Genomic DNA, 57,671 nt, shown 5'->3' on the forward strand with positions numbered 1-57,671 from the left:
TTCTAGGCTGATGTTTTTCATCGCCAAGATGGTCGGTCAGTTCACTATTTAACGCAGCCTCGACGGTGATTTTCTTGAGCATCCGTGAAAATTGATTGAGGTCTTCTGGTGTTTTTAGGTTTTTGGCAAATTCCGCTGCCAAGGCGTGAAGTTGTTTTTCGTTCATAATAAAATACCTGTGTCTGAATGTATTATCTCAGAAACAGGTATTTACACAAATTGTGGGAGAGGCTCATTTGTAGAAGCTATGATTGTACAATCCTCAGAAATAAGGGACGATATGGATTCCATAATCATATGATATTCATCCAAAAGAAGGTTTTCATCTGATGTAATTGAGATAACTGCACCATTTATTTCTTTTATTTTCTTGTGGCTTTTTGATAATAAATGAGTAATTACATCATCAGCACTAATTGTCTCTCCTTTTCGCTCTATTTCAAAAGAGTAAAAGTCTATTTCTTTTGCACCATAAGAAACTGTTTTAATATCTTCCACATCAACATTAATTAAATTATTCTCTGAAATCAAATCTATTATTACTGTAATAGCATCAAATAAGTCCGTCTCTTTAAGTAACATACAGTCTACTGGTAATGGCTTATTTAATGCAATAAGGATATCTATGCGCTTTTCTAAATCAAGTAGCCACTTATGACAATTACTATGCAGACTTTCCCTTCTTGTTGGTAATACGACTACAGATAAGCAATCAAATTGGAATGATTTTGCAAACTGATAACACAGCTGTAAATCTCTCTCATTATTTTCTACAAACAGAAGTGAGAATGCTTCAGTATCCACTGCCATAACTTCTGTAAGTTGCTCAATATAATGAAAAGATGTAACAAGCGGTGAATTTTCGTGATTTTTTACGAACTCATTACCTTGCAAGCCTATGCCGGTAAATTGCACTTTTTTAGACATATAGATCTCCTTGTTGATTGGAGCTATTAAATATAATGGTTAACACGACAAGATATGTCGCATGAAAATTACTTTAAGGCTTGTTAATGTTTTGTGCTTATAATTTTATACCTAGCACGCAAAATGCGTACTAGGTTACGTATAGTTGAGTGGCTTTGCCACTCTAATTCTCAGCCCCAAAGGGGCTGAATTATGCGTAACCCAGTACGGCTCTGACGTGCTGGGATATTAAATAAACACCTCTTGATGATTTTGCAATCTCAAAACATCAACAAGCCCTAGTTTGTGCCAAATTTCTTTTTCGCCGCTTCAACAATTTCGTTAAAAATCGGATGGGCTTCTTTTAACGTTTTTAACGCATCACGAATCGGCTCCATTGCATCTTCTAAGGAATCAGGATAGTTTTCAATGACTAGCTTAGGATCTAAAGATTTAATTGGTAGATAAAAATCATAGCCTTTAGTATTAAATTTAAAGCCTAATTTTCCTAGCTCAGGATATTTTTTATTCTGTTCTATCATGAACTCTTTCCAATCTTTATTGCCGCATTTTGGGAATTGTTTTTTCCAACTATAGAATCCTAAAACCATTCCTCCAACTTTTGAAAATAAAGAAGTAATCCCCCAATAATGAATGTTTTTACCCGTTTCATCACATTCAAAACCAAAATAATAATGAGCGTAGCAATTATTTGCATCCGTATCATCTGACGAATTTGCTAACCAGTATGAAGGATAAAATGTTGAAAATCTATTTTCAGCAGAATTAAATTTTCCTTTACACTCAAAATCAAACTCGAACTCTTTAATCACATTATCTACAGCATTAAAAAGCTCAGAATCAAAGTCATCATTAATTAAATGTGAAGCTTCATCAAACATCTGAATGTTTTCAATGATTAATTTGAAAGCTGCTTGTCTACTCATTTTAGTTTCCCTCATATTAAAAAGTTAAGATGTGTTCTACAAACTGTTCGGCTAACCATAAACTGCGGTTATTTGGATTTTTTCTTAGCTCTTGTCTTATTTGCTTCTGCAAAACTTTCGCAAAATGCGTCCAAGAAAGACCTATAATTTTTTCTTTATCCGATAAACTTTGTTTATCTTCCTGATCATATTTAACAATACCATCTTTTGTTAAATAAATAATTTTCCATTCTCTTGAACCTGCTTTTATTTTGGCAACATCATGATATCTTTTTAGCTGCTCTTTACCTTCTAAAGCATCAATTTTTACCTCAATAAATAGCAACACTTCGTCAGATTCAATTTCAATATCGACTCGTTCACTTTCATCTCCTAAAGGACAACATTCTTCCGTTGCCCGATAAACGCTTGGGAAAGGAAAGGATGACTTATCCCAACCTAGACTGTCATACAACGCTTTTAAGAAGAAACTTCCTTGTCCGTGATCTTCATGCATATCTAAAAACCAGCGTAAAACTTTACTATTGCGAACCTCATAACGCCCCAAGTTTGCGGTTTTCCATACATTAACCTTCATGCCTAAAGCCTTTTCTTCTTCCATCGGTACTCGTGCTTCTTTATACTTATTAAAAAAGTATTGTAATTTTTCACGATCAGGAATCACTAATTCCTTTTTTTCTTCCGAAGGCTCAAGAAAAACACCCTCTTTCCACATTTTAAAAAATGTAGCTAGTTGAGCGATGTCCAATGTTTTATCTTTATCTTGATTAAAATTTACTGATAAATGCATATTTTACCCTTCAATCAAATGATTAAATCTTGTTATAAACTGATTATATTCAGCAATGCGACAAGATATGTCGCACTAAACACTCTCTTTCTCAATATCCCAAATCTCTTCGCCAAAACGTCTTATCCACCATTCCAACATATCCGTATCAGCAACAGTCGCTTGGAAGCGGTAATGTTCTTCGCTTTCTTCGAGTGTAATTTGATCTTTTGAAAGTGGCGTTTCGGTTAAATGGAAGCCGGCCCAACGAGCAATGGAAAATGTCAGTTTCACTTTCCCACCACTACCAAAACCTAAATTCCCTTCATCTTGGTACTGTTTTAAGTTAAAGTCTTTTGGGCGTTCAAAGCTAAAGGTTGATAATTCAGCTTTTTTGATACGATGTAAGGCAAGTAAGCGGTTATCGTCAAACCCATCATAACGAGCGACTAAATAGGTGCTTGCTCCTTGTTGTGCAATCGCCAATGGCATAATCTGTGCTTTATGTTTTTTGCCAGTTTGGTTTTGGTATTCAATGTGCAGTAATTTATTTTGGAAAAGAGCGGTACTGACAGCTGTAAAAACATCCTCTTTCACTTTAGCAGGGATAAGTGGCTGGCTGGTCGGTACGCTACAAATTTTTCCGAGCCATTGATGTTCAGGATTACTCGTCCCTGCTCCCACAATTTTTTCAGCCTGTTTAAAAAAGGGTTCCATTGACGACATAATATTCGCAGGCAAGAGATATTTAAGTTGCTGTTCCGCTAATTTTAAGATTAACGCTTGTTGTTCGTTCAACATCGGCACGGAAATGCCGACTGATCGCTCAAGCCAACAATACGCATATTCATTGTCACGATCATCACATTCCAAATCGTCAAAATGCTCGCTTAAGGTTTTTAATGCACGCTGAATACTTCGCTTATCTTTTTCAAAGCCTGCCTTTTTCATACTATCGAATATCTCAGACGTAGTTAAACGATAAGGCTTTTTGGGGATACGGCGTAAAATCTCTAATAAAAAGAGTGCAGAATCAATTCCTGATGGGCGTTTGGGCATAATAATCTCCGCGCAATAAAATTGTGGTAGTTTTATCTGTCATAGCCACTTGTTGTATTGAATTAAAGCCCTTGTAATACAGGGATAAGTTCTGGCTGTTGCTCAATAATCGCAAGTAATTTCCGTGCCGCACCATTTGGGGTTCGTCTGCCGATTTCCCACGACTGCACAAGATTTTGGCTTACGCCTAAAAGAGAAGCAAATTCCGCTTGTTTCATCTGGTGCTGGGTTCTAATCGCTTTGACATTCGGGATTTTATGGATATGAATACGATGTGGTGGTACTTCTATTTCGCCTTTTTCAATGGCGACCATTTCTCTCGCACTTTCCATTAGACGTTCAAAAAGTTCTTTTTCCATCTTTACTCCTCACTTAATTGGGATACAACCGCTTTTAACATTGCTTTTTGTTTATCACTCATATTGTCTTGTTTGCTTTTAGCATACATCATCATTAATAATAATTTTCCCTGTTTGGTTACAACATAGTAAATCACCCTTACACCACCACTTTTGCCCTTGTTATTACTTTCTAGTTTCCAGCGAATTTTTTGGCAACCACCAGTATTCTGAATAAAATCGCCTAATTCGTGAGATTCTAATAAATAAGCCTGAAATTTCTGATATTCATCATCAGACATTAATGCTTTTCGGTCTTCTTCAAAAACTTTGGTTTCAATAAAAGTAAGATATTCTTCTGTTTCCATTCAAACAACCTTAGTATAACGTACACAGTACAATTTCTCAGCTATTTTATAGCCTAAGGTATAAAAATATTTTGGCTAGCTTGCTTTGCTATTTTTTCGATAGCGATCGAAAAAATCATAAATTTCTCAGACAGTCTGCCTGAAATCCGCTATAATTTTCTAGTTATATCGGTGCATTTCGCACCGCTTTTTATTTTTATCAATACGAGAATCTATGTTCCAAAATAACCCCCTATTAGCTCAATTAAAACAACAGATTGAAGCAAGCAAAGAATATGTTGAAGGCGTTGTAAAAACGTCAGATAAAAGTTATGGCTTTCTAGAATGTGAGAAAAATAGCTATTTCATTCCCCCTGCGGAAATGAAAAAAGTGATGCACGGCGATAAGGTCAAAGCTGTTGTGAAGCGTGATGGCGATAAAGAGCAAGTTGAAATTGACTCGTTATTAGAGCCAATGTTAGAACGTTTTATCGCTCAAGTGCGTTTTAACAAAGACGGGAAATTGCAATTAGCCGTTGATCACCCAAGTATCAATAACTTTATTCCAGCCAATACGCAGAAAAAAGTCACAGAAACCCTTGAAAATGGCGACTGGGTGGTGGCACAGTTGAAAACACACCCTCTTCGTGATGATCGCTTTTTCTTTGCTCAAGTCACGCAATTTATCTGTAAAGCGGACGATAATTTCGCGCCGTGGTGGGTAACTTTAGCTCGCCACGAACAGCCTCGTGAACCTGTTGCGAATGAGAAAAGCTATGAATTACAGGATCAAGTTGAGCGCGAAGATCTAACTCACCTCTATTTTACTACCATTGACAGTGCCAGCACTAAAGATATGGACGATGCGTTATACGTTGAACCAATTAGCGAGAACGGCACGCAAACAGGCTGGCGTTTAGTCGTTGCGATTGCCGATCCGACCGCTTACATTCCTGAGCAGTCTGCAATTGAAAAAGCCGCTCGCCAACGCTGTTTCACCAACTATCTTCCTGGTTTTAACATTCCGATGTTGCCACGAGAGCTGTCCGATGATCTTTGCTCTCTCGTGCCGAATGAAAAACGTCCAGCATTAGTCGGCTATATTGAGACAGATTTAAGCGGTAATGTGGTAGGTGAAGCTCGCTTTGTGTCAGCTTGGGTTCAATCTAAAGCTCGTTTGGTCTATGACGAAGTATCTGATTATCTTGAAAAAGTCGAAAATCACTGGACACCAGACTGTGCAGAAACCGCACAACAAATCGACTGGTTGCATCAATTTACCCTTGCTCGTATCGACTGGCGTAGCAAAAATGCCTTGCTATTTAAAGAGCAAGGCGATTACAGCTTTGAGTTAGCTGAGGACGGCGCAGTCAAAGCAATTCACATTGAATATCGCCGTATCGCTAACCAAATGATCGAAGAGGCAATGATTATTGCCAACATCTGTGCCGCACAGTTTTTAGATAAATATGCACACACAGGCGTATTTAATACCCACTCAGGTTTTGATAGCAAAAACCTAGAGCCTGCTCGCAAATTCTTACTGGATACGCTTTCCAATGATGAAAATAGAGAGAGTTTATCTGAACGCTACTCCCCTGAGCGTTTAAGTACCCTTGAAGGCTATTGCGAAATGCGTCGTGATATTGAGCAATTCCCTGAAAATTTCTTAGAAATGCGGTTACGTCGCTATTTAACTTTTGCTGAATTTAAAGCAACATCAGCTCCGCATTTAGGTTTAGGTATCAGCCATTATGCAACTTGGACATCGCCAATTCGTAAATATGGCGATATGGTCAATCATCGTTTAATTAAACAAGTTCTTGCAAATCAAACAGCAAAACCTGTCGAAGAAACCGTTTTAACTCGCTTACAAGAAGCTCGTAAGCAAAATCGTATGGTTGAACGTGATATTGCCGACTGGCTTTATGCCTGTTATCTTGAGCCTATGGTGGAACAAAACGTAGAATTTGACGGCGAAATCCAAGATGTTTCTCGTGGTGGCTTACGTGTTAAAGTCATTGAAAATGGCGCTTCGATTTTTGTTCCATTCTCAACTCTGCATAATAACAAAGAAGAAATGTTATTTAGCCCAGAAGAGATTGCACTCTACATCAAAGGCGAGAAGGCTTACCAGCTCGGGCAAGCGGTAAAAGTGAAGCTCAAAGAGGTTCGTGTAGAAACAAGATCGGTTGTGGGTGACGTTTTAATCTAAATAAGATTCAAAACTATTTCCATGATTACTCTCCTCTGTCCTTTATGACACTTTTATGAACATCAGGTAAGAAAAAATTTTACCTGATGTATATTTTCAAGGGAACAAATATGTTTTATAAAACTTATTCAAAAATAATTTTACTTAGCACCCTAACATTATTTACTGCTTGTTCTACAAAAATATCTGAGCAGCCTAATACAGAAATAACAAAATTAGGAGCTAAATTTCACCAACGTAAATTTATTCCATCTAATGTACCATTAGTGAATATATCGGATATTCAGATAAATAATAACATTGTTAATCAAAAGGATTTTTTACAACAACTTGCTCATATTCAAAACCATTCAACTAACCTAATGAAGCATCATGTAAAAACATATAATAAGCTCTTTACTTGGTTATCCCATGGAGGAAAAATTAAAGATTTAAAACATTACGGAGTCCAAATTCAACAAATGCGAGGGCAGGATGGGTACCAAAATGTACTAATGACGGGCTATTATATCCCTGTAATCCCAGCAAGAATACGTCCAGAAGGTGAATTTCATCATCCTCTTTATGCAATTCCTAAAGGGAATAAGAAATACTCAAGGGCTCAAATTTACCGCGGTGCGCTGGCTGGCAAAGGTTTAGAATTGGCTTATACTAATTCAATGCTGGAAAACTTTTTGATGGAAGTACAAGGTAGTGGCTTTGTTGATATCGGTGGTGGTAGGCTACATCATTTAGCCTACGGAGATAAAAATGGCTATGCTTACACCAGTATCGGTCGTTTGTTAGTAGAAGATGGAGAAATAGCGAAAGAGAATATCTCTATTCAAGCAATTCGTAAATGGAGTAAAGAAAATCCTCACAGATTGCAGTCACTACTGGAAAGAAATAATTCTTTTGTGTACTTCCGCCGAGATCCAACACTAGAAGTAAAAGGATCAGCAAGAGTCCCATTAGTTCCTTTAGCATCAGTTGCATCAGATAAGCGCCTCATTCCAACAGGAAGTGTATTATTAATTGAGATGCCTATACTTGATCACAATGGTAACTGGAATGGTCGCCATGAATTCCGCCTAATGGTAGCATTAGATGTTGGGGGCGCAGTGAAGGGACAACATTTCGACCTTTATCAAGGAATTGGACATCAAGCAGGACAAAAAGCAGGTCATATGAAACATTATGGCAGAGCTTGGCTACTAAATTAGGAACATAAAATTTGATTTTTATCAAAAAAATAAAAAAATTATGTTTTTATGCAAATAAAATTTGAAAAACTCAAAAAATTGACGTAATCTTACAGCAACAAGAATAAGTGTTATGTTCAATAACCCAAATCATAAATTTGCTTTCCGAGTAGCCCCTGTTATAGGGGCTTTTTTTATGTTTTTCAATTTACTTTATGAGACTTTTTCCATTTCCAAAATACAATGGCTCCGCCAATCAATAACATAAGCCAAATTGCCATCTGTCCTTTTTGAATTTGTTGATGTAGCCAGTCTAGGTTTTTTGCACCAAAATCCCCTAAATAGATCCAAATGGGTACGGAAATAATTGCTGCAAAGAAATCCACTAACACAAAGCGAGTAAAGGTCACTCGGCGTGTGATACCAGAAACCAGATACACCACAGCACGAAGACCAGGTAAAAAACGTGCCACAAAAAGCAACTTCCAGCCCTGTTTTTCAAAGCGTTCTTGTACTGTTGCGAAGCGTTCTGGGGTTGCAATGCGGCGAATAAGAGGGAATTGCAAAATCTTCTCGCCGTAAATACGACCTAGCCAGTACATTGTGCTGTCGCCCACTAATACGCCCAGCATACTGACAAACAACATCCAATGAACATTCGTGTATCCTAAACCAGAAATTACCCCACCAGACACTAATGTGACATCTTCAGGAATAGGCAAACCAAAGCCACAGGCGAGCAATACTAGAAATACCGCCCAATAACCATAGCTGCTGAAAAACTCAATTAATAGTTCCATTCTAACGTCCTTATTGATTTAGGTTGCGAACCGAACTACGCACCACTAATTCTGGATAAAATTCCAATACTTTAGGAGTAACAGGCTCAGACGGTTGCTCATTATGCTGTTGAATACGCTCTAATAAGGTATCAATTGCCATTTGCCCTAAACGTGTTTTAGATTGATGAATAGTTGTCAAAGGCGGTGCATAGAAACGTGAACTATGGATATTATCATAGCCAATCACGGAAATATCCTGCGGAACAGAAAGCCCTTTTTCTGTAATGGCTGAAATCACACCTAACGCCATTGCATCACAACCACAGATCACAGCGGTGGGTAACTTATCCTGTTTGAGCAAATTATTCATACTTTCATAACCGCCCTCAGGCTGAAAGTCATTTTCAAAAATCCACTCTTTGCGGATCAACAGACCTGCTTCCGTCATTGCCTTAACAAAACCATCATAACGGGCTTTTGCGGTTGTTTTATAAAGATAACCCGCAATAATCGCAATATCACAATGTCCATTATCAATTAAATGTTTGGTTGCCATATAACCACCATCAAGGCTGTGATCTATAATACGGTCACTCTTACCATCATTCGGACCCCAATCCATAACCACCATAGGTACATTCGTGCCATTAAATAACGCCAAGGAATTTTCCGTATATTCGGAACACATTACCAAAATGCCATCAACCCGTTTTTTAATTAACATATCTAAATGGTTTTGTACTTTTTCAGCATCATTTTGGGTATTACATAAAAATAGCGAATAGCCTTGACGATAGCAGTATTCTTCAACGGCAAGCACAATTTCCGCAAAGTACGGGGCTTCGCTTGTTGTGATAATCATACCAATTGATTTTGTTGTATTCACTTTTAAGCTTCGAGCAACGGCACTAGGCGAGTAATTTAGGCTGGCAATCGCATCCCATACGGCTTTTGTAGTATCTTCTGCCACAAAGCGAGTTTTATTGATAACGTGAGAAACGGTAGTGGTTGAAACCCCAGCCAATTTAGCAACATCTTTGATAGTAGCCATGGATATTCCTCCTAATAAAAATTGGGTTCTATTATAACGAAAATTTTCTAAAAATTACTGAATTTAATCTTTATATACGTACTAAAATACAGGAAATATAACAAACCCGATGAGTTAAAAGAATAAATGTCTATTCGCCACTAACTGCTCACGGGTTAAGCTAAACACCCCTAACCCACCATTTTTAAATTCAAGCCAGTGGAATGGCACGCTTGGGAATTGTTCAATTAAATGAACCATACTGTTACCCACTTCACAGACTAATACGCCGTTATCGGATAAGAAATCTGCCGCTTGAGCTAAAATGCGTTTGGTAATATCCAAGCCGTCCGCCCCAGAACCTAATGCCATTTCGGGCTCGTGGTGAAATTCTTCTGGCATATCGTCTAAGTCTTCTTGATCGACATAAGGCGGATTAGTCACGATTAAATCATAGCGATCTTGTGGTAGATCGTTGAACAGATCTGATTGGAATGGGAATACACGATGAGCCATATTGTGTCGTTCAATGTTGATTTCAGCCACATTTAACGCATCTACAGAGAGATCAACCGCATCAATTTCAGCATTTGGGAATTTGTCGGCACAAGCAATCGCAATACAGCCACTTCCTGTACACATATCTAAAATGCGTTTTGGTTCAGCTCGTAAAATCCCCGTAAAACCTTGTTGAATTAATTCGCCGATAGGGGAACGTGGCACTATCACTCGTTCATCAACGTAAAACTCTAAGCCAGAGAACCACGCCGAATTTGTTAAGTAAGCAACGGGTTTGCGTAAGCCTAAACGTTGCTCGACCATTTCAATAATACGTTCTTTTTCTACACAGGTTAAGCGTGAAGCGTAGAGTGTTTCTGGCACGTCCATTGGCAATGCAAGAGCGGTTAAAACCAGTTGATTGGCTTCATCCCACGCATTGTCGTGTCCGTGTCCGTAATAGAGATCAGAGGCGTTAAAGTAGCTGTATGCCCAACGCATCATATCTAAAATAGTGGCAAGATCGTCAGCAACAGGCGATGAAGCGATTTCATCAAGAAGTTCAAGGTTATGTTCGTACATATTTAATACCTATTTTGAAAAATTGCCGTTTTATACCATATTTCCCTTTGTGTTAGAATGGGCTGATTAATTTAAAAGGAAATATTATGTTAGAAAATGATGAGTTAGCTTTGTTTCGAGAAGCGATTAAGGGAACAAAGAAAATCAAACAAGATACCTTTGTTCCTAAAGTTGAACCGCGTAAAAAAATCAATGAGATCAGAGAATTAAAAGAAAAAGCGGATACATTGTTTTATTTTTCCGATGAATATGAGCCGTTATTAACCGAAGAAAATGATAAAGTGAAATACCGTCGAGAAGATGTCGATCCTTATATTTTAAAACAGCTTCGCCGTGGCGACTTTCACCCTGAACTCTTTTTAGATTTACACGGTTTGACCAAAGAAAATGCCAAAAAAGAGCTGGCAAGTTTAATTTTAGCTTGTGAGCGAGAAGGGATTTATTGTGCCAGCATTATGACAGGCTATGGCACAAGGGCGTTGAAATATCAAATCCCTCGTTGGCTTGTTCAACATCCGAAAGTGATTGCATTACACCAAGCACCGAGAGAATGGGGTGGTAACTCCGCCATTCTAATTTTAATTGAGCAACCAGAAAAATTAGATAAAAAACGATAAGAAGCTGTCTTTTTACCCTAAGAATATTCCAATAAAGGCATAGAGACAAAATTAAAGGAACCTGATATGGATCTGCACCTCAAAGAGGTTTGGCTTTACCAATTAACTAAGGTGCAGAATAGAAACCTAAGCAATATACCTCTAACCAGCAACAGTAGGTAAAATACCGTTTTGCATTAGAAATGGGATAACAATAATCACAATACCCATAATGAAAGCCAAAATTAAACCGATAGAACCACCTGCTACACGGTAGGGTAAGTTAGGGTGTGCTTGGCGAGCTTTCCACGCTAAACCGATAGGTAAAATTAATCCGTAGAAAGCAAAGAGTAAACCTGCATAACCTAAGGCTGCAATAAAGCCGTTTGGATAGAATAAGGCAAATGCAAGCGGAGGGATAAAGGTTAAAGGTGTCAAAATCGCTCGATTTGCTGGCAAGTTTACACGTTTTAGTAAATCGCCAACCCCTTCAAAAATACCCATTGCTACCCCTAAGAAAGAGGTGATTAAAGCTAATGCTGAGAAAATACGTACTACCTCGCCTAAAATGGTACTGCCTGTGATTTGGCTTGTTGCTTTAACTAAACCATTTAAAGTTGGATCTTGGTTTAATAAGGTGACAAATTCGCCTTGGCTTAATACGCCGTGTGTTGCTAACTGCCATAGTAAATAAGCACCGAGAGGGATCACTGTACCGATAATCACCGCAATTCTAATTTTACGAATATCCGCATCAAGGTAGCTATTAATACTACCCATAATAACGTGGAAGCCGTAAGAGGTGAAGAAAATCGGGATCACTGAAATAACTAATAAGTTATCTAGTGGCACTGCGGTTAAGTTCTCCAATTTTGCTTTTGGAAACATCATTAACAGTACAAATACAAATGCAACGATTTTACCGATAAAAAGAACACGAGTTAAACCGTCTACCCCTTTAATACCTACGACAACAAATACCCCTAAAATAAAGGTGAAAAGCAAAATGCCAACTTTTAAGGTGGTATCACCTTCTCCCATTTCAGGTAATAGTCCTGAAACAAGAGAGCCACCGCCTGTAATGTAGGCAGCTAAAAGTGCATAAAGCAGTACAAGTAAGCACACTGTCGCTAATACGCGACCAGGCATTCCAAAATACTGTTCAGCAAGGGTTGCTACCCCAACATCTTGCTGTGCGGCGGTCTGATAGACTTCCATAAACAGTAATCCAGTATAAGTGAGAAGCAACCATAATCCCACCAACAATACCAACGTCATTCCAAAGCCCATTCCTGCGGAAGTTAATGGCATTGCTAACATTCCTGCACCAATGGTTGTGCCTGCAATCATTAAGGCACTGCCTAAAATTTTATTTTTCATAAAAACTCCTGAAATAAAAATCCTAGGCATTCTAGCAAAACAAAATTAAAACGTAACGAAAAATTCTCAATGTAAAAAAATTATTACACTCGGTGTATTTTTTTATAATACAAAATGACTTAATTTTTGTACTTGCTATTCAACAAATTATCCAACCACTTTTGGTAGCCATCCACTTTCAATCAAGAATGGTACCATCACGATAAATACCCCAATAAGTAAAGCGAGTAATAGGGAAATAGAACCACCTTTTACTTGATATGGTAAATTTAGATTTTGACGACGTAATTTCCAAACCATTGCAATTGGTAACACAATCGCATAGAAAGCAAACATTTGCCCAGCATAGCCTAGAGCTGCAATAAAGCCTTGTGGATAGAAGAAGGCAAATAACATTGGCGGAATAAAGGTTAATGCACCTAAACTCACTCTTCCTGCATTTATATTTACACGTTTTAAAAGATCTTCCAATGCTTCAAATAGACCAAGTGCCACACCTAAGAATGAAGTGATCAAGGCTAATGCCGAGAAAATTCGCACCATTGCACCAATAATTGAACTACCTGTAATTTGTCTAGCCGCTTCAGCCAAACCGTTTAATGTCGGATCTTTTTCCAAAATTTGTAAAAATTCTGTTTGAGTTAATACGCCGTGCGTTGCCAATTGCCATAAAATGTAGGCAACTAACGGAATGGATGTACCCACAACAATAGAAATACGCAACGCTTTCACATTGCCTTCTAAATATTTGTTCAAACTTGGAATTGAACCGTGGAAACCAAATGCTGTAAAGAAAATTGGACTTGCTGAAATTAATAACGCATTATCAATAGGCATTGCCATTAAGTTATCTATAGATACGTTTGGCAAGAGTAAAAATAACACCAAGATAAAAGCAAGAATCTTAGTGGTAAACAATAGACGATTTACTGCATCAACACTGGTCGTACCTAAAATAATAAATACACCAAATACGAGTGTAAAAATCACACCTGAAATACGCGTAGTGGTTTCAGCATCAATAATAGTTGGTAAAAATACAGCAAGAAGTGAACTACCGCCTGATACATAAGCGGATAAAATAGCGTAAAGAAATACAATTAAAACCGTTGTTGAAACTACACGCCCGAAAGTGCCATAATATTTTTCTGCCAAAGTACCAAGCCCTGCATCACTGTCCACAGTTTGATACACTTCAACGAATAATAAGGCACTAAAGCAAAGTAATAACCAAAGTGCAACCAAAAGTAAAAACGTAAAACCAAAGCCGATACCTGCCGATGTTAAAGGCATAGCAAGCATTCCAGCCCCGATTGTCGTACCTGCAACAATTAAGGTACTTCCTAATGTTTTGTTTTTCATACAATTACCTGTCAATAAAAATGAACATGTATATTTTAATTAAAATACAGAATTTAGCTAGAAAAATCACACGGAATAGAAAAATATTTCTAAATAGTAAACTTTCTTTTACAAAAAACATGCTATCTCAAAATAGTACTACTGACTCTTCATCAAAAGAGAAAAAGTAATATCTCAAATTATAGGTACTTTTTATTAGAAAAAATCAATTTACTAAATTATCGCTTTAGCATTATTTATACTCTTAGTAGAGAGATAGCATAATGTGTGTAAAATATCTTGGGGCTGTCCTAGATAACGACTAAAAGCTCTATTTTAGGTTAAAATAACCAAATGAGAAAAAGTCGCCTAAGTCAGCATAAACAAAATAAACTCATTGAGCTGTTTGTGGCAGGTGTCACTGCTCGAACAACAACTGAGTTGGTAAATGTAAATAAAACGACAGCAGCCTATTACTTCTATCGTCTGCGATTGCTTATCTATCAAAACAGCCCACATATGGAGATGTTTGAAGGTGAAATTGAAGCCGATGAAAGCTATTTTGGCGGCACTCGCAAAGGTAAACGAGGTCGTGGAGCTGTGAGTAAAACCGCTGTATTCGGGCTTTTAAAGCGTGATGGTAAGGTGTATACCGTCATTCAGAACTGGAAACTGGCAATGAATCGATTTATGATTGATTTTGGTGATCGCCTAGACGATCAACGTTAAGTTGAAATGGGTGTTTACACAGAATTTGGGATAGGGTCACTGCTGGGAGTTTGATTTTTTCTAAGGTTTTTAAAGGATTGGTTGTTAAAAAATCCCATTCCATCGCTTTTGCGATGACGGCTGATAGGGTGGCTCTTTCCCTTGCGACTGAAGCTGGTTGTACTTCGGTGAGCCGTTGATTTTGCCACGCTCTGAAATGCTCTTTGGCAAGTTCGTTCAATTTGACTTCGCCAAGCGGTGTGCAGGCAATGCGTAAAATGCGGAAGCGTTCTTCACGTTTGCCCCGTTTGTGGCAGGTCACTTCTTGTAAATATTTCATCAGTAAGGCGGAAAATGTGACATCTGGGGTGTTGGTGTAACGCCCTGCTTCAATTTCTGCTTCGATAAAATTCGCCCAATTGACCGCTTCTGTGCGTGTTGTGAATGTTGCGGTTTTGGTTATACCTTGTCTGCGCACTTGCGCTCGCCATTTTTTGCTGTTTTTAATGATGGTTGCCATTGTTCTATCCCTTGTGTATCAAGCACTCATCGCTATTTGCAATGTGTGCAGTTGATGTGTGCAAATGTGTGCAATTAATTTTAGAACAGATCGAAATCGATCAGGAAATGACTGTTTTTTATAAAAAACAGGGGGTAGAAAACGTGGTTTTTAGTGGGTAATTCGCTGTCAAATACTAGGTAAGTATTTGTTTTTATGGGGAATTTATAAAATAAAAGCAGAAACGGGGAATTTCTGCTTTTGGGAAAATGGTGCGACTAGCTGGACTCGAACCAGTGACCCCCACCATGTCAAGGTGGTGCTCTAACCAACTGAGCTATAGTCGCATAAAAACGAGGTCTATTCTAAAGAAAAAGCAAAAACAACGCAATAGCGAGGGAAACCAACCGCTTGTTTTTAATCCAAATTTAAGCGTTTTTGTGTAAAAATATGTTTATCTTCCCAACGTAACATCGTCAAATGATTACCCCAAACACAGCCTGTATCCAACGCATAAATCGTATCTGGAGTTTGATAACCAATTAAACTCGCCCAATGCCCAAAAATAATCGGTTGCTGGCGATAAAACGGATTATCTAGTTCAAACCAAGGTTTTAAGCCCTCTGGGGCTTCTTCGACTGGTAATTTACAATCAAAATCCAACCGCTTATCCGCATAACAAAAACGCATACGCGTAAACACATTTAATGCATAACGCCAACGCTCAATGCCTTGCAAATCCGCACGCCACTGGTCTGGTGAATTGCCATACATCTGAGCAAGAAAATCTGCAAATTGCTCACCTTGTAACACCGTTTCCACTTCCCTTGCACAAGCTAAAGTGGTCGCTAAATCCCATTCTGGGCTTACTCCTGCGTGGACTAACAAAAATTGATGAACAGGGTGTTGTGCCACAAGCGGTCGAGAACGTAACCAATTTTGCAATTCCAAACGATCTTCCGCCTCAAAAATCGCATCAACCTTATCTTTAGGCTTCACCGCTTTAATTCCCTGCAGTGTCGAAAGTAAATGCACATCGTGATTACCCAACACCACAGTTGCCCTCTCCCCCAAAGCCTTCACATAACGCAAACAAGCCAAAGAGTTCTCGCCACGAGCAACCAAATCACCCGTTAGCCAAAGTTCATCATACTGCGGATCAAAATTAGCTTGCTCAAGCAACAACTGAAATTCATCAAAACAGCCGTGCAAATCTCCCACGATATAGGTCGCCATCGTTCTTCCCTACTCTACTCTCTGCAAAATACGATCTGCAAATTTCCCGATACTCACCGCAAAATTATTCGACTTATTCCAATCTAAAATCGTACGGAAATTATTCGACACCAAGAACGCTCGCCCTACCTCTTTATCAGGACGAACCAACCACAACTTCTCTGAACTCAACGCATTCAGTTTTGTTGTTTCTTGAGCCGTTGGATAGGCTAAATAAACACCCCACGCCTGCCACTCAGCAAGGCTTTTTGCTTTATTCAACTCAATCCCAGAAAAAGAGAGATCGATAGGTTGAGCCAACTTAACCTCTACCCCCCACGGCAAGTCCTTATCCCAGCCAACAGTTGCCAGATAATTCGCAATAGAAGCAAAGGCATCATACTGATTTTTCCAAATATCCTTACGCCCATCGTTATCGCCATCTGCCGCATAGTTCAAATAAGAGGTTGGCATAAACTGCGTCTGCCCCATTGCCCCAGCCCACGAGCCTTTCATCTCGGCACGCACTAAGGTTCCCTGTTGCAACATCTTCATTGCATTGACAAATTCTTGAGTAAACAACTTCTCTCGGCGACCATCAAATGCCAGTGTCGCCAACACAGACAACACATCAAAATTGCCCTGATAACGCCCGAAGCTACTTTCCATACCCCATAACGCCATCAAATACTCTTTTTGCACCCCATATTTCTGGCTTGCTTTGGTTAATTGAGGCTGATATTGCCACCAACGTTGTGCCGCCACGTCCACTTTTGCTTGGGTTAAGGTCTTATTCAAATAATTCGTCACCCCATTTGGATTTGGCGGTGGCGGAGGTAAATTAGGATCACGTCGACGACTAGCTTGTTGCTGATCTAACTCAACGGCACGAGGCACATATTGAATATTCAACGCCGTATTTAGCGCCTCTGCGGAAACCCCTTCATTCGCCGCTTTTTTCTTTAAAAAACTCACATAATCATCAAAATGAGCTAAAGAACGAGCATTAGGATACTTAGCCTCCAACGCCACCTTAGGATACTCTTGCTCAGAATTAGCACACCCTGCCAACACCAAGCACGCCATTGATATGGTTAAATAGGATCTCTTTATCATCTTACTTTATCTATTGACCATTCTACTTGGTCTAATCACATTATCCGCAGTAATTTCAGCAACGCCTAAAAACAGCTTTTCTGCTGAAAACAACCGCACTTGTCCATAAATTCCTTGCGGATTATCAAATTTCACACGTTGCCCAAAACCTACTGCTCTTGTCTGTTCATCAGTTAAATCCAAATGAGGCAAACGAGCCACCGCACTATCCATCGGCAACAACAACTGATCTAACTCAACAAGCGGCTGATTTTCCGCTAAATTTTGCAAGGCTTCTAAGCTCATCATCTTCTCAACAGGATAATCAGCGACTGCCAAACGACGCAACATTGTAACGTGAGCGCCACAACCCAACGCCTCCCCCAAATCATCAACCAACGTCCGAATATAAGTTCCCTTAGAACAATGTACTTCCAACGTCAAATAAGGGGCTTGATACTCAACAAATAACAGCTCAAAAATCGTAATCGGGCGAGCCTCACGCTCCACAGTAATGCCTGCTCTCGCATATTCATAAAGGGGTTTACCATTATGCTTTAAGGCAGAAAACATCGTTGGCACTTGCAAAATTTCACCACGAAATGCCTCAAGTGCCGCCAAAATATCTGCAATTTCGACCTTCACTTCACGCGTCTGCACCACTTGCCCATCAGCATCAGAAGTATCCGTCCGCTCCCCCAATTTTGCGATCACCCGATAACGCTTATCCGCCTCTAACAAAAACTGAGAAAACTTAGTCGCCTCACCTAAACAGATCGGCAACATACCCGTAGCAAGCGGATCTAACGCTCCCGTATGCCCTGCTTTATTCGCATTAAAGAGGCGTTTTACCTTTTGCATAATATCGTTAGAGCTTACGCCCTGCGACTTATCCAACAAAAACACCCCGTGGACATCACGCCCTTTTTTCTTTGGTCTGCCCATCGTTACTCTTCTTCAACGTGACGCTCTTGGTCTTTACGGATCACATTTGTCACCAAGTTTGACATACGCATACCCTCGACCAACGACTGATCGTACACAAAACGCAATTCAGGCACGATACGCAAACGCATCGCCTTACCCACTAAGGTACGAATATAGCCCGAAGCCTTATTTAGCCCCTCTAACCCACGTTCTACCGCACTTTCATCACTATCAAACAAGAAAGTCACAAACACTTTGGCATAGGCTAAATCACGACTGATTTCCACATCAGACACCGTCACCATACCAATACGCGGATCTTTCACCTCACGTTGTAAAATAATTGCAATCTCTTTTTGTAGCTCTTGTGCTACACGATCTGCTCTTGAAAACTCTCTTGCCATTGTTTTTTCTCTTAAATAAATAATGGGGCGTAAGATACGCCCCTAAATTGTCTGTCTCATTGCTTGTAACAGCAATGTAATTGCCTGTGATAATAGTCCAAAAAGGCTTATTTCACAAGCAAATGATATACAAGCGGTCACTTTAGCCTGATTTTTTGCAAAAAGTGACTAAAACTGATACTTCATTCCTACACTCACGTTTTGCCATTTTTCTCCACCTTTTTGACGAGCAATCGCATATTCCCCGAAAAGATGAAGAGCTTTGCTAATTTGATAATTCAATCCCAACTTCGCCATAGTGGCATATTTTGCAGGTGAAATACCCTGTAATTCAATTTCACTTTCCGCACCGATATAGCGAGCATTAAAGCCAAACGCATTTTCTGCTTTTGGGGTCATACGGTGAGATAAGGTCGTATTTAAGCTCAAATCTCCCCATTTCATGGTGGCACGTAACCCTAGCAAATAACTATTTAAGTTATATTGAGTACGATTCGCTTGAATACCAAAGTTTTTTCCTTCGTCAAAGGCTTTTTGATAAACAGAATCAAATTGGTATCCGATAAACGGACTTATTTCACCTTGTTCAAATTTAATACGATGTCCTAATTCCGTATAGAAATGATAAAGCTTTGATTTAACCTCTGTTTCGACACGGCGTGTTTCATTTGGCATTAAAATTGAACGCTTAATCTTGTTTTTCGCATTTGCCATTCCAAGCTGTGCTAGCAAATAGTTATTGTCTAATAATAAGTGTCATATTTGAGGAATTATCTCCCCCACCACAAGCTGTTACCAATAGTGATACGAAAGCCGCTTCCGAATATCTACGCACTTTCTTCATAACATTTCCTTCACTCACCACTCAAACACATAACAAAGATTAAAATCCAGGCAATTTTATCACTAAATAATCAGAATAAATAGGAAAAACCGCTTTTCTGCGGTTTTTCAAATGAAAATACAATCTATATCAAATTTATGATGATTTTATTAATCCTAGCAAGTCAGAAATCTGCTCTAACTTATAATCTGCCAACGACCAACGTGGATCATCCCACTCTGCCTTAGCAGGAATAACGACAGTTTTCATATTCGCTGCTTTGCCTGAAATCATACCTAATACAGAATCTTCAACGGCAAAGCATTCATTGACTGTGGCACTGAGTTATACCACTCCATAGAAAAAAAACATATAAACAGAATTGAGCATTTTTAGAGCCAAGATAAACGTCATTTACTCAAGTTTAACAGTATTTCCAAAGTACATTTGGAATTGTATTTGAAGGAATGCAAATAGCGTTTTAATCACAGTAACTTAAAGCTCAAATTTCCATTTAAACATAATTAGTTAAAGGCGGTTTAAGTTAGTTATCTAGCCCCTATTTATTATAGTTAAAAGCCCCTTTATCCGCTGATAAAAGGGGCTTGGAACTACTTGAAATTTATTCCTAAACTATCTCGTAGTAATCTGACTTTAAATTAAAAAAACTAACAGATACAAAGTCTGAGAAATAGTGTTTAACTACATGGGGTTAAATACGTTTAAAGTCTAAGTGAACAAGTTTTGGTTTAGTTGGGTGACGTTGAATCGCTTGTACTTTTACTTGCTCTTCTTTACCCGCAACAACGATAGTTAACACTTCGTTGTAGAACGCATCGTGTACTTGTGCGTTGTTTACTTTATCGTGGTCTAAAATGATTGATACAGCTTCTGCTTTACCACCGTAGATGATTGCAGGAACTTGACCATTGTGACGCAGGCGGCGGCTCGCACCCTTACCTTGCGCCGAACGAACTTCAGCTTCAAATTTGAATGACATAATTAAATTCTCATAAATAAAAAGGGAACCTAAGGTTCCATTGATACAAAAATAGCAGGCGACCCAGCTATTTCCCTAAATTTGACGGTTAAAAAACCGAGTGCGTATTCTAATGAAAATTTAAGAAAAATCAAACATTACTTCGCTGTTTCTACTTTTTCAACAGTATAGTTCAGTAAGTAAGCGCAATTTTTCGTAATTTGGTAAGAAACTTCACAAAAGTATTGTAAAATGCGTCGTTTTTTTATTCTTTCTATCGTTTTATTTAATAGGAGTAATGAATGACTATCGCTCAGTCAAACACACATCTTAGCCCTGAGAACATTCAAAATGTCAAAAATGCCATTTTGCATAAACTTGTTTTTGCTCTTGGTGTAGAACCGCGTGAAGCAAGCAAACGTAACTGGTTAAATGCGGCATTGCGTGTTGTGCGTGATCTTTCTACGGAATCTTGGTTACAAACTCGTCGTAGCCAAGCGGCAAATACAAGCCGTCGTGTTTATTATCTTTCTATGGAATTTTTAATGGGAAGAACCTTCAGTAATGCTATGATTGCAGAAGGTGTTTATGATCTAATTCGAGCTGCGTTTGACGAGCTAGGTCAAAATCTTGAAGACATTATTAATGAAGAAGGCGATCCAGGCTTAGGTAACGGCGGCTTAGGTCGCTTGGCTGCGTGTTATATGGACAGTCTTGCAGCAATGAAGATCCCTGCGATTGGCTACGGTATTCGTTATGAATACGGTATGTTCCGCCAAGAGATAAAAAATGGCGAACAAGTTGAAAATCCAGATTATTGGTTAGAAAATGAATTTGCGTGGCCTTACTTACGTTCAAGTAAAAAATTCCCTGTACGTTTTGGTGGCAGAACTTGGCAAGAAGGCAAAAAAACCGTATGGCAACCTGATGAAGAAATCATTGCTCAAGCCCACGACCAGCTTGTCCCAGGATTTAAAACCACTGCAACCAACAGCTTACGTCTATGGTCTGCACACGCAGGGGAAAAACTATTTGGTTTAGCAGACTTTAACCGTGGTGACTATTTTGCAGCAATGAGCCAACAAAATAGCTCAGAAAACGTTTCTCGTGTACTTTACCCAGACGATTCAACTTACAACGGTCGTGAATTACGTTTACGCCAAGAATATTTCCTTTGCTCTGCATCAGTACAAGACATCGTTCGTCGTCATGAAGTGGAATCGGGATCTTGCTTAAATCTTGCGGAAAAAGTGGCAATCCACCTTAACGACACCCACCCTACCCTTGCGATTCCTGAGTTAATGCGCATTTTAATTGACGAAAAAGGTTATAGTTGGGAACAGGCATGGAATACGACTCGCAAAGTATTCTTCTACACCAACCACACTTTAATGAGCGAAGCGTTAGAAACTTGGCCTGTGGAGATGGTGGCTCGTATCTTACCACGTCATTTACAAATTATTTTTGAAATCAACGATTGGTTCTTACAAGAGGTTCGTCAGCAATTCCCAAATGATGAAGAATTAATCCGTCGTGTATCTATTATTGACGAACAAGGCGACCGTCGTATTCGTATGGCGTGGTTAGCCGTGATTGCATCAGGCAAAGTCAATGGCGTAGCCAAAATTCACTCAGACTTAATGGTGGAGTCTATTTTTGCCGATTTTGCGAAGATCTACCCAGATCGCTTCACCAACGTAACAAATGGTGTAACCCCACGTCGCTGGATTCATATCGCTAATCCTGGACTTGCTGCAATTTTAGATAAACGTATTGGCAAAGAATGGCGTACCAATTTAACTCAGTTAGACAAGTTCAATGCCTTTGTTGATGATACTGATGTTCAAGTAGAAGTGGCTGCGGTTAAAGTAGAAAATAAACGTAAACTCGCCGCTTATGTAGAACAAACTCAAGGAATTAAACTCAACCCTGAAGCGATTTTTGACGTTCAAATTAAACGTATTCACAAATACAAACGTCAGCAATTAAATGTGTTACACATCATTGCTCACTATAACCGTATTTTAAGAAACCCAACAGCAGATTGGCAGCCACGCGTCTTTATCTTTGCAGGTAAAGCAGCAAGTGCTTACTATGCAGCGAAAAAAGTGATTCGTTTAATCAACGATGTTGCAAATGTGATCAACAACGACAGCCATATTCGTGATTTAATCAAAGTTGTCTTTATTCCGAACTACAGCGTAAGCCTTGCACAATTAATTATTCCAGCAGCAGATGTGTCTGAGCAAATTTCCCTTGCTGGTACAGAAGCATCAGGTACATCAAATATGAAATTTGCCCTAAACGGTGCATTGACAATCGGTACCCTTGACGGTGCAAACGTGGAAATTTTAGATCGTGTAGGTAACGACAACATCTTTATCTTCGGTAACACCGTAGAACAAGTGGAAGAGTTACGTCGCAACGGCTACTCACCATATCACTACTACGAAAAAGATGCAGAATTAAACGAAGCAATTTCACAAATCTTAAATGGTAAATTCTCACCAGAAGATCCATATCGTTATCAAGAGTTAATTCTCTCATCAGGTGACTTCTATCAAGCCTGTGCGGATTTCCGTAGCTATGTAGATGCTCAAGAGAAAGTAGCAACCTACTTCCGTAATAAGAAAGCGTGGACACGTTCTGCGATCATCAACATTGCGAATATGGGCTACTTCTCATCAGACCGCTCTGTGTTAGATTATGCGAAAGATATTTGGAAAATTGAACCAATGAACGAAACGCAATTATCTTCTCAGCCGAAAGTAGCGGATATGATGAGTAATGCGAGTAAGTTGTTAGTTATAAAATGATTTTATAACTAATAGACTAAGATACACTCTCTAGACATTTGGAAATTCTCCATTCTACTATTGAATAAAAATGGAGAATTTCTATCTGTGCTCATTTATACCTTCCTCCAATAAATTAGTGTCTGACATAGCCCCACACAAAATTTAACGAATAACCTCGACAAATATATGAAATATTTGGGTATAATCGTCCGCTTGTATGAGGGAGAAATTAAGTGATGGAAAGTTTTTTACACGGTTTTGTGGTCTGTTTTGGGCTGATTGTGTCTATTGGTGCACAAAATGCATTTTTATTGAAGCAGGGGATTTTAAAACAGCACGTTTTTTGGGTAGCTCTACTCTGCTTTCTTTGTGATGTTGCGTTGATGAGTATCGGTGTATTGGGGCTTGGTTCGCTTATTTCGCAGTCACCTACCGCTAGTTTATTTCTTGCTCTGTTTGGTGCGATTTTTTTATTCACTTATGGTAGTCGCTCTTTTATCACTGCTTATCAAGGCTCAAGTCAGCTATTGGCACAACAAGGGCAAGCTAAGTCGTCTTTAAAGAAAGTGATCGCCATTACCCTTGCGATTACATTACTTAATCCACACGTTTATATTGACACTGTGGTGATTGTCGGTGGTATTGGCGGCACTTTAAGTTTCACAGAAAAAATACACTTTTTACTTGGAGCATTAATTTGTTCATTTTTATGGTTTTTTGGGGTCGGTTATGGTGCTGGTTTACTTTCCCCTTACTTTGAAAAACGTCGAACTTGGCAGATTTTAGATTTTGTCACAGGGTTAATTATGTATGGCATTGCATTTAGTTTAATCGTGTATACAGTGAAACTTATTGAATGAAGTAGTCGCCCTTTATTTCTATTCTTCTATCATCAACCATCCTCTTTATAATGTTAATTTTTTGTAAAAATTCGACTTATATCACAGTTTTTCTTTAAAAAATCCGTCATAATTGGGGGGATTTGTGTGACTGATTTATAAGTAAGCATTTCTCTTTGACTTTTTGCCTTTATTTGTACTGAAATGTATATAATGGCAGCAAATTTAACAACTTTGTAAACAGATAAAAATAAGGTTAGGTCTTTATGCAACATAAAAACTTTGACGATTGGATTGCAACTACTGCATTAGGTGGGGCAAATCAGTCTTATGTTGAGGAAATCTACGAGCAGTATCTAGAAGATACTGATAGCGTTGATGCAAGTTGGCAAGCGGTATTTGCTCAACTGCCAAAAGCTACCCAAGTAGAGCAACCTCATTCCAGCGTTCGTGATTATTTCCGTCGCTTAGCGCGTGAAAATCGCAGTGAGGCGGTGACAGTGATTGATCCTGAAGCCAGTGCAAAACTCGTTAAAGTTTTACAGTTCATTAATGCCTACCGCTTCCGTGGACATTTGGAAGCTAAATTAGATCCGCTTAATTATTATCGTTGGAAAACCTCACAGGTTCCTGAACTCGATTACCGTTACCACGGTTTCAGTGATAAAGATTTAGAAGAAACCTTTACTATCGGGCGTTATGTTTATAACAAAGATACGATGAAGCTAGGCGAACTTGCTGAGGCGTTAAAGGAAACCTATTGCGGTAGTATCGGTTTGGAATTTATGCACATTCAGGATATGGAGCAGAAAAATTGGCTTCAGGCGAAAATGGAGAGTGTGCTGAATAAGCCGTTGTTCACTAAAGAAGAAAAAGTAAATTTATTAACGGAACTGACCGCTGCTGATGGTTTGGAGCGTTATTTAGGGGCGAAATTCCCTGGTGCAAAACGTTTCTCGCTTGAGGGGTCTGATGCTTTTATTCCGATGATGAAAGAGATTATCCGTCACGCTGGTCGTCAAGGTATGGAAGATGTAGTGATGGGAATGGCTCACCGTGGTCGTTTGAATATGTTAGTCAATGTGTTAGGTAAGAAACCTGCTGAACTTTTTGATGAGTTTGCTGGTAAACACGCTGATGATAATCGTACAGGTGATGTGAAATACCATCAGGGCTTCTCGTCTGATTTTGATGTGGACGGTAAACACGTTCACCTTGCTCTTGCGTTTAACCCTTCGCACTTGGAAATTGTTAGCCCTGTGGTGATTGGTTCTGTGCGTGCAAGACAAACTCGTATTCACGATACTGAACATAAGAAAGTATTGGCGATCACGGTTCACGGCGACTCGGCGGTGGCAGGTCAAGGGGTTGTTCAAGAAACCTTGAATATGTCAAATGCGAGAGGTTACAAAGTAGGCGGAACAATCCGTATCGTGATCAATAACCAGATCGGTTTTACGACTTCTAATCCAAACGATACCCGTTCTACGGAATACTGTACCGATATTGCCAAGATGATCCAAGCCCCGATTATTCACGTTAATGGTGATGATCCTGAAGCGGTGGCATTTGCAGCGAGAATGGCGGTGGAATATCGTTGTTTATTTAAACGTGATATTTTTATTGATTTAATTTCTTATCGTCGTCACGGTCATAATGAGGCTGATGAACCTTTGGCTACTCAGCCGATGATGTACGGTATTATTAAGAAACAACCGACACCTCGTAAAGTTTATGCGGATCGTTTGATTGCTGAAGGGGTGATTACAGGTGATGATGAAATTGAGATGATGAACCTCTATCGTGATGCGTTAGATAATGGTGATCGTGTTGTGCCTGAATGGCGAGAAATGGATACTGCGTCAATGGATTGGTTGCAATATCTTAATTATGAATGGACGTCGCCGTATGAAAGCAAATTCCCTGAAGCTCGTTTCTTAGAAATCGCGAAACGTGTGTGCGAATATCCAGAAGCGTTACGCCCACACCCTCGTGTTGAAAAAATTTATAACGACCGCCGTGAGATGTATCAAGGCAATAAACTGCTTGACTGGGGTATGGCTGAAACGATGGCTTATGCAACCCTGCTTGATGATGGTACTCACGTTCGTCTATCGGGTGAAGATGCTGGTCGTGGTACCTTCTTCCACCGTCACGCTGTTGTGCATAATCAAAATGATGGTACAGGCTATGTGCCTTTAACGCATTTGCACGCAAACCAAGGGCGTTTTGAGGTGTGGGACTCGGTACTTTCCGAAGAAGCGGTACTGGCATTTGAATATGGTTATGCAACGACCGATCCAAAAACATTGACGATTTGGGAAGCTCAGTTTGGTGACTTTGCGAACGGTGCTCAGATTGTTATCGACCAGTTTATTAGTTCTGGTGAACAAAAATGGGGACGTATGTGCGGTTTAGTGATGCTACTGCCACACGGCTATGAAGGTCAAGGTCCTGAACACTCATCAGCTCGTTTGGAACGTTACTTACAACTTTGTGCAGAACAAAATATGCAAGTCTGTATTCCATCAACACCAGCACAGGTTTACCATATGTTACGTCGTCAAGCGATCCGTAAAATGCGTCGTCCACTGATTGCGATTTCGCCAAAATCACTGCTACGCCACCCGCTTGCTGTTTCAACTTTAGATGAGTTGATCAACGGTGAGTTTAAAACGGTGATCGGGGAATTAGATAATCTCGATCCTGCACAGGTTAAGCGTGTGGTACTTTGTTCAGGTAAAGTCTATTACGATTTACTAGAAGAACGTCGCCAGCGTGAGAAAACCGATGTAGCGATTATTCGTATTGAACAACTTTACCCTTATCCACATGAAGATGTGAAAAAAGCACTTATGCCTTATGCTCATGTTACTGATTATGTTTGGTGTCAAGAAGAGCCATTAAATCAAGGGGTTTGGTATTGTAGCAAACACAACTTCGAAGCCTCTATTCCAGAGAATGCGACATTGAAATATGCAGGTCGCCCAGCTTCCGCTTCACCAGCGGTCGGATATATGTCACTTCATACCAAACAGCAGACGCAGTTGGTTGATGAGGCATTAACACGTTAATTTTATAAGTTCCCTTCCGCCGCTTGCGGGAGAAGGTGCCGAAGGCGGAAGGGGGGAAACAAGCGGTGAGTTTAGCTCAAATGTTGCAACTTCGTTGCAATTCCCCCACCCACCCCTCCCCCGTAAACGGGGGAGGAGAACTAAATTAGAAAAGGAAACAACAAATGACAATCGAAATCCTCGTTCCAGATTTACCCGAATCCGTTGCAGATGCGACCGTTGCAACTTGGCATAAAAAAGTTGGCGATAGCGTAAAACGTGATGAAGTTATTGTAGAAATTGAAACCGATAAAGTGGTTCTCGAAGTGCCTGCGACTAGCGATGGTGTGATTACCGAAATTCAACAAGGCGAAGGGGCAACTGTTGTAAGTAAACAAGTTTTAGGTATTTTAGTTACTCAGCAAGCAGGTGATGTGTCTTTAGCGACAATTAAACCAGTAAATGAAGCAACCCCTTCAGATCGTCAAACCGCCTCTTTAGAGCCAGATAATAGCTCGGCTGACGCATTAGGTCCAAGTGTTCGCCGTTTACTTGCAGAACACGGTTTAGAAGCTAGTGAGGTGAAAGGTTCAGGTGTAGGTGGCAGAATTACTCGTGAAGATATTGAAGCTGTTGTGGCTAAACGTAATGCGAAAGTGGCTGAGAAAGTTGAAAATACGATCAGCACAGTGGCTTACTCTGCTCGTAGTGAAAAACGTGTGCCTATGACCCGCTTGCGTAAACGCATTGCAGAACGTTTATTAGAGGCGAAAAATACTACGGCGATGCTCACCACATTCAATGAAGTAGATATGAAGCCGATTATGGATCTGCGTAAGCAATACGGTGAAAAATTTGAAAAACAACACGGTGTGCGTTTAGGCTTTATGTCGTTCTATATCAAAGCAGTGGTGGAAGCATTGAAACGTTATCCCGAAGTGAATGCTTCTATTGATGGCGATGATGTGGTGTATCACAACTATTTTGATGTCAGTATCGCTGTTTCTACCCCTCGTGGTTTAGTTACCCCTGTGTTACGCGATTGCGACAAACTTTCAATGGCAGACATTGAAAAAGCTATTAAAGCACTGGCAGAAAAAGGACGCGATGGTAAATTGACTGTAGAAGACTTAACAGGTGGAAACTTCACTATCACTAATGGCGGTGTTTTTGGTTCATTAATGTCCACGCCGATTATCAATCCACCGCAAAGTGCTATTTTAGGTATGCACGCTATTAAAGATCGCCCTGTGGCTGTAGATGGTCAGGTGGTTATTCGTCCGATGATGTATCTTGCATTGAGCTATGATCACCGTTTGATTGATGGGCGAGAGTCTGTTGGTTTCTTAGTAGCCATCAAAGATTTACTCGAAGATCCAACACGTTTGTTGTTAGAAATTTAGAATGAACATTTCCCCCTTTGAAAAAGGGGGATTAAGGGGGATTTAACAATCTCAGCATTTTTATGATCTTGATAAAATCCCCCCTAGCCCCCCTTTTTCAAAGGGGGGAAAACAGTTTTAATCACATAGGAACCCCAACTCTATGAACCTACACGAATACCAAGGCAAACAGATCTTTGCCAAATATAAACTTCCTGTCAGCCAAGGCATTGCTTGTAAAACAGCAGATGAAGCGGTTGAAGCAATCAAACAACTCAAAGGCGATGCTTGGGCAATTAAGTGCCAAGTCCACGCAGGTGGTCGTGGCAAAGCAGGCGGTGTCAAACTGGTACGAAATGACGCAGAAGTGCGTGAATTTGCAGACAAATGGCTCGGTAAACGCTTAGTGACTTTCCAAACAGACGCAAATGGTCAGCCTGTTAATACCCTATATGTTGAGGAAACAGCAGGGATTGCCCGTGAACTTTATTTAGGGGCAGTAATTGACCGCTCATCACAAAAAGTCGTTTTTATGGCTTCAAGTGCTGGGGGAATGAATATCGAAGAAGTTGCGGCTAAAACCCCTGAATTGCTACATAAAGTCGCTATCGATCCGCTTGTAGGTGGAATGGCATATCAAGGGCGTGAACTAGCGTTTAAACTTGCTTTAACAGGCGATCAAATCAAACAATTTAGTTTTATCTTCACACAGCAGGCTAAACTCTTTGTAGAAAAAGATCTTTCCTTACTCGAAATCAACCCACTTGTCGTTACCACTGAAGGCAATTTACTTTGCTTAGATGCCAAAATGGTGGTAGATGGTAATGCGTTATATCGCCAGCCTGAACTTGCCGCAATGCACGATCCTAGCCAAGATGACCCGCGTGAAGCCCTTGCCGAGTCGCACCAACTTAACTATGTTGCCTTAGATGGTAACATCGGTTGTATGGTAAACGGTGCTGGACTTGCAATGGGAACAATGGATATCGTCAAATTACACGGCGGTTTCCCAGCAAACTTCTTAGATGTAGGTGGTGGTGCAACCAAAGAGCGAGTTGCGGAAGCATTTAAAATCATCTTGTCTGACAAAGCAGTGAAAGCTGTTCTCGTCAATATTTTCGGCGGTATCGTCCGTTGTGACTTAATCGCTGACGGGATTATCGCAGCCGTTAATGAAGTAGGGGTAAACGTACCTGTTGTCGTTCGCCTAGAAGGAAACAACGCAGAACTTGGACGTGAAATTTTAGCGAAAAGTGGCTTAAATATCATTGCAGCAGCAACCTTAACAGATGCGGCTGTAGAAGCAGTAAAAGCGGCAGGGGGTAAATAATGTCTATTTTAATCAACAAAGATACCAAAGTAATCTGCCAAGGTTTTACAGGCGGACAAGGCACATTCCATTCACAACAAGCCCTTGATTATGGCACACAACTTGTCGGCGGTGTTTCACCAGGCAAAGGTGGCACAACGCACTTGGGTTTACCAGTATTTAATACCGTGCGTGAAGCAGTGGAAGCTACAGGGGCGACAGCAACGGTTATTTATGTACCAGCACCGGGTTGTAAAGATGCTATTTTAGAAGCCATTGATGCAGGCATTCAGCTTGTCGTTTGTATCACAGAAGGTATCCCAACCTTAGATATGCTTCAAGTGAAACAGCGTTTAAACCAAACAGGCGTGAGAATGATCGGCCCTAACTGCCCTGGCGTGATTACCCCAAATGAGTGCAAAATCGGGATTATGCCAGGTAGCATTCATAAAAAAGGTAAAATCGGGATTGTTTCTCGTTCAGGAACATTGACTTATGAAGCAGTTAAACAAACAACAGACTACGGTTTTGGTCAATCGACTTGTGTTGGGATCGGTGGCGACCCTATTCCAGGTTCAAACTTCATTGATATTCTAACACTATTCCAAGCTGACCCCGAAACTGAAGCGATTATAATGATCGGTGAAATTGGTGGTTCCGCAGAAGAAGAAGCAGCAGCCTTTATCAAAGCGAACGTGACTAAACCTGTGGTGAGCTATATTGCTGGTGTTACCGCACCAAAAGGAAAACGTATGGGACACGCAGGGGCGATTATCTCTGGCGGAAAAGGCACTGCAGATGAAAAATTTGCAGCTCTTGAAGCCGCAGGCGTAAAAACTGTGCGTAGTTTGGCTGACATTGGGGTAGCGTTGCAAGCGGTGTTAAATAAATAACCGCTTGTTGATCAGAACCGTAGAAGCATGCCTAATCTGGCAGGAGCTGTAATTATAGAACTGGCAGATTAGGTTTAATCTTTACGATGAAACTTGCTCTTTAGAGCAATTATTTACTGTCTTACACAGAAAAACTATCTTCAGAACCTTTTCTTATTTAGTGCGGGGAATTAAAGAACCAAGCTTCTTTTTTCTCCCTTGCTCTGTCCAAAATATTCTGAATTTCGAGCATTGTTTCCTGATCTTCAGCTAGTGCAATTTTTCGCATTTCTTCATTCTTAAAGAGTTCTAAATTAGGATCATAGACTTCCGCCATTAATTTCACATTATGGCGATCTCGTTCAAAATAGTAGTCACAAATTTCATCAGCAACTTCTTCCTCAACACCTAGCATTTTTAAGGCCGCACGTCCACTGCGTAAGGCAGAATCAAAGGTCTCACGCACTTGTTTATCTGCTCCTGCTTTGTAAAGTTCAAAGACATGAACTCGATCGTATGCCCTTGCGATAATTTTGATATTCGGGTTCATAGAACGAGCCAGCTCCACAATATGTATCGCTTGATGTTTATCATCTACCGCAACGATTAATAATTCCGCAGTTTCAATCCCTGCATTGTGAAGTAATTCTGGACGAGTAGCATTGCCATAATAGCTTTTAATTCCGTACTTTTTCGCCCCTTCGATTTGCGCTTCGTTAAGATCAATAATAGTAGGGTGATAGCCAGACATCGTGAGGATATGATTGACGATTTGTCCATAACGCCCAATCCCAACTAAGATAATCGGGTGCTGTTCTTCAATATGAGCGGCTTCACGTTCCCCAGCTTTGTTTGCAAAACGAGGTGCTACGAATTTGTCATGTAAAATGATGGTGATTGGGGCAAAAATCATTGAAAATACGACAATAGCGGTTAGATTTGCTTGAATTTCTGCAGAAATCACCCCTTGTGTTGTCGATGCTGCATATAGAACAAAGGCAAATTCACCACCTTGAGCCATCACAACAGCTCTATCCATTGCATCGCTGGTGCTACTTTTAGCAAGTTTGGCTATTAATAAAATACACAATGATTTCACTGCCATCATTGCAATCACTGCCGAAAGGATTAGAACCCAGTTATCAAACACAATGTTTAGATCTAATGCCATTCCCACACTTAAGAAGAATAAGCCAAGTAATAACCCTCTAAATGGCTCAATATCGGCCTCTAATTGGTGACGGAAACTTGATTCGGAGAGTAAAACCCCTGCGACAAAAGCACCCATTGCTGTTGATAATCCACCTTCCTCCATTAATAACGCAGAGCCTAAAACCACAAATAGTGCGGCTGCCGTCATTAATTCACGGATTTTGGTTTTTGCTAGAATACGGAAAATCGGGTTGAGTACCCAAATACCGACCACCACCAATGCGGTCACAGATAACCCTGCGATACCGATTTTCTGCCAAATAGGTTGGGGATCGGCAATATGATTTGGATCTGTCGGTGCAAGAAAGGTGACAATGGCTAGTAGAGGCACAATAATCAGATCTTCAAAAAGCAAGATTGACACCATTCGCTGACCACGAGGACTAGCAATATCGCCTCGTTCGCTCAACACTTGCATTACAATTGCAGTAGATGTTAAAACAAAGCCCGCCCCACCAACAAAAGAGATTTTCCAAGAATAGCCGAAAGCCATACCAACAAACGTAAGCAAGACCGCACAAACGACCACTTGCATACTGCCTAAGCCGAAAATTTGACGACGCAGCCCCCATAAGTGAGATGGTTTCATCTCTAACCCAATGATAAACAGAAACATCACGACACCTAATTCGGCAACGTGAATGATCGCTTGGGGATCTGAGAAAAGTTTTAAACCAAAAGGACCTATCGCAAGCCCTGCAACTAAATATCCCAAAACAGAGCCTAAGCCCAAACGTTTAAAAATAGGTACCGCAATAATTGCCGCCCCTAAAAGGGTCACTACACTAACTAATTGACTTGCACCTTCTGCTGCCATTGATTACCTCAAAAAATAAAATTAGATAAATGCTTAATTTGAAAATTAAATATCTACTATAGTGAAATAATAGCTCTAAGTTACTTCATAGGAGCAGAGTGATATCTCCTCCTAAACAATACGAAACAAGGGCGGACACATCGGTCCGCCCCTACTTTGGTAATAAATTGATAAAAAGAGATCGCTTGTAGGGATTATTTAATAACCTCTACACCACCCATATACGGTTTCAACACTTCAGGCACGGTAATAGAACCATCTGCATTTTGGTAGTTTTCAAGTACGGCAACAAGCGTACGTCCGACAGCTAAACCTGAGCCATTTAAGGTGTGAACTAAGCGAGTTTTCTTATCCCCTTTCGCTTTGCAACGTGCTTGCATACGGCGAGCTTGGAAATCCCACATATTTGAGCAAGATGAAATCTCACGGTAGGTGTTTTGTGCTGGCAGCCACACTTCTAAATCGTAGGTTTTGCTTGAACCAAAGCCCATATCGCCAGAGCAAAGTAACATTTTGCGGTATGGCAGATTGAGCAACTGCAACACTTTTTCTGCGTGTCCTGTTAATTCTTCAAGGGCTTCCATTGATTTTTCAGGGGCGACGATTTGTACCATTTCTACTTTATCGAACTGGTGCATACGAATTAAGCCACGGGTATCACGACCGTAAGAGCCTGCTTCTGAACGGAAGCACGGGGTGTGAGCGGTCAGTTTCAGTGGTAAACTTTCTTCGTCTAAGATTTCATCACGCACAAGATTAGTAACTGGTACTTCTGCGGTTGGGATTAAAGCGTAAGGTTTTTGTACCGCATTTGGATCTTGTCCTTTTAACGGTTGAGTATGGAACAGATCTTCGCCGAATTTTGGTAATTGCCCTGTGCCGTAAAGGGTATCGTGGTTTACAAGATAAGGCACATAGGTTTCCACATAGCCGTGTTGTTCTGTGTGTAAATCTAACATAAATTGAGATAAGGCACGGTGTAAACGTGCAATACCACTTTTCATAACGACGAAACGGCTTCCAGTTAATTTCACACCAGCAGGGAAATCCAAACCGCCTAAGCCTTCACCAAGGGTAACGTGATCTTTGATTTCAAAGTCAAATTGACGTGGCGTACCCCAACGAGATACTTCAAGATTTTCGCTATCATCTTTACCCTCTGGCACTTCATCGGCAGGTAAGTTAGGAATGCTTAATAACAGTTCACGAATTTCCGCTTGGACTTTATCCAATTCCACTTTTGCTGCATCTAATTCGTTACCCATCGTGTCCACTTCTGCTAATAATGCAGAAATATCTTCGCCACGCGCTTTCGCTGCGCCGATATTTTTTGAACGAGCATTACGTTCTGCCTGTAAATTTTCTGCTTTAACTTGCAATGCTTTGCGTTGTTCTTCAAGGCTAGTAACACGAGCAACATCAAGGTTGAAGTTACGTTTGAGTTTTAAAATTTGTGCGACTTCCTCAAGGTTCGTACGTAGAAGGTTTTGGTCGATCATTTTTGTGTCCTTTTACTTTTGCAAAATTTTATAGAAATGTTACCGCTTGTAATACTACCCACGGTTCGCATTCTTCATAATCCGCTGTTTAGCAACTTGCCACTCACGGTCTTTAATATCTTCACGCTTATCGTGCAATTTTTTCCCTTTCGCCAAGCCGATTTTGACTTTCGCCCACGCATTTTTCCAGTAAAGCGACAGAGCGACAACGGTAAACCCATCACGGCTGACTTTACCATAAAGCGTGTCTAACTCACGCTTATTTAACAATAACTTACGGGTACGGGTTGGATCGCATACAATATGGGTAGAAGCAACATTTAACGGGGTAATAGTGCCACCGAATAAAAAGGCTTCGCCGTTGCGAAATGTCACATAGCTATCGCCGATATTGGCTTTACCTGCTCGCAGGGATTTGACTTCCCAGCCTTGTAATTCTAGACCAGCTTCGATTTCTTCTTCGATAAAATATTCGTGTCTGGCACGTTTATTTAAGGCAATCGTATTTGAAGCTACTTTTGGTTTTTTACTCATAGTGCTATTTTTTATTAAGAAAATTAATGAGATTGTACCTTAAATCCAGCCTATTATGTAGCAAATGCCCAAATTTTTTATATTACATTTGCTTACTAACACTATTCTGTTGGGAATTTATCAACCAAACCTATCTGCGAGCAAAAATTGCAATACAGCATCCATTCTTAAATGGGGGATTGGCTGATCAAAGTCGATTTTTTTCGGTTCAAACTGGTCAAACTCAAAGCGGTGATTTTGCCAGTAGTTGATGTCGGGTAAGCGGTTTGGGACGCTACCAGGGTAGAGTGTAACCAGTTTTTTATCACTAGAGCGAATCCCACGGATCGCTTTGAAACTTTGTCCATTTTGTGTGGCGATCACTGGATCGGTCGCTCGGATAGCGGAAATCGCTTGGTAGCCTGTGTCAATGCCTTCAAATTCAGCGTGTCGCCCCCCTTCTTGCACTAACTGTCGCATTAGGCTTTCTAAATTCGGTAGTTGGTCGCTGGTGATATGATCGGCTTTGGTGGCAACAAACAGTAACTTGTCGATATTTGATGAAAATAGGCGACTAAAAAGCGAGCGGTTGCCATAATGGAAATGTTTAAATAGCTGTTGTAAGCCTGTTTTCATTTCAATAAAGGCTTGATGGCTGTGATTTAGTGGGGTAAGGCAATCCGCTAAGATCACTTGGCGGTCAAACTGTGAGAAGTAATCTTCATAAAATGGTTTGACGATTTTTTGCTGATAGTGGCGATAGCGTTTTTTCAGGGTGTGAAAAATGCTATGTTCAGGACTTTTTTCTAGCTGTTCCCACTCATTTTCCGTTAAATCAAGTAGGGGGAAGAACTGATAGACAGGCGCACCCCGTTCGGTATTTGGCAGGACAAATCGCCCTGGTTGAATATATTGCATTCCAACTTCTTTGCATTTGAGTAGGTAAGCGGTGTAATCTTCACTTAATTTTGCAAGCTGGTTTTCGTCCGTTTTGGCGGTAAGGTCAAGTTGCTTAACTTGAGCAAGCCAAGCCTGTGCTAACTCTGCACGTTCGCCTTTGTGTACCAGCTGTTGATGTTGCGACCACTCTTTGAAACTTTGTGAGAGTAGCGGTAAATCTAATAACCATTCCCCTGGGTAATCAAAAATATCGAGATAGAGTGTACTCGTTTCTTTGAGATGGCGAAGCAGGCTATCTCGGCGTTGGTAGCGGATCGCAAGGCGAATTTCGCTGATCCCCGTAGTCGATGGACACCAAGTCGCAGGTTCGTTCTCGAAGCAGTGGCGGTTTTTGTCGTATTCAAAACGGGGAATGGTGAGATCGTGTTGTTCTACTCGTTTTACGGAAAGAATTTGTCCGTTTCGAGCAGGGGCAAATAGGTTTAAGTGGGCGTTGTCGCCTGTGCCAATGTGTAGCAGTTGATCGACAAAACTGGTGATGAATGCGGTTTTACCACTGCGACTTAAGCCTGTCACGGCAAGGCGTAGATGATTATCTAAACCACGTTGTACGAATTTGTGTAACTGATGTTGAAGTTGATTAAACATATACCGAAAATTACCAGCCTAATGCTTTATGAGCAACGGCATTGCGAGCCAGTGAAAAATGAGATAAACCAAATAGGGCAAGGTTACGAGCGACTTGAATAGGCAAAAATTCGCAACCAAAAATCGAAATCAGACCGCTTGTGCTTTGCATAATTCGGGTTTGGTCGGCTTGGCGGTGTTGTTCAAACTGTTGTAGCCATTTTGCTTCGCCGAAATCTTCGCCTTGTGCAAAGGCTTGACCGACAAGGGTTGCCAATTCAAATAGATCTCGCATTCCAAGATTGAACCCTTGTCCTGCGACAGGGTGTAGTAACTGGGAGGCATTGCCGACAATGGCTAGTCGGTGGTGAATATGGCTTTCGCTTTTTTGTGAAGAAAGGGGATAAACAAACCGCTTGCTGACTTGTAAAAATTTGCCGAGCTTCCAGCCGAATTGTTGTTGCAAGGCGTGTAAAAAGTCGCTGTCTGACATTGCCATTGCTTCTGTCGGATCTTCCATACACCAAACCAGCGACATCATTTTTTCATTAAGTGGTAATAATGCAAAAGGCCCCTGTTTTGTGAAACGTTCAAAGGCGTGGTTTTGGTGTGGTTCAGACAGGATAACATTGGCAATAATGGCGGATTGTTGATAATCCTTGATAAATTGGATTGTTACGCCACATTGCTGGGCAATTTGAGATTGAATGCCGTCAGAGGCAACTAACAATTTGGACGTTAATTGTGTTCCGCTGTTTAGGGTAATGTGGCAGTGCTGTTCTGTGCGTTCGATATGGGCGACGGTATCAGGGCAGAATAGCTGAATGTTTGGTTGCTTGGCGATTAATGCGGTCAGTTGCTCGCCCAGTTTGGCTAATTCCACTACCACACCTAATTCGGATAAACGTAGTTCGTCGGCTTTTAAGGTTGTTTTGCCGAAATGTCCTTGATCTGAAACGTGAATTTGTTTGATGGGGGTTGCAATACGGTAAACCAGTTGAGCTAAATTTTGTTCCGTGGCAAGCGGTCGAATTTGAGCTAACTTTTGCAAACTGCCGTAAGCAAAGGCGATTGAACGTGCGTCAAAACCGCCTTGTTGTGCATAGTTTGGCTCATTTTTTTCTACGATTGCAATTTGCAATTGGTGTCCGCTTACTGAACTTAACGCTAAGGCAAGTACAGAACCCGTCACCGCACCGCCGACAATTACCACATCAATGTTTTGTTTCATATCTTATTTATTCTCAAAATTTAATGTTGGGACACACTGCGTGTGTCCGCCAAAACATCTCTACATTTTTCAAGGGAAGGACACACGCAGTGTGTCCCTACTATTTCACGTCGATCAATACCTTACCACTTTCCGCTTTCAATAATCTGCCGACAGGGTAAAGGGCGACATTGGCATTTTTTGCAATTTGTTTCACGCTTTCAACCGCTTGTGGCTTAACGGCAATTAATAAACCGCCTGATGTTTGTGGGTCGCATAAAATCGCTTTTTGTTCATCACTTAATGGCGAAATCAGATGTCCGTAGCTGTCGAAATTACGGGTAGTTCCGCCTGGCACAGCACCTTGTGCGATGTACTCTCTGACACCGTCTAAGGTTTGGATTTGATCGAAATAAACTTCGGCACGCAAGTTTGAACCTTGGCAGATTTCTGTTAAGTGTCCGAGTAACCCGAAACCAGTGACATCGGTCATTGCCGTGATCTCATCAACTTTGGCAAATTCAGCACCGATCAAATTCATCTGATACATCACATTTCTAGCTAAATTTTGGTGTTCAGGTTTTAATTTACCTTGTTTTTCTGCTGTGGTAAGTACGCCGATCCCAAGTGGTTTTGTTAGATATAAATCGCAATCGGCTTGTGCTGATGCGTTCTTTTTCACTTGTTCGGTAGAAATAATTCCTGTAACCGCTAAACCAAAAATCGGTTCAGGGGAGTCAATTGAGTGTCCCCCAGCTAACGCAATGCCTGCTTGTTGGCACGCAAAACGACCGCCATCAACAATTTTTTGTGCAACTTCAGCAGGTAACTTATTGATTGGAAAACCTAAAATTGCAATCGCCATAATCGGTTTGCCACCCATTGCAAAAATATCACTGATTGCATTAGTCGCAGCAATTCGCCCGAAATCAAAAGGATCGTCCACAATCGGCATAAAGAAATCTGTGGTGCTGACAATGCCGACACCGTTGCCGATGTCATAGACAGCTGCGTCATCTTTGGTTTCATTACCGACTAACAAATTCGGGTCAATAAACTTCGCCTGTTCTGTGTGCAGAATTTGTTCAAGCACTTTCGGGGAAATTTTACAGCCACAGCCAGCACCGTGACTATATTGTGTTAAGCGAATGGGTTCGTTTTGCATAGTTGCCTCTTTGTTCTTATTTAACCTAAATAAAGATAACGGAATTGTAGCAGAAAATTAAGATATTTATACAACTGCTACATAATACCAAATTAAACAACCCTAATTCTGGATAAGAAAAACCCATTTAAAAACATTCTGCTGAACACTTTTAAATGGGTTTTCCCCTTTGCGATGTTTCGCGTTACGCTGATAACTTCCTTTACCTTTTCGGTTTCGCTCTACTCGACTTCTAAACAGTTTATCCGTCACCAAGGCTTTAATTGTACTCTCTTGAATTTCACCACGCTGATGGGCATAGCATTCTGATTTTGTTGATTTTTTCATTATTTTTCCTTTTTGTTAAACACAAGATGATATATCTTCATTGTTGTTAGAAGATATGTGCGAAATTTTGCCAAATTTCTGTTTAATTGTATATATGCACAGATAAAAAAACGGTATAATCTACGGCGTTATTCCTTAAGGTAGTAATGCACAGTTTTTTTAATAAACAATATTGTAGGGACGCCACGCTTGGCGTCTGTTTTCTAGGATTTCATAAAATATCTAAATGGACGCCAAGCGTGGCGTCCCTACGTTCTTACTGTGTATAACTGCTATTGAATGTTTGTTATTCCGCCTAAATTGAACTTCTTTTCAATGCAAGCGGTCTGAATTAAGAAGAATTTTACAAAATCCAAAGAGGTGAATATGAAAAAAGAAGAAGTTGGACACCATTTCTTAGCTCGTTTGGGTAAAACACGTTTACGCCCAGGTGGCAAAGTGGCAACGGACTGGCTCATTGCAAATGGCGATTTTCGGAAAGATAAAAAAGTGCTTGAAGTTGCTTGTAATATGGGAACGACCGCAATCGAAATTGCGCAACAATTTGGTTGCCAAGTGATCGGTATCGATCTTGATGAAGAAGCTCTAGAGAAAGCACAACAAAACATTAAAGAGCATAAAGTTGAAGAATTAGTGCAAGTTCAGCGTGCCAATGCAACCAAACTGCCATTTGAAGATAATAGTTTCGACATTATTATCAACGAAGCAATGCTGACAATGCTACCACAAGAAGCCAAAGAAAAGGCAATTCGTGAATATCTGCGAGTATTAAAGCCAAACGGTTTATTACTTACCCACGATTTACTGCTCAATGGCGATAACAGAGAAGAGGTGATCGCTAAATTGCGTGATGCGATTAATATCACCGTAGCACCATTAAATAAGCAGGATTGGAAAGAGACCTTCCTTCATTGTGGTTTCCGCAATGTTGAAACCTTTAGCGGTGAGATGAGCTTGTTATCACCAAAAGGGTTAATTCAAGATGAAGGGGTTTTAGGGGCAATGAAAGTGGTGGGTAATGCGTTAAAACCGGAAAACCGTGATACTTTCAAGAAAATGTTCCAGACCTTTAATGACCCTGAAAATCAACTGGGCTTTATTTCGGTTTGTAGTCAAAAATAATGTAAATAACGAAAAAGAAGTAAATGTAGGGACACGCTGAGCGTGTCCATTGTGGTAAGGGTACGAGATATTTTATCTTTACCTTAAAAACGGACACATGCAGTGTGTCCCTACCACAACAAAACAACATTATCTTGTTAATTGATATTTGTCAGTGATCCATAGTAGGTACATTAAACGCCCCCTTTTTTTATCATCATAACAATAAATAAACGCAAAACACGACAGGATAGATTATGTTTGAAATGTTCAAGGATTGGTATAAACAGAAATTTACTGATCCACAAATTGTCGCACTTCTTGCCATCTTAATTATTGGCTTTGGAACGATCTACTTTTTTAGTGATCTCTTAATGCCACTTTTGATTGCCATTGTTTTTGCTTATCTTTTAGAGTGGCCTATCCGCTTTTTAACGACTAAATTAAAATTTCCAAGAATGTTAAGCCTAATCCTTGTTTTAGGTGGTTTTATCTCTATTTCTGTCTTTTTATTTGTCGTTATGCTTCCAAGCCTTTGGAATCAAGCCATGACCTTTCTGAAAGATCTTCCTAGCATGTTTAATTTACTGAATGCATGGCTTGAAGCACTGCCAGAACACTATCCAGAATTGATTGACTATGCAATGCTCGACTCCCTAATGGCAACGGCAAAAACTAAAATTCTTACCTTTGGCGACTCTTTATTGTCGTTTTCATTCAACTCTCTTGTTAGCCTTGTCGGATTAGGTATTTATGCGTTTTTAGTACCATTAATGGTCTTTTTCTTACTCAAAGATAAAACGTTGTTTATGCGTTCTGCACTACGTTTTATGCCTAAAAACCGCCACCTTGCTACTCGTGTTTGGGGGGAAATGCAATTACAAATCGCCAACTATATTCGTGGGAAATTTTTAGAAATTCTCATTGTTGGCGTTGTAACTTATATTATTTTCCTTTTCTTTGATTTACGCTATCCATTGTTACTCTCAGTAGCGGTCGGTTTATCGGTATTAGTGCCTTATATTGGTGCGGTATTAGTGACAATTCCTGTTGCGTTAGTTGCACTCTTTCAATTTGGCTTATCCCCTGATTTCTACTACTTGCTACTTGCTTTTGTGATTAGCCAACTTTTAGATGGTAACCTTGTTGTGCCATTTTTATTCTCAGAAGCAGTAAATTTACACCCATTAACGATCATCGTTGCCGTAATTATTTTCGGCGGTCTTTGGGGCTTCTGGGGGGTATTTTTTGCCATTCCATTGGCAACTTTAGTCAAAGCGGTGATCAATGCCTTGCCTAATGTAGAAGAATCGCAATCTTAGGCTTGCAAGCGGTTGAATTTCACTATAAATTCACGGTTTTATTTATCTCATTATACTTATGGACGCCAAGCGTGGCGTCCCTACTATTTTTTAAGGAACTGTTGTGCGTGTAACCGATTTCCATTTTGACCTACCTGATGAACTTATCGCTCGCTATCCAACGGCTGAACGAAGTGCAAGCCGTTTACTTTATCTCAACGGTAATACAGGCGAATATCAAGATCAACAATTCAATGATTTACTTGAACATATCCATAGCGGTGACTTACTGATTTTTAATAACACCCGTGTTATCCCAGCTCGCCTTTATGGACGCAAAGCCAGTGGCGGTAAGTTAGAAGTGTTGGTGGAACGTGTATTAGACGAACATCGCTGTTTAGCTCATATCCGTTCGTCAAAAGCCCCGAAAGAGAATGCTGAAATCTTTCTAGGGGAAGATAAATTAGGAGAAGGAAATGGCTTTAAAGCGATAATGGTGGCTCGTCACGATGCGTTATTTGAGCTGAAATTTGAAGAAGCACAGCCTTTATTCGATCTGCTACAACAGGCAGGACATATACCACTACCGCCTTATATCGACCGTCCAGATGAAGATGCCGACCAAGAGCGTTACCAAACGGTGTATAGCAAAGTGTTAGGTGCAGTAGCAGCCCCAACGGCGGGCTTGCACTTTGACCATCAAACGCTACAAAAACTGCAAGAAAAAGGAGTACAAACCGCCTTTGTTACCTTACACGTCGGGGCTGGCACATTCCAACCAGTGCGAGTAGAAACCATTGAAGAACATAAAATGCACGCAGAATATGCCGAAGTATCGCAGGAAGTGGTCGATAAAATTCTTGCCACCAAAGCACAAGGCAAACGAGTGATCTGCGTTGGCACAACCTCTGTTCGCTCTATCGAAAGTGCAGCACAAGCGGCAGAAAAAGAAGGCAAATTAATCGCCCCATTCTATTCAGACACAACAATTTTTCTATACCCTGGAAAAACCTTCCGTATCGTTGATGCCCTAGTCACTAACTTCCACTTGCCAGAATCCACCCTCATTATGCTGGTTTCTGCTTTTGCGGGCTTCAAAAACTGTATGAACGCTTATCAACACGCCGTTGAAAGTCAATACCGTTTCTTTAGCTACGGCGATGCAATGTTTATTACGAAAAATGAAAATGCGTTTGGGGATGTTCCCTAAAAACGAAAACGCTTAGAAATTTACGCTACCCAACACGTTTCCTAGATTCTACTTATAGCAACTGTATTCTTACACAGTTGCTATGTAGTCAATAAATATGTATAAAAATTATTCTACTTGAAACAAAAAAGGATTAATCGCACTACGTGCCAGCCCTTTTTGCTCCATTTCAGCATCAAGGAAAAGCGTACCTAAATCATCGGCGATTGGCTCAACGTGTGGATCTTTATCTTGATACATCACTTTCAGATAACTCTCACAATCACCACAACTTTCCGCTTTCACTGCTGCGTCCATACTGTCTAAGCTCCAGTAATCGAGCTTGCCTGTCTGCTCACAATTACTACACTTCGCACGCACCATATTCCACTCGCTTTCACATAGAGAGCAGTGCAAATAACGTAAACCTTGCGTTTCCCCAAAATGAACCACACTGGCAATCGGGGCAGAGTTACACACAGGGCAAGTATGGCGTTCTTCACCGTACTCCGCTTTGGTATTGCGAGGAAGTTGCTGAGTTAATTGCACCCAATAAAGCGACAAGGCCGCCCATAAGAAAACCGCCTTGTCTGCGCCCACCTCTTTATAACGCTCATTCAACAAATGATCCGCCAGCATTTCAAGCTCAGAATTTGAGGCTTTCTCTAACCATTCCAATGTTGCCAACACAGTATCCGACGCATAAGGCTTAAACTTATCAATAAACGCCAACAGCAATTTCTGCCACTCATCTGACCGCTTAAAGGTTTTCACATCCAAAGGCTTCACTCCCTGATGAGCTTCCAAATAAGCGGTAAGTTCGCCCACTCTATTTGCAATAGGCTGATTTTCTAATAAATCAAGCTGAACCTCGACAATGTTCGCCACAAATTCCAAATAATCCCCAAAAGGATTATGTTCAGTCAATTGTCTTAAACGTTTAGCTCGGCGAGCATATAAATTTTTAGGATTGGCATACAACAACGGCGGATTGTGAAAAGAGCTTGCAGCTTGTTGAATTTCTTCTTGGGGTAAAATACGAATACTCATAATTTTTATACCTATATTTACTAAAAATTAAATATTACTTGCTATTCAACATCTTTCGGCAATTTATATAACTGATGCTTATATAAATAACTACCTAATAATGCGTGTGCAAGTGCCTCTTTTTTCATCATCTCAGATTGTTCTTTTGGGTTAAGGCGTTCATTCGCTTTATCATATTCATAACCTTGAGGAGCTTGATTTGGCTTAAGAATAATCACATCTTTGCCTTTCATCATGGCCTGCGTTTGGTCATACTGCATAAAGGCACGATTTGGATCGACATTTTGAGTTAAGTCAAAGCCAATCATCGGATAATCGCCACTAATGCCTGCAACAGATAATAATGTCGTTGGCATATCAATTTGGCTGACCAAACGATTATCGCGGCGAGGCTCGATATGTTCCCCTAAAATTAAAGCTGGAATATGGAAATGTTTGATTGGCACAAGGCTATCGCCCGCCACTCGCGAGTCGTGGTCTGCAATAACAAGGAATACCGTATCTTTCCAATAATTTGATTGTTTCGCCAATTTAAAGAAATACCCTAACGCATAATCCGCATATTTTGCCGCATTATTACGAGTCTGTTTCTCTTTATCAAACAACTCAATTTTACCGTCTGGGAACTCAAATGGATCGTGGTTACTCGAAGTAAACACTAAGCTGAAAAACGGTTTATCGCCTTTTGCTAATTCAGTAAAGATTTCGTGTGCTTTATCAAATAAATCTTCGTCACTCATACCCCAAGTTGAAACAAATTTCGGATTTTTATAATCTTTCTCATCAATGATGGTTTCAAAGCCATTTCCATAAAAATAACTCGCCATATTATCGAAATGTTTTTCACCGCCATAAATGAAAGAAGTGCTGTAGCCTTGGCGACGCAATAATTCAGCAATGGTAAAGAAACCGTTTTGGCTTTTGGTCAATTTAACTGTTGCACGAGCTGGGGTTGGTGTAAAACCTGCAGTAACAGCTTCAATACCACGCACAGAACGTGTGCCTGTTGCGTAAATATTTTCAAACAACCAACCTTCTTTAGCAAGTTGATCAAATTCAGGAGTGAGTGGCTTACCGCCCAATGTGCCGACAAACTGAGCGCCAAGGCTTTCTTCTAGCACAATAACGATATTTTTAGGCTTACCTTGATAGCTTGCCACATTCTTGGTTAATGTTGGAATAACCGTTGAAATATAATCAGAAGCGGGGCGATTACGGCTATTTTTTACAATCTCAAACATCTCTTGTTCAGACATTTTGCCATATTGCTCTGAAGATTTTTCTTCATCTTTCAGCTGTTGTACGGCATATAATACAGAATAGCCTGAATTGAGAACCAGTGAATTAACCAGTGGATCGCTTGAAAATGCCACCATTGCAGAATTAATGCCACGATGTCCCAATGATGATCTTGCCCCAGCAAATGCCACTGCAATAATCAACAATGCCATTACAGGACGCAGTTTCCAGCTAGGTAAACGCAGATGTTGAACAGCCCAGCCAGACAGTTTCCAATAAATAATGCCTGCGACTGTGGTTGCAACCAAACTGCTAATCACCGCAGTCAAATGTCCATTGGCTAACATTGTAAATACTTCTTTTGGATAAAGTAGATACTCAATAAATAGGCGATTTGGGCGGAAATCATAGGTTTCAATAAACGCAGGAGTTGCGACTTCCATAAAGAGAACAAACACACTGCTTATCGTGAGCCAAACGCGTAAAATGCCTTTCCAAAGTGTGCCTAACCCATTGTTATGCACCAATAACACCGTAAATAATGCTGGTACACCAAAGAGATAACAAATGGACACAATATCCATTCGCAAGCCTTGTAGGAAAAGAGGAAACCAGCCCTCAACCGCAGAAACACGATCTGCTTGCCACAGAGATAATCCAAGGCGTGACAGGCTGAAAATCATTAAATTTAATCCGATAAAGAAAAAAATCGGAAACAAAATAAAGCGGGTATTTTTTTGCATAAAATTACTCTGAAATTGTAATGTAATCCCCAACTCGAATAACACCGCTTGTTTGTGGCACTAAATGCACCCCAAAAATTGGCTTACCTTTCTCATTGGTGTGGTGTTGTTTTAAGGTCCGAAAAGGTTCTGCATTCGGATCCAATTCAAGGGTCTGTGGATCTCGGGTGATTAAAATACAGCGTGTGCAAGGTTGAGCTACCTCAAATTCTACTGTGCCAATTTTCACCTGCTTCCACCTTTCTTCTTCAAAGGCTTGAATACCATCTATGACAACATTTGCTCGAAACTGTTCCATCGAAACAGGTACTGGCGACCATTGTTGTAGTTGTTTTAAGGATTGTTCAGACACCAATAAAAGTGGATTACTGTCTGCAAAACTTAACGGTTGAGGTTCAAAATGTTTTACCATTCGTTGTGACTGTTCGCCTAGCCAACGTAGCTGAACTTCACGCCCAAATTTTTGGCTTAACCATTGATTTACCGCGTTGTTCGCCACCCAAGATGGAAAATGACTTCCCCAAACTTCGCTAGATCGCTGTTGAGTAAAATCGTTATACAGTGCCACACATCGCTCGCCACAATCAGATTGAATGACAATTCCCGTTGAAATGGGAAATGCAGCTAAACGATATAACATCTGTTCTTTGCGAGCCGTGATAAAAGTTCCATCTACTTCGGTAATCATAAATTCACGGTCAAAATTCAGCCCTTGTGGCAAAACAAAAGCCTGCTCTACCCGATACGCCTGAGTAGATTTAATCGGATAAAGACAAATTTGTGTGACTTGCATAAGTTCCCCTCTAAATTTAGGCGATAAACAATAGCAGAAAATCATCTACTTTTATATCGTTCTCAAGTAAAATATCGGGATTATTTGAAAAGGAATAGACTATGGCAAAGAAACCTACCCTAGATTTTGAAACCACACTCAAAGAGCTTGAGGAAATCGTCAATCGTCTTGAAACCGGCGATCTTCCTTTAGAAGAAGCCTTAAATGAGTTTGAAACCGCAGTAAAATTGGTGCAACAAGGGCAAGAACGCTTACAAAAAGCGGAACAACGTATCCAAATTTTGCTACAAAAAGATGAACATTCAGATCTTACGGATTATCCATAATGAATTACGACCTTTTCGCTGAATTAAGCCAATATCAACAACGTATCAACTATTTTTTAAGCGAGCAACTTTCGCAATATCCAGCCTACAACACACCGCTTGTTGAAGCGATGTCTTATGCTGTTTTGCTTGGTGGCAAACGAGTTCGCCCTTTCTTAATTTATGCTACAGGGAAAATGCTAGGCGTGCCACTTGCTCAACTTGACCATTCAGCAGGGGCAATGGAAGCCATTCACGCCTATTCATTGGTTCACGATGATTTACCTGCAATGGATAATGATACCCTTCGTCGAGGCAAGCCAACTTGCCATATTGCTTTTGATGAAGCAACAGCTATTTTGGCTGGCGATGCACTACAAAGCTTTGCCTTTGAATTACTGGCATTTGACCCAAGTCTAACCGCAGAGCAGAAGGTGGCACAAATGCAATGGCTTGCAAAATCCGCTGGGGCAAAAGGTATGTGTTTGGGGCAAAGTTTAGATTTACAATCTGAGCATAAAGCCATTGCCCTTGATGAACTTGAACGTATTCATCGTAATAAAACTGGGGCGTTGATCCTTGCCTCTGTAATGATGGGATTTAATCTATCCGCTTACGCCCAAGATCATCAGATTAAACAACAGCTTGTACAATATGCTGAAGCAATCGGGCTGGCTTTCCAAGTACAAGACGATATTCTTGATGTGATTGGTCATAGTGAAATCATTGGTAAAACCGCAGGTTCAGATCAAGCGTTGGATAAAAGCACTTATCCAAAACTGCTGGGGTTAGAGGGGGCGAAACAAAAAGCTGAGAGCCTCTACCAGACAGCCCTAAAAGCACTAGAAACCTTGCCTTTTGATACTACGGCTCTTGCTGCTTTGGCTGAGTTTATTGTGAAACGTGAAAATTAACCCCTGTTTACAGGCATAAGAGTAGTACTTATGCCTATTTACTTATCAATGATTTAACCCAAGCATTATCATAAACAATGCCCCTTGCACTGCAGCTTCAGGAACATCTCTGCCATTCAAATTGACTTTTCCCTGATCAATGGACAATTTCATTTTCAGGCTATCTTTATCCGAAGTAGCTAATGAGCTGGCTTGAGCTTGATATGCAAACTCACTGATCGTTTGTTTTGCTTTCTGTTCAGCTTCTTCTTTCGGTAAGCCTTCCTGTTGATTTAGCTGTGTCACTAATACTTCTAACGAAGGTAACTTGAATTGAGTTTCTAACACTGACGCTTTAAATATTTTTAGAACATCTTCCATTCCTTTGAATTGACTTGGATCGAATTTATCTAAATTTAAATTCAAAGACAGACTATTTTTTCCTTTTTCGTTCTCTAAGCTAAGCTCTTTAATTTGTAATTTCGGCGATTTAGTAAAAGCCGATAGTACCACATCACCAGCTTCCGCAGACTCTAATTTTTCTAGGGAAGAAGCATAATGCATTAATTCATTAGCACTCTCTGCGTCAAGCTCCATCGAACTATCAACGTTGAGCTTACCTAAGTTAAGTTTATTTTGAGCTATCAACTCTCCAGTAAGGCTCCCCGTTGAAGTCCAGCGATCCTTTTCTAAAGTATTTTTACCCTGACTGGAAAGATTTGTGAAAGCAAAAGGTGCTTTTCCATCAAACGAGTAACGAACCATTTTAGAAATGAACTCATAATTGCCTAAACTAAGCTCAGGGTATTTTTCATTTGAGGTAAAATCAGCTTTGTAAAGGGTATCTTGGATTTCTATCCTAGTATTTGCTTGATCTTGATATTGATAGGACGGAATTTGGCTACTGAATTTTCCTGATTTTTGTGCTGGATTGTACTCGAACTCAATCTGGGTCTTTGCCAGCTCCCAAGTTTCGCCTTTGAAAGGATTGAGGCTAAACTCACCGCTTAAATTACCTGCATAGCTAATATCCGTTTGCCCTTCGGTAAATGGGGTCTGTAGATTGAATTTTTCAGGTAAATGAAGTTTGCTCTCAACGCTCATCATTGCAGGCATTAAGTTTACTTGGCTAAGGCGATTTAACGGTAGTGGGCCGTGAAAGAGTTTATCATTGCCTTGTAGCTGATAACGCTCATCAACCGTTCCTACCTCTAAGATATATTTCACATCAGAACTGAAAAAATGGCGTTCAAATTTAACATCTTTAATTTCTGCATCTATGCCATAGATCTTCAATGATTTAAGGCTTTGATTACCTTGTTGCACCAATTGTTGATAGTGTTGTTCTGCTTGTAGTCCAGTGTACCAACTGCCCCCAACGACAGCAACGCCAAGAATGCCAGCAAGGGCAAGGGTAATTTTAGTTAATTTCATCGTTGTTCCTCTTTATTATCTCTCAAGTAAAGTGATAGAAAGCCTTTGGTTATGCCTTTTCCGCTCTTTCTACTAACCACTCACAAGGCGTAAAACGCTCGCCATATTGTTGCGTATGCTTGCGTAACTGGCGAACAAGCTCTTTTGCCCCAATCTTGTTAATATAGGCATACACACCGCCTCGGAAATCAGGGAAATCCACCCCAAATACAGAAGCAACGTTACCTTCATCAGTTGAACGAATAACTTGATCTCGTAAACACCAACAGGCTTCATTTAACATTCTCAATACACAACGACGGGCAATGTCTTCAGCTTCCATATCGTTTCGCATAATAGTTTCCATCGTGTGATAAATGCTTTTATCCTCTTGAGTGCGTGCCCCTCTTGTGTCGTAGAGATAGAAGCCTCGTTTATTTTTACGTCCTTTACGATCATCTCCCGTCAAACGCTCAATAACCGTCGGTAAAGCGAAACGTTTACCCAATTCGCTCACCATTGCAGGATTAGATTTAACAATAATATCCAAGCCAATTTCATCGATCATTGCAAGCGGTCCGATCTTAAAGCCAAATTCCTGTAAGGCACGATCGATAAATTCGATCCCTTCCCCTTCGGATAAACACTCAATGGCTTCAAGCAAGAATGGCGTAAGAATACGGTTAATAAAGAACCCTTCTTTATCTGCGACAAGCATCGGAATTTTTCCTTGCTGGATCGCAAAATGAATTGCCGTTGAAACCGCTCGCTGACAAGTTTTTTCGTGCGGAATAATCTCCACCATCAGACGTTTAGTCACAGGGCTAAAATAGTGCAAACCGATTACATTTTCAGGGCGTTTGGCGACAAAAGCAATGTCACGGATTGCAAAGGTTGAGGTATTTGTGGCAAAAATCGCATTTTCATCGTAATAATTTTCGCTCTCTTGCACCATTTGCTGTTTGAGTTCTAATTTCTCATAAACCGCTTCAACGATAAAATCTGTCGATTTCGCCGCAACTAAGCGTTCACCGCCCGTAATTAAATTCATTCGTTGGATCATTTCACCGTGACTAAGCTGTTTCTTACTCACTGCTTTTTGCATTAAGCCATAACAAGTCTGCAACGCTTTTTGAATTTCTGACGGGTGAATATCCTTAATTCTGACAGGAATTTGAGCATTATTTGCCGTCAAGTAAGCAATACCTGCCCCCATATAGCCACTGCCCAACACCGTTACTTGTTGCACATCTCGCACCTGAGCCAAGTGCTGATATTGCTCTTTCATTGCTCGTTCAGTCTGCTTCAAATTCATTAATACCTGAGCTTGCTCCGTGTGCATTAACTTCACCAACGCATTTTGCTCTAAAGCTAACCCAGCTTTAAAATGTGGCTCTTTTAACAATGCCAACATTTCCTCAACTGCAGGATAGTTGCCAAAAGCCTTATCCCACACTCGATTTTCAATATGAGCCAAGTATTTTTCACGGATAAACTTATTGCCCTCAAGCTGTTTACGCCATTTTTTAACCTTATCAAGCGGATTTTTATGGTCAATTTTTTGCACTTTATGATTAAGCAACAACTGATATGCCGTTTCAAATAGATTGCTAGCAGGAATAAGTTTATCCACCAAACCAATTTTTAACGCTTTTTCCACCCCAATTTTCTGCCCAGATAAAAGCATTGTGACTGCATTTTGCAAGCCGACTAAACGAGGCAAACGCTGTGTCCCCCCAGCAAAAGGCAAAATCCTCGAACGAATTTGTGGCATTGCAAATTTGGTATAACTTTCCTCGCTGGCAATACGATAATCACACGCCAACGCCAGCTCTAGCCCCACGCCATAACAGCCACCATCAATCACTGCAACCACAGGCATTTTGAGCGTATTAATTTCACGCATTACTAACTGAGCATTATGAGATAAGGTTTTCAACTGCTCATCATTTTTACCACACAAATAATCAGGATCATACCCCTGAATAAAACCTTTCGTTTTACCCGAAACAAAAATCACGCCTCGAGCCTGTTGATAAATCACAGAACCCATCACATCGCGTAAATCTTCGATAAACGGCTCAGGCAACCAGTTTTGCGATTTACCTTTTACATCAATACGAACAATGGCAATTCGATTATCATCAATCTCAACGTGAAAAGGTGAGATATATTGTGCTTGTGTTGTCATACTGTTACTCGCTTTCCAAAATCATTGCAGAACCTAATCCACCTAATCCACTTGAGGCAATCAACGACAATCCACCTCCCTTACGTTTCAACGCTTTCAACGATTGAATTAAAATGCGTAAACTGGTCGCCGCACGAGGATTACCAAAAGCAATAGAACCGCCCAAATGGTTCAACTTCTCAGGATCAATTTCCCCAATACAAGCGGAACGATTAAGCTGTTTTTTAGCAAAATCATCTGAAGTAAACAGCTTCATATTCACCAGCATCTGGCTGGCAGAGGTTTCGTGAATATCAATAAAATCCAAATCAGACAAGGTCACATTTGCACGCTCAAGGGCAAGATAGCTTGCCACCGTTGCCCCCATAAACATATTTTGCCAAATATCATTGCCTGTAATGGCGTAGCTACGAATATAACCTAATGGGTCTAAGCCTAATTCTTTCGCTTTTTGCTCTCTCATCAGTAACACCGCCGCCGCTCCATCTACAGGTCGTGGCATATTTGCTTCTGTGACTGTTGCATAGCTCTTATTCATTAACGGCGAAAATTTTTCATAGTAAGCCGCTTTAGAGGCCGAAGAAATCAAACTATCAGACACCACAAAATCAGTATAAGGACGAGGGAATGAAGGCATCACTTCATCTTTTAACAACCCTAATTTCCACGCATTTTGTGCTTTAATGTGAGAATTTAACGCATATTCGTCCTGAGCTTCACGGCTAATGTGGAATTGCTGTGCCATCTGCTCAGAAATTTCCGCTACAGACATTTGGGTCATATAATCTTTGAGATTAACTCCGTGAGGTTTAAGCTCTTTCCACGAAAATTCACGGAACAAACGATACTTATCATCTAAGGTTGGTGCATTAAAAATCGCCTTGAGCTTGTGAATAACACGAGGACTGATACTAAAAGGCGCATTAGAAATCGAATCCGCTCCCCCTGCAATCCCTGCAGAAATCGAACCGCTAATAATACTTCCAGCCACATTTACTAACGCCTGTAACCCAGACAAACAAGAGCTACTCAAAGTATAAGCCTGCACATAAGGCATATTTAACGCCAACGCAATTTCACGAGAAGGGTTAGGAATATCAGGCTGTTGAATAACTTGCCCGAAAACAAGCTGTTCAATATGTTGATGACCAACGGCAGCACGACTAAGTAGCTCGTTTGTTACCATTGTACCTAAATCTGTTGCATAGGAAGATTTAAATCCTGTATCACGATGAACAAAAGGTGTGCGTAATCCAGCAACAATCGCCACTCGCTCACCTTGTGCCGTTAAGAGATTTTGTTTAGCCATTTTATAGATAATTCAAGATAGAAATGATGCGGATTTTATCACGCTTTATCTAGAATAAAAAATGGCTCAATCACATTTGATTGAACCATTCCATTCGCAGTAACAATTTATTTATAGATCATCAATGACCACATAAACCTTATTCACAGGTCCGTGTACGCCGACAACTTTGATTAACTCAATATCTGCCGTAGCACTTGGCCCTGAAATAATGTTTACGCAAGATGGCATTCTTTCGCCTTGTTGGGCCTTGTCGTGTAGGATTTTAGCTAACTGTGCCACACGGGGTAACACGGTGCTGGCACGCAAGACGACAATGGATTTTTCAGGTAACAGGCTGACTGAACGTCCAAATTCTTTATCTGAAAACAGTACAATACCGCCAGATTCCGTTAAGCCGTATTCGCCGTAAACCACGCCGATATTGGCTTTTTCCGCTTTGTCGATATTCACACTACCATCTGCATTGTGATCCCAAACATAGCTGTCGTATTTAGCTTGCAATGCTGGCGTAATGCCTAAATCAACTAAACGGCTGTCGTTATTAATAATCACCGAGCCACCGCCATATTTATCACAAAGTGCGGTCACTTCTGCGATCAGATTTTCTTCTTTCACCACCGCTACATCAGTCATCATCACTTTAGCAAAGCTAACAAATTCCTCGACTAATTGAGCTTGAGTGCGATCTGTTAAGCGTGTCGTTGGATAATCATTGACTAATTTCGGCATTGGTTCAGGCACGAGCTGACGTGGTCTGCCCATTCTTTCCGCCAGTTTATTTAGAAAATTTTCACGGTTTTGTAAATCCATTCTCTTATCCTCTATTGTTGAACCATTCACGGAAACTTTCGCCTTCAGCTGACGGTAAATCACGGGCTTTTGTCCATTCTGCAAGTGCGCCTACTTGAATTGGTGCTTTGCCGTTTTTGATGAATTTACCTGCCACTTTTGCCCCGATATTCACCCCGACTTTCCATAAAGTTGGATGCGAGTTAGCAAAGTTGAAACCGAAAATCGATAAACGCTCTGCTGCTGGAGTCATACCATTTTGAGCGATATGTTCACGGTGTTTTAAGATCAGTTGTGCCAGTGGAATTTTCACTGGGCAAACGGAGTTACAAGCGGTACAAAGCGAACAAGCATAAGGCAGTTCTTTAAATTCTTCATAGCCACCGAGTAATGGCGAGATCACCGATCCGATTGGTCCTGGATAGATCGAGCCGTAGCCGTGTCCGCCGATTTGACGATACGCAGGACAAGTGCTCAAACACGCACCGCAACGGATACAACGTAAAACTTCTTTAAATTCGCTTTCAAGGATTTTTGAACGTCCGTTATCCACGATAACTAAGTGGAACTCTTCCGGTCCGTCCGTTTCGCCTTCAAGACGTGGTCCTGTTAGCCAAGTGTTATAGGCAGTGAGTTTTGCACCAACCGCACTTCTCGCTAGCATTGTGATTAACACATCAACTTCTTGGAAGGTTGGGGCTAAACGTTCCATACCCATTACGGCGATATGGGTTTTCGGCACCGTTGTTGCTAAACGCAAGTTACCTTCGTTAGTGACTAAACAGACAGAGCCTGTTTCCGCTACGGCAAAGTTACAACCGCTAATGCCGATGTCTGCCTCAAGGAAATCTTTGCGGATCACTTGACGCACAAAGGCGGTCATTTCTTCTGGCGTTTCTGAGCCGTTATAGCCGAGTTGTTCGTGTAACTCTTGACGGATTTTATAGCGATCTTTGTGAATTGCAGGTACAACGATGTGAGATGGCTTATCGCCAACGATTTGCAGTAAATATTCGCCTAAGTCCGTTTCAACCACTTTAATGCCCTCGTTTTCAAGGACATCGTTTAATCCGATCTCTTCCGTCACCATTGATTTGGATTTAACAATCTTCTTAGCATTTTTTTCTAAGGCGATTTGACGGATATAAGCGGTCGCTTCTTCGGCAGTTTCTGCAAAAAAGACTTTACCGCCGTTTTGTTGCACTTTTTCGCTTAATTGGTAGAGATAAGCATCTAAATTGGCAAGAACGTGGTTACGGATCTGTTTTGCCGCATCACGCCACTCTTCCCAGTGACCAAGTTCGTCCACCATTCTTTGACGGTTCGCCCCGATAGTTTCTTGGGCTTTCACTACCGCTTTACGCATCATTGCGTTGTGGATTTGATCGTCCACTCGTTTTTTAAAGGCAATATTGCTAGTTTTTAATGACATCTTATTTGCCCTCCTGCATTAATACTTCGGCAATGTGCATTACCTTAATATTTTTCCCTTCACGGCTTAAACGTCCGCCGATGTTCATTAAACAGCTCACATCTGCCCCGATCAAATACTCTGGCTCAACATCGGCAATATGCTCTACTTTTTCTTTAACCATTTCGCCTGAAATTTCCGCCATTTTGACCGAGAAAGTGCCGCCGAAACCGCAACAGGTTTGTTGATTTTGAATTGGTAACAGCTCTAAGCCTTTGACGTTTTGTAATAAGGTGATTGGTTCATTCACAATGCCTAATTTACGAGATAGACTGCAAGATGGGTGATAAACAGCTTTGCCCGTTAAGGTTGCACCAACATTGGTAACACCCAGTTTATTGACGATAAAATCCGTTAAATCATAAAAACGGTCAGCGACTTTTTTCGCACGAGCCGCCCATTCTGGTTCGCCAAAGCGTTCAAAATGGTCAGGATAGGTTTTAATTGCATAAACACAAGAACCTGCAGGGGCAACAATTGGATAATCATTGACTTCAAAAGTTTCCACTAACTTTTTCATTCCCTCAAGGGCTTGTTTTGTATAACCACTGTTAATTGCAGGCTGTCCACAACATCCTTGTTTTTCAAGGAAAGTGATTTTACAACCCAGTTTTTCTAACAATAGCACGCTATTTTTGGCAACGCCTGCTTTGATGATATCGGCAATACAGGTGACGTAAAAATTCACGTTCATAAAAACTCCAACAAATAAAAATAGTAAAAAAGCTAAAAAACAAGCGGTTGGATTTTATTGGCTAAAACACACCGCTTGTTTCTTCATAAATTTAACTTACCGATAATTATACATTGTAGAACAACGGCACAATAAAGAGTGCTGAAAGTGCGGTAATTACTCCGTAAACAAACATTGGCATAACCGTATGCTTGATAATTTCACCTTCTTTATTATTGATGTTCAATACCGAACATACTGCTACGATGTTGTTGATACACACCATATTACCCATCGCACCGCCCACAGATTGTGCAGCAAGAATTAGGCTCACAGATAATCCTGTTTCCATTGCTGTTGAAAGCTGTACGCTACCAAAGGTTAAGTTCGATACGGTATTTGAACCTGAGAAGAACGCCCCCACAGCACCTAAATAAGAGGCAAAGATAGTCCAGTATTCCCCTGTTGCTTGTGCGAAACTTTGACCGATGATTTTCACCATTGAACCATCACCGCCTACAAGCATTAAGTTTACCATTATTAACGCACCCACAAGCGCAAAGAATGGGTTTTTCGTTTGTTTTAAGCTTGTTGCGAAGATCTCTTTGGTATTTTTCGCTGATACGGCAAATACAGGGATTGCAATTAATACGGTAATCACAAACGGGATTAATGCTGGCACATAAAGCAATTTGTAGTTTGAGCTAATTGTTGTGCCGAAAATTTCTTTTAAGCTGAAAATTAACCCGTGGCTAATATCGAATACACCAAGCGAACCTAATTTTACGCTGAACCAAGAAGTTGCATCGTTCATCATTGCTTTTAATGGTAACTGTTTAATACGAGTTACAATTAAGATCACAATTAATAAACCTGTTGGGAATAAAGCTTTCACTACTTGTGCAGTGGTTACGGCATTGCTATCAACGGTATTATCCACTTTCGCTAAACCGATACCTTTGTTTGCCACTAAAACAGAGATCACCATACCGATTGCACCGCCCACTAATGACGGGAACTCGTAGTTTAATTGAGCAATTAGGAAATAAGGGATCACACAAGCAAAAATACTGATGTAGATAAACACGATATTTTTACGAATTTCAGACCAGCTCACGATTAAACGCAATGCCATTACTGGAATGATAAATGCGGCAATAGAGTGAATAAATGCAGTGATAGAACCGATTTCTAAAATTTGCTCTTCACCTAATTGTAACGCTCCCATACCAAACCAAGTCGGCGTACCCACCGCACCAAATGAAACTGGTACGGAGTTCATCACTAATGCCAACATTGCCACTTTAAGCGGGTGGAAACCGATACCGACTAAAATCGGTGCTGCAATCGCCGCAGGTGTACCGAAACCACTCGCTCCTTCAATCATAAAGGCAAATGCCCAACCGATGATCATTAACTGAGCCACAGGGTTTGGGTTGATATTCGATAACCATTTACGCAACACATCGGTTGCACCGGATACTTCTGAAAAACGGTTGAAAAGCACTGCACCGAAAATGACGGTAATCGGTGTTTGTACCGCAATCAAGGCAGAAGCAATATTCGCACTGACCGTTTGAATATCGGTGCCGAAATAGATTAGCTGGATAATTAACACCACTACCGCAATCCATGGTAAAGCGACATAGGAAGGTAATGCGTTGCGTTTTACCATTAAATAAATCAGTAAAACGATAGGAAAAATACTGAGAAACAGAGCCATAAAATACCTCAAAAAAGAAAACACCATAAAGGTCCATATTGAGGCTCGTATTCTAGTGAAAATTTGTAAACAAAAAAGCAAAATGTTATTAAATTGTGAAATTAATCACATAAATCCTCATCGTTTGCTCAAAATAAAATCACAATTATTTTACAAACAATTAAGAGAGATTATTTTTTAATCACTTATCAATCATTTTTTAACTTATCCAAAATCATAAACCGACAACGGTAACTATTTTGCTCATCTATTTCAGACCACTTCTCTGCAAGCTGTTGCCACTGAGTTTCATCAAACTCAAAAAAAGTATCGCCCTCTATATTGGCTTGAATTTCAGTAAG

The 57,671-nt window shown here is 40.5% G+C and carries 50 protein-coding genes, 1 tRNA gene and 3 pseudogenes (1 of these 54 running past the window's edge); 16 read left to right on the plus strand and 38 right to left on the minus strand.

Annotated features, from left to right (window positions below; translation table 11 throughout):
• From B0183_RS11940 to B0183_RS06855, 7 genes and pseudogenes are all read right to left on the minus strand, one after another.
• Nucleotides 1-166, minus strand: a pseudogene (locus B0183_RS11940) (IS256 family transposase); the annotation flags it as partial.
• Nucleotides 167-210: 44 nt separating this feature from the next.
• A complete protein-coding gene (locus tag B0183_RS06830) occupies nt 211-927 on the minus strand; it encodes an FtsZ/tubulin family protein (RefSeq protein WP_035519506.1) in 717 nt (238 codons plus the stop codon).
• 278 nt (nt 928-1,205) lie between these two features.
• The gene (locus B0183_RS06835; RefSeq protein WP_005714192.1) at nt 1,206-1,853 is read right to left on the minus strand and encodes a hypothetical protein; all 648 of its coding nucleotides are present in this window, start codon (nt 1,851-1,853) and stop codon (nt 1,206-1,208) included.
• A gap of 16 nt (nt 1,854-1,869) precedes the next feature.
• On the minus strand, nt 1,870-2,643 hold the full coding sequence (locus B0183_RS06840; protein WP_005714194.1) for a PDDEXK-like family protein: 774 nt from the start codon (nt 2,641-2,643) through the stop codon (nt 1,870-1,872).
• A 75-nt stretch (nt 2,644-2,718) separates the two neighbouring features.
• Nucleotides 2,719-3,681, minus strand: a complete 963-nt coding sequence (locus tag B0183_RS06845) for a helix-turn-helix transcriptional regulator (RefSeq protein ID WP_078208555.1) — start codon at nt 3,679-3,681, stop codon at nt 2,719-2,721.
• 62 nt (nt 3,682-3,743) lie between these two features.
• A complete protein-coding gene (gene nadS / locus B0183_RS06850; protein WP_016527809.1) occupies nt 3,744-4,040 on the minus strand; it encodes a NadS family protein in 297 nt (98 codons plus the stop codon).
• Between the two features lie 2 nt (nt 4,041-4,042).
• A complete protein-coding gene (locus B0183_RS06855; RefSeq protein ID WP_005714197.1) occupies nt 4,043-4,387 on the minus strand; it encodes a type II toxin-antitoxin system RelE/ParE family toxin in 345 nt (114 codons plus the stop codon).
• Nucleotides 4,388-4,601: 214 nt separating this feature from the next.
• On the opposite strand from B0183_RS06855, the gene B0183_RS06860 reads away from it, so the two are divergent.
• Complete coding sequence (locus B0183_RS06860) at nt 4,602-6,581, plus strand: exoribonuclease II (RefSeq protein WP_078208556.1); 1,980 nt, start codon at nt 4,602-4,604, stop codon at nt 6,579-6,581.
• 110 nt (nt 6,582-6,691) lie between these two features.
• On the plus strand, nt 6,692-7,783 hold the full coding sequence (gene mltA, locus B0183_RS06865; RefSeq protein ID WP_005714201.1) for a murein transglycosylase A: 1,092 nt from the start codon (nt 6,692-6,694) through the stop codon (nt 7,781-7,783).
• A gap of 182 nt (nt 7,784-7,965) precedes the next feature.
• Here the strand turns inward: mltA and B0183_RS06870 are convergent, their stop codons facing one another.
• The 3 genes from B0183_RS06870 to prmB all read right to left on the minus strand — a co-directional run bounded on the left by B0183_RS06870 (nt 7,966) and on the right by prmB (nt 10,654).
• Nucleotides 7,966-8,562 carry a DedA family protein gene (locus B0183_RS06870; RefSeq protein ID WP_021110885.1) on the minus strand — a complete coding sequence of 199 codons (597 nt, stop codon included), beginning with the start codon at nt 8,560-8,562 and terminating at the stop codon, nt 7,966-7,968.
• Between the two features lie 10 nt (nt 8,563-8,572).
• Complete coding sequence (gene purR, locus B0183_RS06875) at nt 8,573-9,595, minus strand: HTH-type transcriptional repressor PurR (protein ID WP_021109591.1); 1,023 nt, start codon at nt 9,593-9,595, stop codon at nt 8,573-8,575.
• 114 nt (nt 9,596-9,709) lie between these two features.
• Nucleotides 9,710-10,654, minus strand: coding sequence for a 50S ribosomal protein L3 N(5)-glutamine methyltransferase (gene prmB, locus B0183_RS06880; protein ID WP_021110886.1), 945 nt, complete (start codon nt 10,652-10,654; stop codon nt 9,710-9,712).
• 86 nt (nt 10,655-10,740) lie between these two features.
• Between prmB and smrB the strand changes: the two genes are divergently transcribed.
• Complete coding sequence (smrB, locus tag B0183_RS06885; protein ID WP_005714346.1) at nt 10,741-11,271, plus strand: endonuclease SmrB; 531 nt, start codon at nt 10,741-10,743, stop codon at nt 11,269-11,271.
• Nucleotides 11,272-11,412: 141 nt separating this feature from the next.
• On the opposite strand, the gene B0183_RS06890 is transcribed toward smrB, so the two are convergent.
• Both B0183_RS06890 and B0183_RS06895 read right to left on the minus strand, forming a co-directional pair.
• Nucleotides 11,413-12,630, minus strand: coding sequence for an aromatic amino acid transport family protein (locus B0183_RS06890; RefSeq protein WP_021119110.1), 1,218 nt, complete (start codon nt 12,628-12,630; stop codon nt 11,413-11,415).
• A 147-nt stretch (nt 12,631-12,777) separates the two neighbouring features.
• Complete coding sequence (locus tag B0183_RS06895; protein ID WP_078208557.1) at nt 12,778-13,992, minus strand: aromatic amino acid transport family protein; 1,215 nt, start codon at nt 13,990-13,992, stop codon at nt 12,778-12,780.
• Between the two features lie 333 nt (nt 13,993-14,325).
• On the opposite strand from B0183_RS06895, the pseudogene B0183_RS06900 reads away from it, so the two are divergent.
• Nucleotides 14,326-14,631 (plus strand): annotated as a pseudogene (locus B0183_RS06900) (IS1595 family transposase); the annotation flags it as partial.
• 28 nt (nt 14,632-14,659) lie between these two features.
• Here B0183_RS06900 and B0183_RS06905 read toward each other — a convergent pair.
• From B0183_RS06905 to B0183_RS06935, 7 genes are all read right to left on the minus strand, one after another.
• Nucleotides 14,660-15,199 carry a hypothetical protein gene (locus B0183_RS06905; protein WP_078208558.1) on the minus strand — a complete coding sequence of 180 codons (540 nt, stop codon included), beginning with the start codon at nt 15,197-15,199 and terminating at the stop codon, nt 14,660-14,662.
• Nucleotides 15,200-15,448: 249 nt separating this feature from the next.
• Nucleotides 15,449-15,525 (minus strand) — tRNA-Val (locus B0183_RS06910).
• Nucleotides 15,526-15,595: 70 nt separating this feature from the next.
• Entirely contained in the window at nt 15,596-16,414 is an 819-nt protein-coding gene (apaH, locus tag B0183_RS06915; RefSeq protein ID WP_075606064.1) for a bis(5'-nucleosyl)-tetraphosphatase (symmetrical) ApaH, read from the minus strand.
• Between the two features lie 9 nt (nt 16,415-16,423).
• Entirely contained in the window at nt 16,424-17,506 is a 1,083-nt protein-coding gene (locus B0183_RS06920; protein ID WP_062924513.1) for a lytic murein transglycosylase, read from the minus strand.
• 9 nt (nt 17,507-17,515) lie between these two features.
• Nucleotides 17,516-18,433 carry a tRNA pseudouridine(55) synthase TruB gene (truB, locus tag B0183_RS06925; RefSeq protein ID WP_071610311.1) on the minus strand — a complete coding sequence of 306 codons (918 nt, stop codon included), beginning with the start codon at nt 18,431-18,433 and terminating at the stop codon, nt 17,516-17,518.
• 2 nt (nt 18,434-18,435) lie between these two features.
• Entirely contained in the window at nt 18,436-18,819 is a 384-nt protein-coding gene (rbfA, locus tag B0183_RS06930) for a 30S ribosome-binding factor RbfA (RefSeq protein WP_005713730.1), read from the minus strand.
• Between the two features lie 168 nt (nt 18,820-18,987).
• Nucleotides 18,988-19,551 carry an autotransporter outer membrane beta-barrel domain-containing protein gene (locus B0183_RS06935; protein ID WP_232744945.1) on the minus strand — a complete coding sequence of 188 codons (564 nt, stop codon included), beginning with the start codon at nt 19,549-19,551 and terminating at the stop codon, nt 18,988-18,990.
• Between the two features lie 454 nt (nt 19,552-20,005).
• Here B0183_RS06935 and B0183_RS11945 point away from each other — a divergent pair.
• Nucleotides 20,006-20,190, plus strand: a pseudogene (locus B0183_RS11945) (IS1595 family transposase); the annotation flags it as partial.
• Nucleotides 20,191-20,354: 164 nt separating this feature from the next.
• Here the strand turns inward: B0183_RS11945 and rplY are convergent.
• Entirely contained in the window at nt 20,355-20,642 is a 288-nt protein-coding gene (gene rplY, locus B0183_RS06945) for a 50S ribosomal protein L25 (protein WP_005713734.1), read from the minus strand.
• A 281-nt stretch (nt 20,643-20,923) separates the two neighbouring features.
• On the opposite strand from rplY, the gene B0183_RS06950 reads away from it, so the two are divergent.
• The 6 genes from B0183_RS06950 to sucD all read left to right on the plus strand — a co-directional run bounded on the left by B0183_RS06950 (nt 20,924) and on the right by sucD (nt 30,895).
• On the plus strand, nt 20,924-23,437 hold the full coding sequence (locus B0183_RS06950) for a glycogen/starch/alpha-glucan phosphorylase (RefSeq protein WP_035491493.1): 2,514 nt from the start codon (nt 20,924-20,926) through the stop codon (nt 23,435-23,437).
• Between the two features lie 218 nt (nt 23,438-23,655).
• On the plus strand, nt 23,656-24,279 hold the full coding sequence (locus B0183_RS06955) for a LysE/ArgO family amino acid transporter (protein ID WP_012621850.1): 624 nt from the start codon (nt 23,656-23,658) through the stop codon (nt 24,277-24,279).
• A 245-nt stretch (nt 24,280-24,524) separates the two neighbouring features.
• On the plus strand, nt 24,525-27,332 hold the full coding sequence (sucA, locus tag B0183_RS06965) for a 2-oxoglutarate dehydrogenase E1 component (RefSeq protein ID WP_078208559.1): 2,808 nt from the start codon (nt 24,525-24,527) through the stop codon (nt 27,330-27,332).
• Between the two features lie 164 nt (nt 27,333-27,496).
• Complete coding sequence (gene odhB / locus B0183_RS06970) at nt 27,497-28,714, plus strand: 2-oxoglutarate dehydrogenase complex dihydrolipoyllysine-residue succinyltransferase (RefSeq protein WP_010786714.1); 1,218 nt, start codon at nt 27,497-27,499, stop codon at nt 28,712-28,714.
• 142 nt (nt 28,715-28,856) lie between these two features.
• Nucleotides 28,857-30,023 (plus strand): ADP-forming succinate--CoA ligase subunit beta, encoded by a 1,167-nt coding sequence (gene sucC / locus B0183_RS06975; protein ID WP_078208560.1) that lies wholly within the window; start codon nt 28,857-28,859, stop codon nt 30,021-30,023.
• On the plus strand, nt 30,023-30,895 hold the full coding sequence (gene sucD, locus B0183_RS06980) for a succinate--CoA ligase subunit alpha (protein ID WP_005712367.1): 873 nt from the start codon (nt 30,023-30,025) through the stop codon (nt 30,893-30,895). The genes sucC and sucD overlap by 1 nt, the downstream gene beginning before the upstream one ends.
• 157 nt (nt 30,896-31,052) lie before the next feature.
• Here the strand turns inward: sucD and B0183_RS06985 are convergent, their stop codons facing one another.
• From B0183_RS06985 to B0183_RS07015, 7 genes are all read right to left on the minus strand, one after another.
• Nucleotides 31,053-32,903 carry a monovalent cation:proton antiporter-2 (CPA2) family protein gene (locus tag B0183_RS06985; RefSeq protein ID WP_078208561.1) on the minus strand — a complete coding sequence of 617 codons (1,851 nt, stop codon included), beginning with the start codon at nt 32,901-32,903 and terminating at the stop codon, nt 31,053-31,055.
• A gap of 194 nt (nt 32,904-33,097) precedes the next feature.
• Nucleotides 33,098-34,402, minus strand: a complete 1,305-nt coding sequence (gene serS, locus B0183_RS06990) for a serine--tRNA ligase (protein ID WP_078208562.1) — start codon at nt 34,400-34,402, stop codon at nt 33,098-33,100.
• Between the two features lie 54 nt (nt 34,403-34,456).
• Entirely contained in the window at nt 34,457-34,936 is a 480-nt protein-coding gene (smpB, locus tag B0183_RS06995) for an SsrA-binding protein SmpB (RefSeq protein ID WP_005712359.1), read from the minus strand.
• A gap of 120 nt (nt 34,937-35,056) precedes the next feature.
• A complete protein-coding gene (locus B0183_RS07000; protein WP_021119119.1) occupies nt 35,057-36,463 on the minus strand; it encodes a YcjX family GTP-binding protein in 1,407 nt (468 codons plus the stop codon).
• 10 nt (nt 36,464-36,473) lie between these two features.
• Nucleotides 36,474-37,673 carry a 2-octaprenyl-6-methoxyphenyl hydroxylase gene (gene ubiH / locus B0183_RS07005; protein ID WP_038513773.1) on the minus strand — a complete coding sequence of 400 codons (1,200 nt, stop codon included), beginning with the start codon at nt 37,671-37,673 and terminating at the stop codon, nt 36,474-36,476.
• A 100-nt stretch (nt 37,674-37,773) separates the two neighbouring features.
• Nucleotides 37,774-38,817, minus strand: coding sequence for a selenide, water dikinase SelD (gene selD, locus B0183_RS07010; RefSeq protein ID WP_078208563.1), 1,044 nt, complete (start codon nt 38,815-38,817; stop codon nt 37,774-37,776).
• Between the two features lie 102 nt (nt 38,818-38,919).
• The gene (locus B0183_RS07015) at nt 38,920-39,144 is read right to left on the minus strand and encodes an alternative ribosome-rescue factor A (RefSeq protein WP_021110944.1); all 225 of its coding nucleotides are present in this window, start codon (nt 39,142-39,144) and stop codon (nt 38,920-38,922) included.
• A 366-nt stretch (nt 39,145-39,510) separates the two neighbouring features.
• On the opposite strand from B0183_RS07015, the gene B0183_RS07020 reads away from it, so the two are divergent.
• The 3 genes from B0183_RS07020 to queA all read left to right on the plus strand — a co-directional run bounded on the left by B0183_RS07020 (nt 39,511) and on the right by queA (nt 42,756).
• Nucleotides 39,511-40,266, plus strand: a complete 756-nt coding sequence (locus tag B0183_RS07020) for a class I SAM-dependent methyltransferase (RefSeq protein WP_021112404.1) — start codon at nt 39,511-39,513, stop codon at nt 40,264-40,266.
• Between the two features lie 236 nt (nt 40,267-40,502).
• Nucleotides 40,503-41,567 carry an AI-2E family transporter gene (locus B0183_RS07025; protein WP_021110946.1) on the plus strand — a complete coding sequence of 355 codons (1,065 nt, stop codon included), beginning with the start codon at nt 40,503-40,505 and terminating at the stop codon, nt 41,565-41,567.
• A 103-nt stretch (nt 41,568-41,670) separates the two neighbouring features.
• Complete coding sequence (gene queA / locus B0183_RS07030; RefSeq protein ID WP_078208564.1) at nt 41,671-42,756, plus strand: tRNA preQ1(34) S-adenosylmethionine ribosyltransferase-isomerase QueA; 1,086 nt, start codon at nt 41,671-41,673, stop codon at nt 42,754-42,756.
• 108 nt (nt 42,757-42,864) lie between these two features.
• Here queA and fdhE read toward each other — a convergent pair whose 3' ends face one another.
• Genes fdhE through B0183_RS07045 form a run of 3 tightly spaced genes read right to left on the minus strand, consistent with a single transcriptional unit; the run spans nt 42,865 to nt 46,560 of the window.
• Nucleotides 42,865-43,785 carry a formate dehydrogenase accessory protein FdhE gene (fdhE, locus tag B0183_RS07035; RefSeq protein WP_021110948.1) on the minus strand — a complete coding sequence of 307 codons (921 nt, stop codon included), beginning with the start codon at nt 43,783-43,785 and terminating at the stop codon, nt 42,865-42,867.
• Between the two features lie 41 nt (nt 43,786-43,826).
• Nucleotides 43,827-45,767 (minus strand): LTA synthase family protein, encoded by a 1,941-nt coding sequence (locus tag B0183_RS07040; RefSeq protein ID WP_078208565.1) that lies wholly within the window; start codon nt 45,765-45,767, stop codon nt 43,827-43,829.
• Between the two features lie 4 nt (nt 45,768-45,771).
• The gene (locus tag B0183_RS07045; RefSeq protein WP_078208566.1) at nt 45,772-46,560 is read right to left on the minus strand and encodes an MOSC domain-containing protein; all 789 of its coding nucleotides are present in this window, start codon (nt 46,558-46,560) and stop codon (nt 45,772-45,774) included.
• A 101-nt stretch (nt 46,561-46,661) separates the two neighbouring features.
• Between B0183_RS07045 and xseB the strand changes: the two genes are divergently transcribed.
• Together xseB and ispA are read left to right on the plus strand one after the other, a co-directional pair.
• Nucleotides 46,662-46,886: an exodeoxyribonuclease VII small subunit gene (xseB, locus tag B0183_RS07050; protein WP_021110951.1), complete on the plus strand. Its 225-nt coding sequence runs from the start codon at nt 46,662-46,664 to the stop codon at nt 46,884-46,886.
• Nucleotides 46,886-47,779: a (2E,6E)-farnesyl diphosphate synthase gene (gene ispA, locus B0183_RS07055; RefSeq protein ID WP_078208567.1), complete on the plus strand. Its 894-nt coding sequence runs from the start codon at nt 46,886-46,888 to the stop codon at nt 47,777-47,779. Before xseB ends, ispA begins: the two co-directional genes overlap by 1 nt.
• A 45-nt stretch (nt 47,780-47,824) precedes the next feature.
• On the opposite strand, the gene B0183_RS07060 is transcribed toward ispA, so the two are convergent.
• From B0183_RS07060 to folA, 8 genes are all read right to left on the minus strand, one after another.
• Nucleotides 47,825-49,192 carry a YdgA family protein gene (locus B0183_RS07060; RefSeq protein ID WP_021110953.1) on the minus strand — a complete coding sequence of 456 codons (1,368 nt, stop codon included), beginning with the start codon at nt 49,190-49,192 and terminating at the stop codon, nt 47,825-47,827.
• A 49-nt stretch (nt 49,193-49,241) separates the two neighbouring features.
• Nucleotides 49,242-51,362: a 3-hydroxyacyl-CoA dehydrogenase NAD-binding domain-containing protein gene (locus B0183_RS07065; protein ID WP_078208568.1), complete on the minus strand. Its 2,121-nt coding sequence runs from the start codon at nt 51,360-51,362 to the stop codon at nt 49,242-49,244.
• 4 nt (nt 51,363-51,366) lie between these two features.
• Nucleotides 51,367-52,671 carry an acetyl-CoA C-acyltransferase gene (locus tag B0183_RS07070; RefSeq protein ID WP_021110955.1) on the minus strand — a complete coding sequence of 435 codons (1,305 nt, stop codon included), beginning with the start codon at nt 52,669-52,671 and terminating at the stop codon, nt 51,367-51,369.
• A 111-nt stretch (nt 52,672-52,782) separates the two neighbouring features.
• On the minus strand, nt 52,783-53,484 hold the full coding sequence (locus B0183_RS07075) for a LutC/YkgG family protein (RefSeq protein ID WP_005712337.1): 702 nt from the start codon (nt 53,482-53,484) through the stop codon (nt 52,783-52,785).
• Nucleotides 53,485-53,488: 4 nt separating this feature from the next.
• A complete protein-coding gene (locus B0183_RS07080; protein WP_078208569.1) occupies nt 53,489-54,895 on the minus strand; it encodes a LutB/LldF family L-lactate oxidation iron-sulfur protein in 1,407 nt (468 codons plus the stop codon).
• A gap of 1 nt (nt 54,896) precedes the next feature.
• Nucleotides 54,897-55,628 (minus strand): (Fe-S)-binding protein, encoded by a 732-nt coding sequence (locus B0183_RS07085; RefSeq protein WP_042906695.1) that lies wholly within the window; start codon nt 55,626-55,628, stop codon nt 54,897-54,899.
• A gap of 106 nt (nt 55,629-55,734) precedes the next feature.
• The gene (locus B0183_RS07090; protein ID WP_042906697.1) at nt 55,735-57,330 is read right to left on the minus strand and encodes a lactate permease LctP family transporter; all 1,596 of its coding nucleotides are present in this window, start codon (nt 57,328-57,330) and stop codon (nt 55,735-55,737) included.
• 188 nt (nt 57,331-57,518) lie between these two features.
• Nucleotides 57,519-57,671: the 3' portion of a type 3 dihydrofolate reductase gene (gene folA / locus B0183_RS07095; protein WP_078208571.1), read on the minus strand. 345 nt of this gene lie beyond the right edge of the window; the window shows 153 of its 498 coding nt (coding positions 346-498); its start codon lies off the right edge, out of view — the gene reads right to left on this strand; its stop codon occupies nt 57,519-57,521.

The organism is Glaesserella parasuis, assembly GCF_002015085.1.
Lineage (GTDB): Bacteria > Pseudomonadota > Gammaproteobacteria > Enterobacterales > Pasteurellaceae > Glaesserella > Glaesserella parasuis.

What these genes read in the sequence shown, in the direction of transcription:
- B0183_RS06830 (WP_035519506.1), bottom strand. Translation starts at nt 927, where the DNA reads ATGTCTAAAAAAGTGCAATTTACCGGCATAGGCTTGCAAGGTAATGAG.
- B0183_RS06835 (WP_005714192.1), bottom strand. Translation starts at nt 1,853, where the DNA reads ATGAGTAGACAAGCAGCTTTCAAATTAATCATTGAAAACATTCAGATG.
- B0183_RS06840 (WP_005714194.1), bottom strand. Translation starts at nt 2,643, where the DNA reads ATGCATTTATCAGTAAATTTTAATCAAGATAAAGATAAAACATTGGAC.
- B0183_RS06845 (WP_078208555.1), bottom strand. Translation starts at nt 3,681, where the DNA reads ATGCCCAAACGCCCATCAGGAATTGATTCTGCACTCTTTTTATTAGAG.
- nadS (WP_016527809.1), bottom strand. Translation starts at nt 4,040, where the DNA reads ATGGAAAAAGAACTTTTTGAACGTCTAATGGAAAGTGCGAGAGAAATG.
- B0183_RS06855 (WP_005714197.1), bottom strand. Translation starts at nt 4,387, where the DNA reads ATGGAAACAGAAGAATATCTTACTTTTATTGAAACCAAAGTTTTTGAA.
- B0183_RS06860 (WP_078208556.1), top strand. Translation starts at nt 4,602, where the DNA reads ATGTTCCAAAATAACCCCCTATTAGCTCAATTAAAACAACAGATTGAA.
- mltA (WP_005714201.1), top strand. Translation starts at nt 6,692, where the DNA reads ATGTTTTATAAAACTTATTCAAAAATAATTTTACTTAGCACCCTAACA.
- B0183_RS06870 (WP_021110885.1), bottom strand. Translation starts at nt 8,562, where the DNA reads ATGGAACTATTAATTGAGTTTTTCAGCAGCTATGGTTATTGGGCGGTA.
- purR (WP_021109591.1), bottom strand. Translation starts at nt 9,595, where the DNA reads ATGGCTACTATCAAAGATGTTGCTAAATTGGCTGGGGTTTCAACCACT.
- prmB (WP_021110886.1), bottom strand. Translation starts at nt 10,654, where the DNA reads ATGTACGAACATAACCTTGAACTTCTTGATGAAATCGCTTCATCGCCT.
- smrB (WP_005714346.1), top strand. Translation starts at nt 10,741, where the DNA reads ATGTTAGAAAATGATGAGTTAGCTTTGTTTCGAGAAGCGATTAAGGGA.
- B0183_RS06890 (WP_021119110.1), bottom strand. Translation starts at nt 12,630, where the DNA reads ATGAAAAATAAAATTTTAGGCAGTGCCTTAATGATTGCAGGCACAACC.
- B0183_RS06895 (WP_078208557.1), bottom strand. Translation starts at nt 13,992, where the DNA reads ATGAAAAACAAAACATTAGGAAGTACCTTAATTGTTGCAGGTACGACA.
- B0183_RS06905 (WP_078208558.1), bottom strand. Translation starts at nt 15,199, where the DNA reads ATGGCAACCATCATTAAAAACAGCAAAAAATGGCGAGCGCAAGTGCGC.
- apaH (WP_075606064.1), bottom strand. Translation starts at nt 16,414, where the DNA reads ATGGCGACCTATATCGTGGGAGATTTGCACGGCTGTTTTGATGAATTT.
- truB (WP_071610311.1), bottom strand. Translation starts at nt 18,433, where the DNA reads ATGGGCAGACCAAAGAAAAAAGGGCGTGATGTCCACGGGGTGTTTTTG.
- rbfA (WP_005713730.1), bottom strand. Translation starts at nt 18,819, where the DNA reads ATGGCAAGAGAGTTTTCAAGAGCAGATCGTGTAGCACAAGAGCTACAA.
- rplY (WP_005713734.1), bottom strand. Translation starts at nt 20,642, where the DNA reads ATGTCATTCAAATTTGAAGCTGAAGTTCGTTCGGCGCAAGGTAAGGGT.
- B0183_RS06950 (WP_035491493.1), top strand. Translation starts at nt 20,924, where the DNA reads ATGACTATCGCTCAGTCAAACACACATCTTAGCCCTGAGAACATTCAA.
- B0183_RS06955 (WP_012621850.1), top strand. Translation starts at nt 23,656, where the DNA reads ATGGAAAGTTTTTTACACGGTTTTGTGGTCTGTTTTGGGCTGATTGTG.
- sucA (WP_078208559.1), top strand. Translation starts at nt 24,525, where the DNA reads ATGCAACATAAAAACTTTGACGATTGGATTGCAACTACTGCATTAGGT.
- odhB (WP_010786714.1), top strand. Translation starts at nt 27,497, where the DNA reads ATGACAATCGAAATCCTCGTTCCAGATTTACCCGAATCCGTTGCAGAT.
- sucC (WP_078208560.1), top strand. Translation starts at nt 28,857, where the DNA reads ATGAACCTACACGAATACCAAGGCAAACAGATCTTTGCCAAATATAAA.
- sucD (WP_005712367.1), top strand. Translation starts at nt 30,023, where the DNA reads ATGTCTATTTTAATCAACAAAGATACCAAAGTAATCTGCCAAGGTTTT.
- B0183_RS06985 (WP_078208561.1), bottom strand. Translation starts at nt 32,903, where the DNA reads ATGGCAGCAGAAGGTGCAAGTCAATTAGTTAGTGTAGTGACCCTTTTA.
- serS (WP_078208562.1), bottom strand. Translation starts at nt 34,402, where the DNA reads ATGATCGACCAAAACCTTCTACGTACGAACCTTGAGGAAGTCGCACAA.
- smpB (WP_005712359.1), bottom strand. Translation starts at nt 34,936, where the DNA reads ATGAGTAAAAAACCAAAAGTAGCTTCAAATACGATTGCCTTAAATAAA.
- B0183_RS07000 (WP_021119119.1), bottom strand. Translation starts at nt 36,463, where the DNA reads ATGTTTAATCAACTTCAACATCAGTTACACAAATTCGTACAACGTGGT.
- ubiH (WP_038513773.1), bottom strand. Translation starts at nt 37,673, where the DNA reads ATGAAACAAAACATTGATGTGGTAATTGTCGGCGGTGCGGTGACGGGT.
- selD (WP_078208563.1), bottom strand. Translation starts at nt 38,817, where the DNA reads ATGCAAAACGAACCCATTCGCTTAACACAATATAGTCACGGTGCTGGC.
- B0183_RS07015 (WP_021110944.1), bottom strand. Translation starts at nt 39,144, where the DNA reads ATGAAAAAATCAACAAAATCAGAATGCTATGCCCATCAGCGTGGTGAA.
- B0183_RS07020 (WP_021112404.1), top strand. Translation starts at nt 39,511, where the DNA reads ATGAAAAAAGAAGAAGTTGGACACCATTTCTTAGCTCGTTTGGGTAAA.
- B0183_RS07025 (WP_021110946.1), top strand. Translation starts at nt 40,503, where the DNA reads ATGTTTGAAATGTTCAAGGATTGGTATAAACAGAAATTTACTGATCCA.
- fdhE (WP_021110948.1), bottom strand. Translation starts at nt 43,785, where the DNA reads ATGAGTATTCGTATTTTACCCCAAGAAGAAATTCAACAAGCTGCAAGC.
- B0183_RS07040 (WP_078208565.1), bottom strand. Translation starts at nt 45,767, where the DNA reads ATGCAAAAAAATACCCGCTTTATTTTGTTTCCGATTTTTTTCTTTATC.
- B0183_RS07045 (WP_078208566.1), bottom strand. Translation starts at nt 46,560, where the DNA reads ATGCAAGTCACACAAATTTGTCTTTATCCGATTAAATCTACTCAGGCG.
- xseB (WP_021110951.1), top strand. Translation starts at nt 46,662, where the DNA reads ATGGCAAAGAAACCTACCCTAGATTTTGAAACCACACTCAAAGAGCTT.
- ispA (WP_078208567.1), top strand. Translation starts at nt 46,886, where the DNA reads ATGAATTACGACCTTTTCGCTGAATTAAGCCAATATCAACAACGTATC.
- B0183_RS07060 (WP_021110953.1), bottom strand. Translation starts at nt 49,192, where the DNA reads ATGAAATTAACTAAAATTACCCTTGCCCTTGCTGGCATTCTTGGCGTT.
- B0183_RS07065 (WP_078208568.1), bottom strand. Translation starts at nt 51,362, where the DNA reads ATGACAACACAAGCACAATATATCTCACCTTTTCACGTTGAGATTGAT.
- B0183_RS07070 (WP_021110955.1), bottom strand. Translation starts at nt 52,671, where the DNA reads ATGGCTAAACAAAATCTCTTAACGGCACAAGGTGAGCGAGTGGCGATT.
- B0183_RS07075 (WP_005712337.1), bottom strand. Translation starts at nt 53,484, where the DNA reads ATGGATTTACAAAACCGTGAAAATTTTCTAAATAAACTGGCGGAAAGA.
- B0183_RS07080 (WP_078208569.1), bottom strand. Translation starts at nt 54,895, where the DNA reads ATGTCATTAAAAACTAGCAATATTGCCTTTAAAAAACGAGTGGACGAT.
- B0183_RS07085 (WP_042906695.1), bottom strand. Translation starts at nt 55,628, where the DNA reads ATGAACGTGAATTTTTACGTCACCTGTATTGCCGATATCATCAAAGCA.
- B0183_RS07090 (WP_042906697.1), bottom strand. Translation starts at nt 57,330, where the DNA reads ATGGCTCTGTTTCTCAGTATTTTTCCTATCGTTTTACTGATTTATTTA.